Origin of the sequence: Sphingobacterium sp. UBA865 (assembly GCF_002295765.1) — a bacterium.
GTDB lineage: Bacteria > Bacteroidota > Bacteroidia > Sphingobacteriales > Sphingobacteriaceae > Sphingobacterium > Sphingobacterium multivorum.
On the sequence record NZ_DBGB01000017.1, the window covers coordinates 1 to 57,671 of the forward strand.

Genomic DNA, 57,671 nt, shown 5'->3' on the forward strand with positions numbered 1-57,671 from the left:
ATAAATTTGAGACAGCTTCTTTCTTAAGTGCTGTTATCTTATTGTTAATTTGTGCGTCCCGGATACACTTGGAGTGCTTTCTCTAAGCAAACTAAAGCGCTTTTAAGATCATCCTGATTCAGTACATAGGCCAGGCGGACTTCATTTACTCCAGCACCCTCTGTACTATAAAAGCCCGTAGCTGGAGCCATCATAACTGTTTCGTTATTGTAAGAGAACTCTTCCAACATCCATTGACAGAATTTATCTGCATTATCAATTGGTAATTTGGCTACGACGTAAAATGCGCCACCCGGGTTAGGAGAGTAAACTCCTTCAATGGCATTGAGCCCTTTTACGAGGGTATCTCTTCTTGCTGTATATTCTTTGGATACCGCCTCGAAGTAACTGTCTGGTGTATCAACAGCAGCTTCACCCGCTATTTGTCCTTCTAAGGATGGGCTTAAGCGCGCTTGTGCAAATTTCAGTGCTGTCTGATATAGTTCTTTATTTTTGGTAATGATACATCCAATACGCGCACCACAAGCGGAGTAACGTTTTGATACTGTATCAAAAATAACGACATTATTTTCGAGACCTTCTAAATGCATTGGTGAGATAAACGCTCTGCCATCGTAACAAAATTCACGATAAGCCTCATCTGAAAAAAGGTAAAGATCATATTTTAGACAAAGTTCACGAAGAGCTTCGAGTTCTTCTCTGGAATAAAGGTAACCTGTAGGGTTATTTGGATTACAGATGCAGATTGCTTTGGTTTTAGCGGTGATTACTTTTTCAAATTCGGCGATGGAAGGTAATGCAAATCCACTTTCAATATAGGACATGATTGGTTTGATTACCACATCGGAGGAACAAGCAAAACCATTGTAATTCGCATAAAATGGCTCTGGAATGATGATCTCTTCGCCTTCATTTAAACAGGCTTGCATAGCGATCATAATCGCTTCCGAACCACCATTTGTTACTAATATATCTGTCGGCTCGATATTATAATTTAGCTTATTATAATATTCTGCTAACTTGTTTCGGTAAGAGGCTGTACCTTCAGAAGGTGTGTAGGCCCACACTTTGAACTGTATATTTTTCAAAGCATTAAGCATCACTTCAGGTGTTTGGATATCAGGTTGTCCGATATTGAGGTGATATATCTTTTTACCTTCTTTTTTTGCTTGATCAGCATATGGCGTCAACTTTCTAATAGGCGACGCAGGCATATTCAGCCCTTTTTCTGATATTACTGGCATTATAGTTTTTTTAAAATTAGTAGTGCAAAGCTAACCAAAATAAAACGAAAAAAGCCACATGATAATGTGGCTTTTTTCGTTTTATCTATGGAAATTGTTATTCTACAATACCCTTAATGTATAGCGTTTTTACAGGAGTCTTGGTATTCGACTGCACCGTGAAGCTCTTTGTGAATGGCGCTTTTGCTGCAGCATTGTAAGTCACTTTAATCGTACCACTTTCTCCTGGTTTGATTGGCGTTTTTGTAAATTCTGCTACAGAACATCCACAGGTAGGCACCACGTTGGAAATGATAATTGGCTCGCTACCGGTGTTAGAAAATTTGAAATTATACGAAACGGGCGTGCCGGCAGGAATTTTACCAAAATCATGTGTTTCTTTTTCGAATTTAAATTCTCCTTGTCCTGTTTGCATCGAAGAAAAACCAATAAAGGAAATGATCACTGCTAAGATTGTTATATACTTTTTCATGCTTCTAAAATATTACTTTACGATTAAAATAGTACAACTGATATGCCAAATTTAATATTTATTGCCAATTTATTGTACATCTAACAACTTTATTACAGTTATATTATCCCTTCTTTCAATAGATCCTGTATGTGGATAACACCAGCGTAATTTCCTTTGTCGGAAACCAATAGTTGTGTGATATTGTTTTCACGCATAATATGGAGTGCATTGGCGGCCAATTCATCTTTATCGATAATTTTAGGTGATTTTCCCATGATATCGGCGGCAGTAATTGTCGCTAAATCCGTGTGTTTCTCCAGCATACGACGGATATCACCATCTGTGATGATGCCAAGTATGTTTTCATCATCCAACACGGCGACAGCTCCCAGTCTAAACTGTGTTATGGTGATGATGATATCACTTACTGTGGCTTGTTGTGGGACGCTAGGTTTGCCATTCTGATCGGATAGATCGCCGACTCTCAAGTACAGCTTTTTGCCTAATGCTCCTCCTGGATGGTATTTTGCAAAATCTTTATCCGTGAAATCACGGCACTCTTGTAATACCACGGCAAGCGCATCACCCATTGCCAACTGAGCAGTTGTACTTGAAGTTGGTGCAAGGTTGTTGGGACAAGCTTCTTTCTCAACGGTGGTATTTAAAATATAGTCGGCATTTTTAGCGAGGTAGGAATCTGTATTTCCGACCAAAGCAACCAATACATTCTTTGTCTGTTTTAAAAAGGGAACAAGTACTTTAATCTCAGGTGTATTACCACTTTTAGAGATGGCAATAATCAAATCATTTTGTTGGATGATACCAAGATCTCCATGGATAGCATCAGCAGCATGCATAAAAATCGATGGTGTACCTGTCGAATTGAGCGTTGCAACTATCTTTTGAGCAATAATAGCGCTTTTACCAATTCCAGTTACAATAACTCGGCCGTGCAAATTAAGAATACGATCGACAACGGTAACAAAATCATCATCAATATATTGAGCTAAAGCAGCTACTGCCTTGGCTTCTTCTTGAATAGCTTGAATAGCTATATTTTTTATTTCGTAGTTGTTTTTCACAAAAAATACTCTTACTTTTATGTATTAGAATAGATTGCAAAAATAGATTATTTTTCAAGATTATTTCTTCATTTATCTATCTTATTTTTGCCCAAGGCGCAATGGAAATAGAAAAATCACTTTTCGACAATTTACAAGATTTTTTTGGTTTTGATACTTTTAAGGGGGATCAGGAGGCAATTATAAACAGTATTCTTCAACGGAGAGACACGTTTGTAATTATGCCAACCGGAGGAGGGAAATCAATTTGCTATCAACTTCCAGCACTCATGAGTGAGGGGACTGCAATTGTTATTTCTCCGTTGATTGCTTTAATGAAAAACCAAGTAGATCAGCTTCGTGCATTCGGTGGCGAAGATAGTATCGCTCATTTTTTGAATTCTTCATTGAATAAAAGTGAGATTACAAAGGTTAAGGATGATGTAATCGCTGGGAAGACCAAATTGCTGTATGTCGCTCCGGAATCTCTTGCTAAGCAAGATAATTTGGACTTCTTACACCAAATCACCGTGTCATTTGTAGCGGTTGACGAAGCGCATTGTATTTCCGAATGGGGACACGATTTTAGACCAGAATATCGTAAAATACGCCAGGTCATTAATGAAATAGGGGCCAATATTCCTATTATTGCGCTTACAGCGACAGCAACACCTAAAGTACAGTCTGATATTCGTAAAAATTTGCAGATGACTGATGCTGTTTTATTTAAGTCATCATTTAATCGTAGCAACTTATATTACGAGGTAAGACCTAAAAAAGATGTCGTAAAAGAAATTGTACGTTTTATCAAAACCAAATCGGGTAAGACGGGCATTGTCTATTGTTTGAGCCGTAAAAAGGTAGAAGAAATCAGTGAGGTTTTGAACCTAAATGGCATCAAAGCTTTACCTTACCACGCGGGTTTAGACGCCAAAACAAGAGCAGATACACAGGATAAATTTTTGATGGAGGATGTCGAAGTGATTGTGGCTACCATTGCTTTTGGTATGGGAATAGATAAACCTGATGTTCGTTATGTGATTCACCACGATATTCCTAAATCCATGGAGGGATATTATCAGGAAACTGGACGTGCTGGACGTGATGGGGGTGATGGTTATTGCTTGGCTTTTTATTCGGAAAAAGATGTTGAAAAACTGACCAAGTTTATGAAAGATAAACCTGTGGCTGAACGTGAGATTGGCACGCAGATCTTAAAAGAGGTTATTGATTATTCGGAGTCTGCAGTATGTCGCCGTAAACAGATTCTTCATTATTTTGGAGAAAATTTTGACGAGCAGGGCTGTAATAATATGTGTGATAATTGTCGTTCGGAAAAAGAATATTTTGAGGCCGAAGACGCTTTAAAAGATGTATTGGGCTTTATTCAAGAACAGGGTGAAAAATTTGATGATCATCACGTGATTAACGTCATGATCGGCCAAAACAACCAACCCGTATCCGCCTATAAACATGATGAACATCGTCTTTTCGGAAAGGGCAAAGATAAAGGTGTTATTTATTGGAAATCCTTACTTAGGCAGGCAGTGCTTGATAACTTTATCGAAAAAGATATTGATCATTATGGCCTTTTAAAATTGACAGCTATTGGTCGTCATTATCTGGATAATCCTTATCAACTAAAATTTGTTTTGAATCGTCCAATTGAAGGGGGGGATAATACAAGTTCGGAAGATACAGGACAGGGTACAGGGGCCTTAGATACCGTCTTGTTGGGTATGCTTAAAGATTTACGTAAGAAAATTGCAAAGGGCAAGTCCCTGCCGCCGTTTGTTATCTTTCAAGATCCTTCGCTGGAAGAGATGTGTACACATTATCCAATTGCTATCGATGAGTTGAAACAGATTCAGGGGGTAGGGAATGGTAAAGCGATTAAATTTGGTGCTCCATTTATTGCCTTGATCAAAGACTATGTTGAGGAGAATGAAATTGATAGACCTGTGGATCTTGTCATTAAGAGTACAGCTAATAAATCGGCATTAAAAGTGTCTATTATTCAAAATATCGATCGTAAAATTGCATTAGATGATATTGCCTCAGCTAAGGGGATAACTTATGAAGAAATATTGAAAGAAATTGAGACGATCGTAAACGCAGGAACGAAAATCAATATCAATTACTTTATTGATGAGGTCATAGATGAGGATCGTCAAGATGAGGTATATGACTATTTTAAGACAGCAGAGACTGATTCAATTAATGATGCGCTTAAAGAATTAGGTGGAGACGATTATAGCTATGAGGATCTCCAATTGATGCGAATCAAATTTTTATCAGAACTCGGCAATTAATTTTTTATAATTATATGATTAACAAATACATTCCCGAAATCAAGAATGGGACATCGCAGAATTTCTTTTTAATGGCGGGGCCATGTGCAATTGAAGGAGAAGAAATCGCTTTGCGTATTGCTGAAAAGATTGTTACAATTACAGATAAACTAAATATTCCGTACATTTTCAAGGGATCTTACCGTAAGGCCAATAGATCGCGGCTAGATTCATTTATGGGGATAGGTGATGAGAAAGCGTTGAAGATTTTAGAGAAAGTTGGGAAAACTTTTGGTGTACCGACGGTGACGGATATCCATGAGAGCCATGAGGCGGAAATGGCAGCCGCATACGTTGACGTTCTTCAAATTCCAGCATTTTTGTGCAGACAGACTGACTTATTAGTTGCAGCAGCAAAAACGAACAAGGTGGTCAATGTAAAGAAAGGTCAGTTTTTGAGTGCTGGATCTATGAAATTTGCAGTGGATAAGATCGTGGAATCTGGAAATGAGAAGGTTTTTTTAACTGATCGGGGTAATACGTTCGGCTATCAGGATCTCATTGTAGATTATCGCGGGATTCCCGAAATGCGTTCTTTTAACGTGCCCACAATAATGGACTGTACACATTCCTTACAACAACCGAATCAAACTTCTGGCGTAACAGGAGGGAAACCAGCATTAATTGAAACAATAGCCAAAGCTGCAATAGCGGTGGGAGCCGACGGCCTGTTTATAGAAACACATCCTGATCCGGCAAATGCGAAGTCTGATGGCGCCAATATGTTACATTTGGATTTACTTGAAGGCTTGATGGAAAAACTGGTCCGAGTTAGACAAGCTATTTTATAGTATAATAAATAAATCGCAATAGAAAGGAGCCAATAGGCTCCTTTTTTATAATCAATTACACCAAACTTAAAGCTAAATTATTGTATGTTCTCAAAAGTTGCATTGACAGCGTTTTTGTTGTTGTCTTTTTCTGCCATCAAAGCGCAGGAGAGTTATAGTTGGTTTTCTCCACTAGAAGATAAGCATGTGGAAGGTAGGCTGGAGAATCAGAAGCTTTCGGCCTTCAATAGACTTCCGGATGAACTGGAAAGCCAGGTACGTAAACCCGTATGGGAACTGGGGAAGAATAGTGCGGGATTCTATATTGACTTTCAAACTACTTCACCTGAGATTATGGTTCAATACCAAGTGGCTGGCGGTTTAAATATGCCCCATATGCCAACAACAGGTGTCAGTGGGCTTGATCTTTATGCTTATGATACTGTAAACAAGGAATGGAAATGGGCTTATGGCAATTATGATTTTTCGGATACCATTTCTTATACATGGAAGAATATAGGGCGCAATGGAAAATTTAATTACCGCTTATATCTTCCGCTATACAATACGGTTAAGTGGTTAAAGATTGGTGTGCCAAATACCGCTAAATTAACGTATACCCATACCACAGCAGCCAAACCTATTGTTGTGTATGGGACCTCGATTGGACAGGGGGCCTGTACCAGTCGCCCAGGCTTAGCTTGGACCAACCAAGTGGGACGTGCGTTTGACCATGAAATGATCAACTTATGCTTTTCTGGTAACGGTCGATTGGAACAACCGATTTTGAATGTGATGAATAGTGTAGATGCTGCCTGTTATGTGTTGGATTGTATTCCTAATCTTGCTATTTCAAAGTCGCTAACAGAAGAGCAATTGGATTCACTGTTGGTCAATGCGGTGACATTTTTAAGAAAAGAACATCCGACGACACCCATTATTTTGACACAGCATAGTTCGGGGAGCATAGCCGAAGTCTTTAATGAAGATAAAAATGCGGAATACCAGCAAAGTAGCCGTGTGCTGAAGGCGACTTTTGAAAAATTACAATCAAAAGGAATCCGTCAGCTTTTCTTATTGTCGAGTCAAGACCTTAATCTGGATCTGAATTCGACCGTTGACTACGCTCATCCAAATGATCAAGGTATGGAAAGAATCGCAAATGCGTATATTAAATTGTTGAAGAAAATTCTCAAGTAAACTACAGTCAACGAGGACTTCACCATAGCAGTATTTCGAATTTACCTCATCGAAGGGAAATTGTGTATGAAAAGGATTTGTTGATAAAATGATAACAGTATGCTGTTATTTAAAAAAGGGAAGTTTTAAACTTCCCTTTTTTATTTCTTTTTCATTTTCATGGTCATTTTTGCCTTTTCGCCACCGCCATAATTAAAAGTCTTGGCATTGCTTTCTTTCTTTTGGTGGAATGCGCCACCTCGGGAAAGATCTTCTTTATCTTCCTCCTTGCTCGACTTTTTCTTTTTGTCGGTGATGGGATTATAGATTACAAGATCCTCTGGCAGTTCCAAAACATCCATTCTTTTACCGACAGCCTGTTCTATTTTTTTAACCATGGGTAATTCCAGATCTGTTGTGAAAGTCAACACGACTGATTCTTCATTTTCGTCATTTTTAACAAGATGATTTAAGAATTCCTCCTTTTCATTTGGTAACTCAAATTGAAAAATGAATGGAACAGCGGAAAGGTCTACATCGTTCGTATTTTCCCGTGCAATTATTAGGACACGAGATTGACTATTTTCCTTGAAATCTTCCATCGTCTCATAGCCAAAATCATCATAGAACAATGGATTGAGGATAGCAATTTCTTCTTTATTGCTACTGAACAAACTGCTGGCCAACTTTTGGGCAGTAAGCTTCGAATTTACAAAGACGACTACTTTTTGAAATACTTCTTTATCCTGCAACAGAAGATTTAATAAATTGATCTTTGTTGTGAAATTAGGAACATGATATAATAATAGATCTAGGGTGTCGACAGTGTCATTCTCAAGTTCATCTATTTCGACCGAGGCACAATTTTCATTCATGAAATTGTCGATCATGTCATAAAGTTTTTGGTGTTCAACAGTACTGAAAACTAAATGTTGTACTTTTCCGCAGCTTTCGGCTAATTCCCTTACCGTATTTTGCATTCCTTGTTTGATAATCTCTTCAGCATCATCGATAATCAGTGTCTGAATACGGTTGAGATTCAAAGCCAATTTAAGATAGATAGCTCTTGCACGATTTGGGGTAGCTACAACAATGTCTTTTCCATCAACCAGTTCTTCGATTTCTTCTTCCATGCTGCCTGAAGCCCGCAATCCAATGATGCGAAGATCTTTATTTTTGCTTAATTGATAGAATCTCTCAACAATTTCGTCGATACGTTCTTCATTAGGCGCCAAGATCAAAAACTTCGGAGCTTCATCTGTTGTGAATTTCAACTTCATCAAGGTAGATAAGACATAAGTTGTGGTTTTGCCTGCACCTTCTGGAGCGATGGCAATCACATCCTGTCCACCAAGAATTCTGGAAATGCATCTACTTTGAATTTCCTTTGGAGCAAGATAACCGAGTTCGGTCATCGTAGCATTCAATCTTTTGCTAAGTTTTAGTTTCTCTAACGACACGTATCCTTTTATTTATGTAAGTTACAAAAATACAAATTTTGATCTTAGATCAACTAATGTGCGCCCATTTTTGAAAACAGATTGATAATAATGACTCCAACAACAATCAAGACCATACCGATAATGGCTGCTGTATCGGGAATCTGTTTAAATAAGAACATACCAATAAGCGTAATGGCTACAATACCAACGCCAGACCAAATTGCGTAGGATATTCCGACGGGCAGGTATTTAAGTGTGATACTTAAAAAATAGAAGGCAATAATATAGCCTACAATACAGAGAATGGTAGGCTTTATAAGGGTAAAACCCGCAGACTTCTTGAGGAAAGTGGTTGCAAATATCTCTGCGGCTATAGCAAGAAAAAGATAGGTGTACTTCATTGTTACAAAGGTACAATTTTTTGCTCAGCAAGGTTCGGTTAATTAGGTCAATAACAGGGGGAAGTTAATTTATTTTCGAGACAACGAATTGCGTATAAGAGCAATTTTATCTATGTTTGGCCAATTCACATAGCTAGACGCTAGATTTGATTTTATGGGGCATGTTCGAACTTTTTGGAAATCTGTACTAATATTCTTTGTTTTATTGTGCTTTTGCGATGCTATTGTTGCGCAAGAACAGCTGCAAGATTTGCAGAAGTCGTATTACAGTCTTCCTTTAGGAAGTAAAGAACGGTTTGTGTTAACGGGTAAATATGCACAAGCCCTATATTTTAGTAATGAAAAAGCGCTGGCCAGTCAATTGCTTAATGATAATATTCAGTTGGCCAGAAATTATCCTGACAAGCAATATTATGCCTATTTGAATTGTATTGCTGCCATGAACAGTTTTAATGATCATGCATTTGAAAAATCACGCTATTATTTAGAACATGCTAAATCTGTACTCCCCATAGTTAACGATAATGGAATAAAGGGGTATGTGCATTATTGTGATGGATGGGTTATGACACGACAGAATAAAGAGGATGAGGCTGTTTCCCAATTCCATAAAGCAATTTCATTTTTAGAGAAGGCGCCACCGACTGAGGCAAATATCGCCCGAAAATTGGCAGTTTATAAGGAGCTTACAGCGATCTATGCAAACCAACGCAATTATGATTTTCAAGAAAAGTACACCACGCTTCTGCTGGAAACGGCGAAGGAAGGAAAGAATGTCAATAGCCTATTTGACGCTTACATGCAGGCTGGTTACCTATTTGAAGAGGAGTATAGATCCAATAATGCAGACCAAAATCTATTAAGGAAAGCTGAACAACACTATCTTGAGGCTTACAATTTGGTAGAAAAGAACGAGAAACATCTTGTTAATCCAACAGATTTAGCTTACGTTTCTGTTAATTTAGCGAATCTGTACCATGAGTTTTATCCAGAAAATGGTGGTAAAAAAGCAATATCATATGCGAAACAGGCCTTAGATATTGCTGCTGAAACGGGACAATATGCCATTACAATACCTGCTTACGGTATCCTCGCTGATGAATCTTTCAAAGTCGGACATCGAGAGGAAGGAAAAAAATATCTGCAGCAGGCACTGCACAATCTTCAAAGAGAGCCCCATTATGATTACCAAGTCGGGTTAAGCCTGTTTAGCAGACTGGCTGAAGTAAGTGTTGAAGAGGGTAAATATGAGGAAGCTTTCAATTATCAAAAAAGTTACATAGATGTATTTGAAAAAGCATTTAATTCGGATAAACTGGATAAGACGAAGCAACTTGAGCTAAAGTATGAGCGTGAATTGCAAAACCAAAAGTTAATGCGGCTTCGATTGGAAGGCGAGAAAAAGGAACAGCAGATCAAGCTGATGAAAGTCTTGAACGATAGACAACGTCAACTGGTGGAGAATTTGAAATTAAATGAACTCAATCGAACACAACAGCTCAAGGTACTCCAACTTGAACGGGATAAAAAGGAACAGGATTTGCAATTAAGCCAACTGGAAAATGAACAGCGCTTGCAAGAACTTGACGTGTCAAAAAAGCAAATTGCCTTTAAATCACGAATGAATTCAATTTATATTTGGTTGTTCGTCAGTTGTTTGGTTGTGATTGTTTTGCTGTTTTATGCGTATTGGCAACGTTCAAAGGCCTTGAAGCAGAAGGTTCATTTGCATGAACTGGAGATGGAAAAGAATAATCAACAACATGCTATTAAAAACCTGACTGCAATGCTGGCCGGGGAAGAGAAAGAGCGTACCCGTCTTGCTCGCGACCTGCATGATGGATTAGGAGGTTTGCTGTCAAGTACCAAATTGGGATTATCAGCCATAAATAAAAATGTATTGGAGCAGGAATCCATGAAAGAAGGAATCGATCGAAGTATTGATTTGCTGGACGGGGCTGTAGATGAACTTCGCCGGCTTGCACATAATCTTATGCCAGATTTAATTGTAAAATATGGTTTGAAAGAAACTTTAAGAGACTATGCAAACCGAATGAGTCAATCGACATGTCAAGTAGAATGTGAATTTTTACAATTTGAATCAACCTTAAGCACGGAACAGGAAATTTCTTTGTACAGAATTATTCAAGAATTGGTGAATAACGCGTTGAAACATGCTAATGCGGCCAACATTTTAATACAGCTTTCTTCACATAATAAACGTTTACATATTACTATTGAAGATGATGGCAAGGGTTTTGATATGGAAAGTGTCGATTTGCAGCACTCTGCGGGAATGCATAATGTGCGGTCAAGACTTTCGTTTCTACACGGGGAAATGAAGGTTATGTCGGAGAATGGAGCGGGTACAACCATAGAATTGGAATTACCTATGATTTAACTTTTTGGAAAAATGATAAAAATAGCGATTACAGACGATCACCCTTTGCTACTTGAGGGATTGAAAAACATTATAAATGCGCATGAAGATTTTGAAGTTGTGGGCATGTATTCCAGCGCCACTGAACTGTTCCATCGTATTCCTGCTGATATGCCATTGGTATTGCTGCTCGATATCAATCTGCCGGATGCTAACGGTATTGATTTGGTTAAAGGTCTAAAGGAAAGCAATAAGGATTTGAAAATTATTGCGTTTAGTGTACATAATGAATTTGCAGTGATTAACAGCATTTTAAATGAGGGTGCCAATGCCTATCTACAGAAAAATGCAAATGGTGATGAAATAATTGCTGCCATTTCCGCTGTTCTTGTCGGCAAAAGGTATCTCTGTGAGAAAACGCAGGCGATCCTGAACAAGAAGGTGGAAATGGGGCTTAAGCAGGTGCCAAAATTGACACGTCGCGAGAAAGAGGTGCTTACTTTCGTGGCGCAAGGAATGACAACAAATCAAATTGCCGATTCATTGTTTATCAGTTCACATACGGTAGAGAGCCATCGCAAAAATCTAATGGAAAAATTTCAAACCAAAAGTGTTACTGCGGCAGTAAAATCGGCTATAGAATACGGATTAATTCGGGAAGCCTAATTAGACTCCCCAATTCCCTGATTTCAGGGATGAAAAGATCCCCAGGCATTTGATACTTTTGCTATTATTGATTTTAAAATAGAAGGTATCAAGTGCATTGCTGAAACCTAGTTTTTACGCTCTTTTCAGAGAAGGTATTGTTTCAGCCTTTGATTCATTGATCTATTTTAAATCGAATAGGTTTCAGAACAAAATTTCAAATCTAGGATTTTCTTAAGGAGCTCAATACTGCGGAATCTAATTTCTTAGTTGAGGGGTCTGTCAGATAGTTCTTTACGAGATAAACTACCAAAAATTACTGATTCAATTGTTATGATTAAAAAAATAATGCTTTGGACGATAGCTGTCCTCGTACTGTTGGCGATTGTCGCCTGGGGCGGATATATACTACGACAGCAAGAATCCTATAAATCATTGGTCCATAAAAAAAGTAAGGCTTTGTTGACCATATCATTGGATGATATCCTGCTGAATCAGTTTTTTAATAAATGGCAGTCAGCGCCGAAAGAGGGACAGGATTTTGGCAAAAAACTAAGTAAACTCAAAGATAATGGTATTGATATAAAAGCGAATGTATTTCTTTTTGCTTTGGAACCGCATCCAAAAAACTTTTATGCTTTTTTTCAGCTAAAAAATAAACAACAATTTTTGACCTTTCTAAAGGATGTATTACAGGTTGGTGCGGTGGAAAGTAATCTCGCCCCTGATGTGAGCTATGCCTATCATCAACCGAGTAAAATCGCCTTTATCTGGAAAGGGGATGATCTGCTGCTAGGTCTAGGCTTTGATCTTGATACAAAGAAGGAAGAAATGCTTCAGCTAATTCAATCAAAAGAGGACCGGGTTACCATAGAACAATTTATCAACCGTCCAAGCACGTTGACCGGAAAATCACTGCGTTATAGCAATATTTCAACAGATAATTTTATCGAACTTGATTTGAAAGGAGACCATGTCGAAGTATCCGGCGAATTTTTCTCAACAGATTGGAATTTTCCAAAGGAATATCTTGTGAGAGAACTCGCTTCCGCAAAATACATTGGTAAAGCTTGGATCAATATACCCAATAGTCAATTTAAAAATCAGCTAAAACAACTACTTAGTGAACTCCCTTTAGCCGCCGATTCTATTATAACACATTTGGATGGAAATTACGTCGATATTGAAATTTTGAAAAATAAGGTCATTCAAACAGATACCATTATAAATTATGCGGTTGATGAAAATTTTGAAACGATCGAAGAGAAAACACCGTACGAAACGAAAGTTCCGGATGTAAGAATAGCCATGCGTGGAGATAGCGACATGAGTAGATTCCTCCCCAATAAATTATTTTATCACTGGTTTCAAAAACAAGATAAGGGATTTAGTTTGCTGTCCACATCAAAGGATATTGATAAACTTAACGTAGCTTACAATAAGACGGTTGAACTATCCCATGTGGCAGTTCATTTGGCGGATTGGCCAAATGAGGCTAAAATATCACCGATTCTATTATTGAAAACGATCGCGTCAGACATTACGCTGAGCCTTAAAGTTGCAGACCACAATCGCTTGGTTCTCCAGGGAACAATAGGAGACTACTCGCATTAAAACGCGTTAACGACAAACATTCTTAGCTTCTCAATGGTTTGTTTTGGAGTACAAAGTACAAGAACATGGATAAACGAACTAAAAGTAGAAGTAAGGTGAAAACCTATTGGCGAATTTTAAAGAGTACGGTGGCTGGATTTTTGAATGAGGATTCGATGAAATATAGTGCTTCATTATCTTATTATACTGTTTTCTCTATTGGTCCTATATTGGTTTTAATGATTGCCTTAGCTGGAATTTTTTATGGTGAGGATGCGATTGAAGGGAAAGTATTCCTGGAACTCCGCGGTTTGGTGGGAAGCAATGCTGCAAAACAGATTCAAGAAGTTATTCAGAATTTGCAGCTTTCGGGAAAATCAAACCTGGCGTTGCTTATCAGTAGCATTACATTGGTTTTAGGAGCAACGACGGTTTTTGGGGATATACAGAATTCGATTAACAAAATTTGGCACGTAAGGGCAAAGCCGAAAAAAGGCTGGTTAAAATTGATTCAGGATAGATTGTTATCTTCGTCTTTGGTGATTGGATTGGGCTTTTTATTAGTCGTTACACTCATCGTAAATGGTGTAATATTGGCGTTGACAGATCAGCTACAGCATTATTTCCCGGACGTGACCGTAATGTTAATGGATGGGATTAACTTTGCATTGTCTTTTGGAATTATATTCTTGTTATTTAGTGTCATATTTAAAGCACTTCCGGATGTAAATATTCACTGGCGGACCGTACGGGCGGGTGCCTTATTTACGTCAATTTTATTTGTATTGGGACGTTATTTAATTGGAGTCTATCTGGAGCATTCTGCAACCCAAGATACCTATGGTGCGGCAGGTTCATTTGTGTTGATCTTACTTTGGGTCTACTACACAGCAGCTATTTTATATTTTGGTGCGATCTATACAAGGGAGTACGCCACTGTCATGGGCATCCCTATTGAACCCTCGCAATATGCCGTGCATGTTGAAACGCAGGAAATTGAGCGTAATGTAACCGAAATACCTCCGGCCCCGTTAACACAAGAGGAGCAGACGATTACCGAAGAGGATACTACGATCCCCAAGAAAGCATAAACATTAGATTTACTGAATTCTTACCACCAAATTCTGTAAATTTGATGGTAAGATCGATCTATTGTTTATGAACAAATTACAATCATTACGTGAGAAACTCAATTTAACACAAGAGGAACTAGCGCAAAAATCAAATATTTCAGTAAGAACAATTCAGCGGATTGAAGCGGGGCAGTCGCCAAAGGGTTACACCCTTCGCGCACTTGCACAGGCATTGAATGTGGAGGAATCGGAGTTTTCTGCGTATGATATACCTCTTGAGTCAGAAAACTTGAGATGGATCAAGATTATCAACCTGTCTTCCTTACCCTTTTCTATATTGCCACCATTAAATATTTTGGTACCTGTCGCAATTATGCTCTTCAAAAAACAGCATTCATATAAAGTTCGCCAGTTAATCTCAATTCAAATCGTATCGACTTTAATTGCTGTTTTACTGATGCTTATTATTTTTATACTGAACGATTGGGTAGGTATTAAAAGCAATGTGAAATTGCTTATTCCGTTATGTTGGATACTTATGAATATAATCATTATACTGCGAAATGCGATTGGATTAAATAAAGCTGGGCATGCACGTATTTTGCCCGATATAAGTATATTATAGGTGCTTTTATACAATTGTCGGCTAGCTTTCGGGACATTGTCGGGCTGTAAAGGGTATTCTTCGTCTGGTATTTTTTTTCTTTGATCTTCAAAAAAATGCAAAATTATGAAAACAGACAATCAAAAGAAGAAACGCCATATTGCCTTGGCTACCTTTGCTATTATTCTTTCTTTTTTTACGATGACGAACGTCTTTCCGCAAGCTAAGATTCCTTTGATCAAAGCTTCATCTGAGAAAGCCGGTATTACAGATGGCGCCTATTGCCATGTTGACTGGAAATTAGATCCCAAGGCAGATCCCGACGTCTATTTCGTAAATATTCCAACAAAAGAAAGTACAGTTGTTTTTAAAACAGATCAGGAGGAATTGACTGTGATGACTAAACCCGGGTCGATGTATGATTTCATAGTACTATTGAATGGAACGGATTCTTGTCACGTTCGTATAAGCGCTCAATTACCGCCGGATCTACCCACAATGGATAATAGTAATTTATTTCCGATGCGGATACCGTTTCGTCTTATTGGCTCACGGATTTTCCTGAACGGTACAATTAACAAAAAAGACGTTACGATACAGTTTGATTTAGGAGCTGGAACTGGCGTTGTTAATAGAAATAACGCAAAGCAGCTGGATTTATCATTTTCATCGTTTACGACAGTTGCGAATACCGACGGGCTTAATAACGAGCGGACAAGTCTGGGCAATGAATTGCATATTGGGCCGATTGTTTGGAAAAACGTGTCAGTGACTGAGGTCGGTAATATGAAGCCTTTTGAAGATCTTATTATTGGCAACAGTTTCTTTCGAAATCACATTATTGAAATCGATTATGATAAAATGGAATTGGTAATTCATCGCGATCTCCCCACTAAAGCAAAGAAGTATACAAAGCTTCCAGTATACTATGAGCAAAACCGACCCAAGTTTAAAGCTGCTTTTAGACATAACCAACAAGACTACGATTTTTGGTTCCTTTTTGATACAGGTCGTGATGGTACGATGCTGTTAGGGGAAGATTTTACCGGTATAGATCATAATTGGACCGATCTAACGCCGCTTACCATGATCAGTAACCGTAAGATTATCCGTTTGGATGCTTCAATAGCTGGTGTGGAGTTTAAAGATATTGTGACGAATGCCGCTGATCCGGCCAAGCCCAATGGCAGACCAAGCCTGTTCGGAAATCAGATTCTGAACCATTTTAATGTCATTTTGGATAATCAGGAAGGATTTCTTTATCTGAAACCAAACAGCAGGATCAAGGAACCTTATTCAAACTATGAGGGCTATTTGAAACAGATGTCTCAGTCAATGCAGAAAAATTAAAGTGAGCAGCCAATGCCGTTTGTTCAGGGAGCAAATGACATTGGCTACTTATGGTAAGTATGTATCTAACGAATAAAATCGGTCCATTTCTGTTCGGATTTTCCCGAGGCAATTACAGTTTCTAGAAACTTCATGCCACGCAGACCATCAGCTACAGTTGGAAAATCAGTATCTTCTTCTCGCGGCTCTATACCTTGCATTGATGCCAATAGTGTGGCTGCAAAATTTCTATAAATATTAGCAAATGCTTCGATATATCCTTCGGGGTGACCGGCCGGTAGACGAATGTTATGTTTGGCGATTGGTGAAAGGTACTGCTGACCTGCACGAAATAGCTGGATTGGCGCATCGAGCTGTTTAAAGATGAGTGTATTTGCATCCTGCTGGTTCCATTCCAATCCCCCAAGTTCACCATATACTCTAATTTTTAACGCATTTTCTTCTCCTGCAGCAACTTGGGATGCCGATAGTACGCCGGTGGCTCCATTCTCAAATCCAAGTAATATGTTGCCGTCATCTTCAAGTTTTCTTCCGGTCACAAATGTTTGAAGATCGGCACACATTTTAGTGATTTTTAAACCGGAGATATATTCCGCTAGGTGGGCAGCATGTGTCCCAATATCGCCCATACAACCACTTTTTCCGCTCTTTTCCGGATCTGTCCGCCAGAAGGCCAGAGAAGGACTATTTTCGATCATCTTACTTAGCCATCCCTGCGGATACTCGACCATAATTTTTCTAATCGAACCTAATTGGCCCTCTTTGACAAGATGACGGGCTTGTTTCACCATCGGATAGGCAGAGTAGGTGTATGTGACACAGAGTATTAGTCCAGTTTCCGCTACTTTTTGTTGGAGCAATTCGGCCTGTTCTGTTGTCAGAGTCATCGGCTTTTCAAGCACGACATGGAAGCCATGTTCCAGCGCCATCATTGCTGGGTCGAAATGAGCAAAATTGGGCGTGACGATACTCACAAAGTTCATGCGATCATCCGCCGGACGTTTACTTTCCTCGACAATCATTTCCCGATAACTTCCATAGCTCCTTTCCTCTGGAAGCCCTAAAAGCGCAGCGGATTCTTTTGCGACAAGTGGATCAGTACTCAGTGCTCCGCAACATAATTTAATCTGACCGTCAATTCCAGCAGCCATGCGATGTACAGCCCCTATAAATGCATTTTTTCCACCGCCGATCATGCCCATTTTTAGTTTTGTATTGCGCATAAAGTTGATTTTTTAATGAGGATATCTTTGGTATTTACAAACCCAATAGTTTGCGGTTAAGGCTATCATTGGTTTCGACGGCAGCAAAATTATCGAACGCCTTATCAGTAACACGGATAATATAGTCTTTAATATGCAGCGCGCCTTCCCGTGCACCATCTTCAGCATTTTTGAATGCACATTCCCATTCCAGTACTGCCCAGCCTTGATAATCATATTGTGTGAGTTTGGTAAATATGGATTTGAAATCCACTTGTCCATCACCAATTGATCTAAAACGACCTGCTCTTGACTGCCAGCTCTGGAAGCCACCATAGACGCCCTGACGACCAGAAGGATTGAATTCAGCATCTTTAACATGGAACATTTTAATTCGTTTATGGTAAATGTCGATGAATTGAAGATAGTCAAGACATTGAAGGACAAAATGGGAGGGATCATAGAGAATGTTTGCCCGATTGTGATAATTTACATTTTCGAGAAATAAGTCAAAAGTAGCACCGTCATGGAGATCTTCTCCAGGGTGTAATTCATAGCATAGGTCGACATCATACAAGTCACATTCATCAAGAATGGGTAACCATAATTTTGCAAGCTCAGCAAAACCTGTTTCGATCAACTTCGCGGGTCTTTGTGGCCAAGGGTATATAAATGGCCATAGAAAGGCTCCACTAAAGGTCGCCAGCGCTTTAAGCCCGAGATTGTGGGAAGCTCGTACGGCATATTTTAATTGCTGGATCGCCCACTGTTGTCGTGCTTGAGGATTACCATGTAAATGCTGTGGTGCAAAGGCATCAAATAGATCATCGAAACTTGGATTTACAGCCACTAATTGCCCTTGGAGATGGGTTGAAAGTTCGGTAATTTCCAATCCGAAAGACTGTACTTTCGCTTTTAGATCAAGTGCATAGCTTTTATCGAGCGCTGCTTTTTCTAGATCGATAAAACGGGCATCCAAGGTGGGCAGTTGTATACCCTTATAGCCAAGTGCTGCAGCCCACTGGCAGATAGAGTCCAAGGAGTTAAATGGCGCTTCATCACCGATAAACTGCGCGAGGAAGATGGCAGGGCCTTTAATTGTTGTCATATGTATTGCGTTTAGAAAAAGACTACGTTATGTACAAAACAGATCCATATTCCAATACGTTTAAAGAAATGGCTGCGTCTGTCGTTTATACTATTATAATTTGGTTATCTAAGCTACCTGCTTGTTTAATACAATATTACAAAAATTTGCAACCGGTTGCAATAAAATCAAAAAAAAACCTTAAACTTGTCTAGACGATCCATTCTTACGCTTTCCAAATGATATAAGAATGTCTCGTCTAAACAAGTAAAGCTGTCAGGCACCAGTGTGGCGCTTGATTGTGGAGAAGACTTGATTTGAGCGGGAAATTTCCCCTCGAGTAATAACCCAATAAACCAATTATAAATAAATGGCAAATAATGTTTATGATGCAATTGTCATCGGGTCTGGGATCACAGGTGGCTGGGCAGCCAAGGAGCTAACAGAGCGTGGACTTAAAACCATAATGTTAGAAAGAGGACGCAATATTGAGCATATCAAAGATTACCCATCACCCAATAAAGATCCATGGGATTTTCCGCATCGGGGCCGGGTGCCATTGGATCGCGCCCAGCACTACCTACCTTTTGGAATTAAAAATCAATGGATGAATGAAGGGAACATCGACTTTTGGACTAATGAGACAGAGAGTCCGTATAAGGAGATAAAACCCTTTAATTGGTTCCGGGGTTATCACGTTGGCGGGCGTTCGCTTATGTGGGGACGGCAGAGTTATCGTTGGTCGGATGTTGATTTTGAAGCAAATAGCAGAGACGGACATGGCATTGACTGGCCCGTACGTTATAAAGATATAGCACCTTGGTATAGTCACGTTGAAAAATTTGCCGGTATTTCGGGTAATAGAGACGGTATAGCGGTGTTGCCTGATGGCGAATTTATGCCACCCATGGAATGAATATCGTGGAAAAAGACCTTGCCGCACGCTTAAAATCGCATTATCAGGGAAAACGACATTTTATAATTGGCCGGGTAGCCAACATAACAGTGCCCCACCATGGCCGTGTTAATTGCCAATACCAAAATAAATGTTGGTTGGGTTGCAATTTCGGCGCTTACTTTAGCACACAATCTGCAACATTGCCCGCAGCAGTGAAGACAGGGAACCTTACCTTACGGCCATTTTCAATTGTAAAGAGTATTATTTACGATCGTGATACCCAGAAAGCTAAAGGAGTAGAAATTGTTGATGCGGAGACGAATCAAACCTATGAGTATTTTGCTAAAATCGTCTTTGTATGTGCTTCAACGTTAAATTCCACCTGGGTATTAATGAATTCCGCTACCAATGTATGGGAGGGTGGGCTTGGAAGCAGTAGTGGTGAACTGGGACATAACCTAATGGATCACATGTTAAATAGTGGGGCTGGGGGAAGAGTAGAGGGATTTGTGGATAAATATATTTTTGGACGACGGGCCAATGGATTATATGTGCCCCGATTTGCCAATATTGCCGGCGATACCAAGAGGAGAGATTACGTCCGTGGTTTTGGCTATCAGGGTGGGGCTTCGAGGGGACAATGGTCGGGTAAGGTCGATAATAAGAGCGTGGGCGGCGCTTGGAAAGATGCTATCGCCGAGCCGGGCAGCTGGGGAGTGGGTTTCAGCGCGTTTGGTGAAATACTCCCATATCACGAAAATAAAGTCCTATTGGATTCATCGGTAAAAGATAAATGGGGACTTCCCGTATTGGCAATAGACGCAGAGATTAAGGATAACGAGCGGAAAATAAGGGTTGATGCAAGCAATGAAATGAAGGAAATGTTAGAATCTATCGGTGTCAAAGACGTAACAACCTACGATAACGGGTTTAGTATGGGACAGGGAATTCATGAAATGGGAACAGCACGAATGGGAAATGATCCGAAAACCTCGGTATTAAACAAATTTAACCAAGTATGGGATGCTAAAAATGTTTTTGGGACAGATGGGGCCTTTATGACTTCTTCTTCCTGTGTGAATCCATCGCTTACCTATATGGCATTTACAGCTAGGGCAGTAGATTTTGCTGTAAATGAATTAAAAAAAGGGAATCTTTAATTATTTTATGATGTAATAGTTATGAATAGACGAGAAGCAATACAACGTGTAGCCATGCTCATGGGCGGAACAGTTATTGGTGCTTCATTATTTTTGGAAGGATGCCAAAGGTCTGCTTCGAAAGATATAGAAATGCTCTTTGATTCAAAATCAATCGATTTTTTGGGTGATCTCGCTGAGGCCATTCTTCCTAAAACCACTACACCGGGGGCGAAGGAAGCTGGTGTAGGTTCTGAGATTCCCGTTCTGGTGCGAGACTGCTATAAACCTGAAGAACAGCAGGTCTTTCTGGCTGGAACAGCCGGAATTGACGAACGTGCCAAGAAAGAATTTGGACGCAATTTTCAGCAACTCGAAAAGAAAGACCAAACGGCCTTTGTCGATATTTTGGACAAGGAAGCGCAGGATTATGACGAAAAGAAATCCGCTAACGATCTACCTCATTTTTTCACACTGTTTAAACAGCTTACTCTCCTTACATTTTTTAGCTCAAAATTGGGAGCCACGGAAGTATTCCGTTATGTGAAAATCCCAGGGAAATATGACCATGCCTGGGCAACCTAGCTAAAAATCGTATAAATTTAATATTGACCCCTTGTCCTTAATTGGCAGCGGGGTCAATTAAAGAGGTTGTCAAGCCTATGAACTTTAACAAATTTTTGCTATCGAAAAGTAGAGTGGTAAAATGTGTCCCTGTTTTCATCGTCAGTCTGGTACCGCCCGGAAACGAGCTTCCCGCATCAAGTTTTTGCTTTTTGACATGGTGTTGGCTGAATTTTGAAAGAGCCTCTTTAACTGTTGTTTTATTGATCGCCAGATCAAAAGGTAATCCTTCGACAATCAAAAACTTGTCTTCTGGTATATCAAAAAATAGTTCATTGACGGATTTATCAGCCCCATAATTGCTATAAAGTTCTAAACCGGATTTTGTGATCCATTTTGCATACTTTTCTTCGTTGGCATCTTCATAGAATTCTGTTTTCACATTCAATGTAGCAGCAATTTTATCCACTGTCTGTGGAAATACAAATTCACTGTTTTTATTTAACAATGATTTTAAGTCGGCTTTATTCTGTGCGAAAGTCGTTGCCGCAAAAAGGAAAAGACCTATATTTAATGTTAGTGCTTTTATCTTCATCGTATCTTTGTTATATCTTTGGCAATTGTTTTTATCTGTAAGATTAAAATTAATCAAATACATAAAAAAATACAATAGTGCTTTATACGTGTTTATTAATCAGTACTGGAATGATGGTAAGGTTGTTGTAGTTGTTGGACCTATCTATCGCGTTGAAATTAGTTGATCAAATATCGTTATGCCGAAAACAATTTGAAGTATTGGACAGTTACAATTTAAATTGTACTTTCATAGCGTTTTTAATAAAGGAAGATATTTACTTTTTATGATCACAACCAAGTATTTCAACTATCGACAAATATTTAATTTAGCGGGCGCACATTTAATATGGCTGACGCTTTGGTGTTCTTTGGTGGCGGTCATTTATTATTTTTTCAATTGGCAGTGGATGATAATTCCGTGGGTGCCATTGGCATTAATCGGAACGGCCGAATCTTTTTACGTTGGTTTTAAAAATAATCAAGCCTATGACAGGCTTTGGGAAGCCCGAAAAATCTGGGGTGGAATTGTCAATTCAAGTCGTTCGTTCACGGCTATGTTATATGCTTTTGATACCCAAGACGGTGATCATACCGATTTGGAGGAACGGAGGAAAAGAATCGCCTATCGTCACATTGCCTGGCTCTATACTTTTCGTGAGCAGTTGTTGGTCCCGACAGAGTGGGAGCATATCAGCATGAAAAAACATTTTGGTTCAATGAATGTGAAGCGGAACAGGTTGATAAAGGCTGGCTTTCCAGATTATAGTAGAACTTCGATTTTTTTGCGTAAATATCTTTCTGCGGAGGAGTTTAAGTTGCAGAGTGAATATAAAAATTTTGCGACTTATTTGATTTCTAAACAAGCAAAAGAAGTGAATGCGTTGAAAAATGATCAGATTATTTCGGATTTTAACCAAACGCAACTGCAGAATTGCCTGAATCAATTTTACGATTATCAAGGACAGGCAGAAAGGATCAAAAAATTTCCATCACCTAGGCAGTTTGCCAGTACAGCCTTTGTCTTCAATGTTATTTTAATCATTCTACTTCCTTTGGGCCTCGTGAATGAATTTGCGAAATTAGGGGACTGGGGTATCTGGACCAGTATTCCTTTTTGTGTGGTCATAGGATGGATTTATATTGTGATGGAATTGGTCGGCGATTATACCGAAAATCCTTTTGGAGGTCTGATGTTTGATGTACCGATGCTTTCCATTTGTAGGACCATTGAAATTGATTTATTGCAGATGGTGGGAGATGAGGATCTTCCGGAAGCTATTGCATCGAAAAACGGTGTGTTGGTTTAGAACTTCTTACAGATCTATTACCAATGTATTTTTTACCTCAGCGATCATAAAGGAACTGTGGGTGCTTGCAATGTGCTGTAAGCTAGTTAGTTTTGTTAACATGAAGCTGCGATAGTCTGCCATGTCCTTGACACAAATCTTGAGGATATAGTCGTAGTCGCCACTCACGTGAAAACACTCGGTTACCTCTTGAAGGTTCATGACCTCTTTTTCAAACTGTAAAATATACTCCTTTTTGTGCTGTGTTAATTTTACGTGGCATAATACGAGGAAATCTTTTGCTATCTTCTTTTTATCCAGTATGGCGACATAGCCTGCGATAATTCCCGTATTTTCGAGCTTGCGGACTCTCTCATAGACTGCTGTCACGGACAAGTTCAGCTTGTAGGACAGTTCTTTGGTCGTTTGTTTCGCATCTTCTTGGAGAAAACGCAATAACTTAAGGTCAATTTCGTCAAAGTGCATAGATTATTTTTTTGTGTTTGGTATCAGTTTTTAAAGTGTTCAGATGTTTTAACTAATTATTGTTGATATAATAGATTTATATTCTAATATAGATAAAAATACTTGTGATATAATCTAAAATATCTCAATTTTAAAGATAAAAGTATGGATAATTTTAATGCAGCAAATGAAATTCAAGATTTGCAATACTTTGGAGAGTTTGGAGGTGTGAATCCGTCAATTTCAGACAGCTCTACCTATACCTTTCTTTCCGCTAAAAAAATGTTCGACACATTTGAAGGGAATGCAGAAGGCTGTTATCTCTATTCAAGACATTCCTCGCCAATGAATTTGTATTTGGCGCAAGCTTTAGCAAAAATGGAGAATACCGCTGCGGCCAATGTAACATCTTCGGGTATGGGAGCGATCACAACAGTTCTTTTACAGTTATGTAAAAGCGGCGACCATATTATTTCCAGTAGGACGATCTACGGTGGAACTTATGCCTTTCTCAAAAATTTTCTCCCACCTTTCCAGATTGAGACAACATTTTTGGATATTAATGATGCCCACGAAATCGAAAGATCGATAAGACCTAATACAAAGGTGCTGTATTGCGAAAGCGTGAGCAACCCTTTATTGCATGTGGCTGACTTAAGAAAACTTTCAGCCATCTGTAAAAAACACAAGCTAAAACTGATTGTCGACAATACGTTTTCTCCGTTGTCTATATCGCCGATACTTTTGGGAGCAGACATTGTCATCCATAGTCTAACGAAATTTATCAATGGCAGTAGTGATACAGTAGGTGGGGTTTATTGTGGAAGTCAGGAGTTTATTAATGAAACGAAAAATGTGAACACAGGGACTTGTATGTTATTGGGACCGACGATGGACAGCTTACGTTCGGCGAGTATATTGAAGAATTTGAGAACACTTCATATACGGATGAGACAACATAGCTATAACGCGATGTATCTTGCAGAACGGTTTGAGAAAGATGGACTAAAGGTATCTTATCCGGGCTTACATTCGCATCGAGATCATGAATTAATGAAAAGTATGATGCATGAGACCTATGGTTTTGGAGGCTTAATGACAGTTGATGTGGAAACCACTGAAAAAGCCAATGAATTAATGGAACTGATGCAGGCTGAAAATTTAGGGTATTTAGCCGTCAGCCTAGGATTCTATAAGACGCTATTCTCCTGTTCAGGTAGTTCTACGTCATCAGAAATTCCTGAAGAAGAGCGCTTAAAGATGGGTATTTCCGATGGATTGATCAGGTTTTCCATTGGCCTAGATCAAGACATTGAGCGCACTTATCAAAAAATGAGAGCATGCATGCAAAAGATTGGGATTTTGGAGTAATAAGCAGTATCTCGGTTGGGTTCATTTATGGGATAATCAGACATCTTGACATGTTTTGGAGGAAACTATGGATAGTTTTCTGATTGATTGGAGTGCAAAAAGTTTCAATTGTCACATAGACATCACTATTTACGATGATAGGGGCTGTAATAGCTCAAAAATCTCTTTTGGCATATCATTAGCAATTTAAAATCAATATTTTAGTTAATATGGCAAAGAGACTTTTACTGATATTATTCTTATTTGTTTTGGGTGATATCTATTTTTTTCAGGCTTTCAGTACGGTTATTCGTGGTTCGATTTGGCAGAACATGTATTGGGGGATTGATATCCTGTTGTTTTTTGGTGTTTTTACATTAATTTTTTTGCGGAGAGCGGGTTATGATGTCCAGGAGACAGCAACAAGTCTGATTACAGCATTTTTAATTGTTTTCATACCAAAATTGCTTGCTGTTCCCTTTTTATTTGTTGAAGATCTGATGCGTATTTTTCGTTCCTTTCCTCCACGTAGTATATTTTTGAGTGAGATTGTATTGTTTTTGGCGGGGGCCATGTTATTGGTTTTTTTTTTCGGTTTAACGAAAGGTCGTTATTTTTATAAAGTGAGAGAGGAAGTATTGAGTTTTCCTGATCTACCTACGGCGTTTGACGGTTTTAAAATTACGCAGCTATCGGATATTCATTCTGGTAGTTTATCTGATTTCAAAAGGGTACGTAAAGGTATCGAATTGGCAAATGCACAAAACAGTGATCTGGTATTGTTTACGGGCGATCTAGTCAATAATAAAGCTTCCGAAATGGAACCCTGGGTTTCGGACTTCAACCGATTAGAAGCTCCTTCGGGCAAGTTTTCAGTCCTTGGAAATCACGATTATGGGGACTATGTGCAATGGGAAAGTGTTGAATCAAAAGCCTTAAATTTGAATAGGCTTAAGGAAATTCATCATGAAATGGGATTTAAATTGCTGCTAAATGAATCGATAGCGATAGAAAAGCAAGGTGAGCGTATTTCGTTAATTGGAGTTGAGAATTGGGGGAAAGGAGGGTTTCATCAATATGGTGATCTTGCTAAAGCAACCCTTGGATTGGAAGCGGATACCTTCAAAATTTTGATGTCTCATGATCCTTCACATTGGGATCATGTTACTTTGGACTATGACCAACATGTCCATCTGACGCTGGCAGGACATACGCATGGTATGCAGTTTGGGATAGAACTATTTGGGTTAAAATGGAGTCCAATTCAATATTTTTATAAACAGTGGGCCGGACTCTATCAAAAACAAGGAAAATATCTTTATGTCAACCGCGGTTTTGGTTTTCACGGCCTAAAAGGTCGGATAGGTGTTTGGCCTGAAATTACGGTTATTACATTACGGAAAAGCGTTGTCTGATATTTTGGTATGAGAAACAACGCTCATCTGTTCTATCAATCGATAAGATTCATTTCCTTTAATCGGCTAAAGATAATCTGATCTACGGCAGAAGTCCTATGTTTGTCCTTATAGGTTAACCATTCAAATGTCTCGATTTCATTCGCTGGATGCAATACTCCTTCGAAATCAGAAAAGTAGCAGGTCATTCTTACGAGCGTATCTTGATTTCGTCCATCGGCGATTGCTTCAAAGGTGCCCAAAAGGCGCATTGATTCTTCGGGATGTGCACAGAAAGCTCCTCCAGTATTTCTCTTTTTAAACAGGTAATATCGGATTCATTATTCTCTCGTTTACCACCAGGAAAGTAAAATTTTGTTTTAGTCTTGGAACGTGTGCTCAGTATTTTCCTGTCTTTAATGTTAATTAAAGCAACTTTGTCTATTATTTTATGCTGCATATTGCAAAACTAGCCATTGAGAATGAAAAATCAGATAGCATGGTGGAATACTGCTTGAAATTTTATTCAAATTGGAGTATTTAAAGGAAGATGAACCTTTATATTTCTGATGTTAGTATCTTAACAATTTCATTGAAGCCTCTTTGTTTTGCGTGTTGCAAAGGGCTTGTGCCATTGAAATCTGGAATATCCAATTTTGCCCCAGCATCTTTTAGAATCTGAATAATTTCCTGATATTTTTTGCTTCCGTCACCGAGTACAATGGCTTCCATCATAGCAGTCCATCCTAAACGATTGACATGATCCAAAGGGAAATTTTTGGTATTGGCCAATAATCTTACCGTTTCTACATATCCACGTTCGCATGCCGGGATTAAAGCTGTGCCGTTATATCGATTAAATAGATCGAAGCGAGGGCCGTGATCTAAGAAAAGTTTGACGAGTTCAACTTGCCCACTTGCACCTGCGTATAAAAATGGGCTATCCATATTGTCGGCCTGAAGGTTGACATCGGCACCATACTCTACCAATAATTTGGCCATTTCAATATTTCCATTGTTTGTCGCGATAAGTAGAATAGAACGTTTATTCGTATCTTCGCTATTTACGTTGGCATTATTCTCGAGCGCTTTTTTCACTCCCTCTAAGTCATTTTTGGTGACCAATTTAATAATTTCTTCCTGGGACGAATTTTCGGTATATGAGTTTTCTGTTAATGCCGATCGGCACGAATTTGTTATGCTCATCATTATCAGGAGTATTAAAGTTGTTTTCATCATTTTATTGTGCTATAATTTTTTCGATAAAGCCGAAGAAGCTTCGATGTTTTATACAAAAATAGTAGCTAAGGCTGTTTTTACAATGTGGTTTTCATTCCATCTGTTGGACAATTTATTACTACAGTGTATTTTAAGTGTCGTTCTCATTGGTCTCATGCTGGCTGAAAGTACATTCGTGGTAGTTTCACCTTATGTATACTGTTGAGCAAAAGTCGGCGCTGTGATAAATTGTTCAAATATCGAGATGTATTCTGCAAAAGATCAGGGAGAATCATTGCGACCTTTGTTCTGGTGATACTGAATAATAAATGTGGAAAAATAATACCGTTTCTATTGTCCAGTAAATTTTAGAGAACAAGAAAAAGAATATTATCAAAATAAATATGAAAGCTAAAACATATATTTTAAAAAACGTACGGCTTGAGACAGGATTCGAGTTTGATGGAAAGGAAGTTATAAGCACAAATACGGCTTTATTCTGTGTTGAAGTTGAAGAGGGTAAGATCAAAGGAATCAAACCAAATACTGCAAATGCTAATGCGATCGATGCAAAAGGACACTTGATGTTGCCGGCTTTTAAGGATATGCATGCCCATTTGGATAAAATGTTGTTTGGTCTGCCATGGGAAGCTGTATCGCCAACACGGCATACCGTAAAAGATATGATCGCGTATGAGCAGAAGATGATCCCAGAATGGTTAAGCACCTCAGTCGAAAGAACGGGCAAAAGGCTGCGTTTTCTGCAGGCATACGGAACTGATTTTATTCGTTCACATTTCAATGTCGATCCAACATCTGGACTAAAATCGTTAACAAATTTGGAAAAGGCACTGGCATCGAAAAAAGACACGGTAGAAGCGGAGCTGGTTGCTTTTCCACAGCATGGCCTTTATTATACAGATACTTTACCCATTTTGAAGGATGTTGCAAAACTGGATGCTGTTAGTTTCATAGGTGGAGTAGATCCGTACTCTTTGGACGGAAGTATCGAAAAAAGTATGGACCAGATTACGCAGTTGGCGCTTGATAACAATAAGGGCATTGACATACACCTCCATGAAATGGGAGAAAGTGGTATGAAGACAATCGAGTTTTTGATCGACCGTACATTGGAAAACCCTCAATTAAAAGGGAAAGCTTTTGTTAGCCATGCTTTTGCACTTAGTCATCTCACAAATGTAGAAGCCGAAAAAATTGCGGCACGTCTCGCAGAGGCGGGTGTAGGAATCGTGTCCTCTGTGCCCTTTGGCAATATGATTATGCCTATTCCGACACTTCGGAAATATGGTGTGAAGGTTTTGATTGGAAATGACAATATTCAGGATCACTGGAATACGTTTGGTTCGGGAAACATGCTCCTGAAAGCGAATCTAATTGCTGAGCTGTATGGCTATGGAACAGAATTCGGCTTATCCAGAACACTCGCTTTCGCCACACGTTACAAATTGCCTTTGGATAATAATGGAAATCAACAATGGCCGAAAGTGGGCGATGAAGCCAGCATGGTGTTTGTTGAGGCAAGTTGTTCTGCTGAAGCAGTTTCTCGGATTTCACCGGTGACTTCATTGATCCACAAAGGCAATATTGTGTTCTAAAGTACGCCACTATCGGATAATAATTGCGTTCCGAACGCTAACTGCCTTCGGGATTCCAGCAATGTGTCGTTTCCTAAATGCCCAACCAATTGTACGTTATTGCGTGGAGAAATATTGAATTTAAGAGAACAATTTTGTTGAAGAGCCGGTTATCCTCATAACTGGCTTTTCACGTCTAAGGCCTTGCTGTAGAACAGATGTTTTTAGGAGTGGTCATTTGTAATTGAGGCGAGAATAATGTATGTTGGATAAAAAATAATTTATACGATGGAATTTTCACCATTTAACGGGGTTGTCAAACTTTGCCTAAAAGGCATACAATTGAAAGAAAACGGTAAACACGATGAAGCCCTGTCCTTTTTTACAGAGGGTTATCGGGAGGCAAGCGATGACCATGAGAAGTTTATTGCAGCCTATTTTGTATCTCGACAGCAGAAAACGGTTTCGGATCGTTTAAAATGGCTGCACATAGCCTTAGATCACGCATTGGTAATCAGTGATGATCGGACTATCAGTGCATTGCCCGGAATGTATTTGAAGATTTGTGCCTGTTACACAAGTTTAGGAGAAGAAGCAATGGCAAGTGAATATGCAAGGTTGGCCTCTTCTTTTAAGAACATTCCCTTTGATAAGGGACCTTTTTATCACGGTACAAAAGCAGATGCACAAATCGGCGATTTATTGGTTCCAGGCTTCAATTCCAACTATCAAGCCGACTTCAAAATGAATCATATTTATTTTACAGGTATGATGAATGGGGCCGGACTTGCAGCGGTCCTGGCAAAAGGTGAGCGCAGCGAGCGGGTATTTATTGTTGAACCTACCGGTTATTATGAGCATGACCCTAATCTGACGGACCAGAAGTTTCCCGGAAATCCGACACGTTCTTATAGATCTGAGTTTCCATTAAAAATTATAGGTGAGGTTGCTGAGTGGGCAAAACCAGGTGTTCAGGAACTTGAAAAATTTCGTGATAAACTAGATCAGAATGGTGGCGAGATTATCAATTAAGAAACCAGGAGCGGTTGCTCCGGCAATCGGAATTATGTCTTACTGATAACAATCTGACTGATGACTTCAAAATCTGAAATTCGATAATCGTCGTCAAAAAATAACCCGTTGATATAACGTTGTATAGGATAGAACAGATCGGCCGGTGTATCACCGAAAAATGTTTTGAAATCGTTCGGAATAGAATACAGATAATTGTATTGCCCTTTACCCAAACTGATACCGCCGATCTTTTTGAGATAACCCGTTATCTTATGTTTAGTTTTGTTGGAGAATGCTTCTTTCGTCTCTATAAAATAATCTTCAATGTAAAAATTACGGATATCATGAAGATTAAGTATGCTGTTTGGAGCAGGTTTGATACGTCTTGAATAGGATACATCAACCAAAATACAACTGGCTTTATGCGCTTTCGAGAGATCAATAAAGTAGCCTTCATCGACCATAAGGTGTTTACTGTCTTTATATACACCGTGCAGCATTTCATTGATCTCCCGATCCGAATAATCGGATATATTAGAAGATCTTCCCAACTTTTCAAATGCGAGATCACTTTCACTCCAATTTTTTCTAATTCTATTAAGCTCGTGCTGTTGAAAAGTTTTTATTTTCTCCATATATAATTTGTCTAACCTTACTTTAGCGAGTTTAAAGATAATTTTAAAACTTTACTTTCATCAATCTTATGGCTTGCAAAGTGCAATTTGAATCAAATCTAATTTAATAGAGTCTTTGTTTAATGCTGTCGTACTGCGCTAATGCGCTATTTCTGAGGAAGAATAAGTGTAATAATTGTTGGATTTTCCGTGTCGATATAAGGTGACATCACAGCTTTAAGTAGTCCGTGTGTCAAATCATTTTGAGTAAATCGCATCGATTCTCGGCGCGATTATGTAGTGAAGGAAGAGCCACCTGTATTAACAAATGGCTCCTACGAAGTTTTTATCTTACAGCCTTAAGCACGATATCTAAGGTGAATTCATCATCGATGGCGCGATTGCCTAAGTCGGAGAAAAAGCTTGCTGAACGATACTGTATATCAAAGTCCAGTCGATTTACCTTAACTCCTATAGCTTCAGCAGAAAGTCCGTCTGCAGTTGTGGTGACTTTTGCTGGAAAGGAGATCGATTTTGTTTTATTCTTGATCGTCAGATTGCCCGTTATGATTGGATTACCTTTGCTATTATCAACTTTACTGATGACAAATTTACTGCTGGGGTAGGTCGGCACATTGAAGAAATCTTCATTTTTTAGGTGCCCGGTCAATTTAGGAGCATCAGTACAAGCCATGGAATTCATATCTATGGTAAAACCACCGCCGGTAATTTTCCCCTTTTCTGTCTGTACCGTTCCGTCTTGTATATTGATTGTTCCCACATGTCCCCCGACAACTTTTTTCGCATTCCATTTGATCGTCGAATTTTGTGTGTTCACTTTGTAGCTTATCTTTTGGGCGAAGGCCATTGATGTTAAGCAAATAATTGCTAGCGTTAGACTGGTTCTTTTCATTGAAGTGATTTATATGAACTCAAATATACATGGTCTTTTGCGGATACTTCTATGTTTAAACTTGTTTTTTTGTTTGCGCAGTGTCAATATTGTGCTTGCCTTTCTTGATTCGTCATCGATACCCGCTAACTTAGTACAACGTAAATAGGGGATCGAAGATATCTTCGTATCCAAATTGTGGTCTATAAAAAAAGATAATATGATTAAGTCGAAAGGTTATGCGGCGAAAGACAGTAGTTCTCCACTTGAATACTGGGAGTTTGAAAGGAGAGAGCTTGGTGCAAACGATGTTTTAATAGATATCTTGTACAGCGGGATCTGTCATTCTGATATTCATCAAGTACATGATGAGTGGGGTGGAACACAATACCCAATTGTTCCTGGGCACGAAATTGTTGGTCGGATAAGTGCAGTTGGTCCTGGGGTGACTAAGTTCAAAAAAGGTGACTTGGCGGGTGTTGGTTGTATGGTTGCTTCTTGTGGCGAATGCGATAACTGTAAGTCAGACCAACAACAGTTCTGTTCAGAAAAAAAGACCGTTTGGACGTACAACAGTAAAGATGTGATGCATGATCACAGCTTTACTTTTGGTGGTTATAGCAATAATATTGTTGCGGATGCAGATTTTGTGCTGCATGTGCCGGAATCTTTGGACATTAAAAAGGTGGCACCGCTACTCTGCGCTGGAATCACCACCTATTCGCCATTAAAAAGATGGAATATTAGTAAGGGGCATAAAGTTGGTGTGTTGGGCTTAGGCGGATTGGGACACATGGCTGTTAAAATTGCAGTGGCAATGGGGGCAGAAGTCACAATGATAAGCCATTCACCACGCAAAAAGGACGATGCCGCTCTACTTGGAGCACACAAATTCTTAAATACCCATGAGGCCGATGAAATAAAGAAATTCTCCTCGTATTTTGATTTTATTATTGATACCGTATCGGCACCACATGACTATAACCTCTATCTTGCATTATTGAAAACAAAAGGAGTTTATATTTGCGTGGGGATTCCAGCTGCACCCATGGAAATTAATGGACGCTCAATCATGGGGGGAAATAAGATCCTAACGGCTTCCAGCATCGGGGGAATACAGGAAACGCAGGATATGCTTGATTTTTGTGCTGAACATAATATTCTACCCGAAACAGAAATGATTGATATCGATTATGTAAATGAGGCGTATCAAAGAGTATTGGATAGTGATGTGAAATATCGTTTTGTAATCGATATGTCGTCTATTGAAAAGTAATGAAAAAACAGGTCAGTTAAAGAGCCGACCTGTTTTTTAAAATCTTATCCTTGTTTGAGTACTTCATATGATATGAATGCTCATCTTCTCCGATAATTTCGAAACCAAGACTAAAGTAGAGCTTTTGCGCTTTATTGGTTTTTAATACATGTAATGAAATCGACTTCCCTTCGTAAATTGCTTCATTTATAAGGTCTTTTAATATCTTTTTTCCTAGCCCTTTCCCTTGGTATCGGGGATCGATCTGTATTTGAATCAACTCGATATGAGCCCGTCCTTTCTCGGTTTTCAAAAGTCCGATAGGGATATGGTTGTATTCAATGATAGCAGCATGTTCAAATTTGTATTTAATTCTTTGTAGATGTGAATCCCTCGTTGTGGGTAAAGCAGCGGCTATTAAATGTTGGGTCATTGTCTTTAATAGTAGATCTAAAAGAAAAGTCAAATCACTTTCCATTGCTCGTCTATATACTATTGGGATCATAGATGATTGGGTTTTATCAATGTAATCTGTTCAATCTATCGAAGGCTTTATCTGACATGCTCAAAGAAGGTCAGATTGATATGGGCCATGAGTACGAAGATAAGATTTTTAGCTATGAGCACAATGATCTGATCGAAAGTCGGCTGCAATTTAGTATAATCATAGTAACTGCGTACTAAATTGCAATAGCGTACTTTAATCTTTTTGACATTTAGATGTGAAGAATGCTGGCGTGGCTCAAGATGAATACCGTAACTTTAGCTTTATAGCTGTACTTACATAGCGATTTTTTATTTAAAGGAACAATAAACAGATAATTTCAATGAAAAAGGTAGAAATACAACACACAGATTTGCAGATAGCTCCAATTAATTTTGGCGGGAATGTTTTTGGCTGGACATTAGATGAGCAAAAATCGTTTGAAATGCTAGATAAATTTGTAGGAGCAGGATTTAATTTTATCGATACGGCAGATACGTATTCTTGGTGGGTGAATGGAACTGGCGGGCAGTCCGAAGAAATTATTGGGAAATGGTTAAAAAGCCGTGGCAACCGTCAAAATATAGTAATCGCAACAAAAGTTGGATCCGAGACTAAGGAGCACGGGTATGATATCTCAAGAAAACATATTTTGAAATCTGCTGATGAATCGTTGCGACGATTGGGAGTAGATCATATTGATTTATACTATACCCACTTTGACGATAACGTAACCCCTGTGGAAGAGACATTGTCGGCTTATGCTGACTTAATAAAAGCAGCTAAGGTACGTTATATTGCCGCTTCTAATCTATCGCCAACGCGGTTAACGGAAAGCTTTGATGTTGCGGAGAAAAATGGTCTTCCTAAATATGTTGCTTTGCAACCGCATTACAATTTGGTAGAGCGTGCTGGTTTTGAAACAGATTATGCGGGATTGGTCGAGAAGTACGGTTTGAGCGTATTTCCATATTGGTCGCTTGCTGCAGGTTTCTTGACCGGTAAATACCGTACTGAAGCTGACTTTGATAAAACGGCTAGGGGTGGTGGGATCAAAAAATATTTTGATGCTAAAGGTAAAGCTGTCCTAAAAGCGCTCGATGTTATCTCCGAGAAACACGGGACAAAACAGGCTACTGTAGCATTAGCATGGTTGTTGGCTAAACCGCTAATTACCGCTCCCATTGTAAGTGCAACAAGTGAGAGTCAATTGGATACGCTATGTTCGGCGCCGACTCTTAAATTAGATACGGAAGATATTGAATTATTAAATGAGGTCAGCAAATGAAATAGTGATAAAGAGTAAAAACAAAATCCCTACATTTCTTAGGGATTTTGTTTTATTGGGAAGCGGTTCCTAATAGAAGGTAGAAATTGCTTACGCATTTTAACAAGTTTATCGTAAATTGGACGCTAAATTGATCTTATGAAACGGTTCCTGATATTATTTTCTTTTATGCTTTTTGGCAGAAGTTATGCGCAAATGCCTACACCTTTTGAACGGGGCAATGGTAATCAATCCACAACATTTGAAGAAATGCGGGCCTACTATCAGGAATTGGCGGAGAAATATACAACAATTCACTATGAAACACGGGGAGAAGACGATAACAATAAACCAATAGATGTGGTCGTATTTAATCCGTTTGGAAAGACACTGGAAGTCGCTAGGAAAGGGAAGTGTATTTTATTGGTCAACAACGGTATTCATCCCGGAGAACCCGATGGTATTGATGCCACTATGATGCTCATGCGGGATTTGGCGACAGGAAAGGTAAAGGCACCTCAAAATGTTATCGTTGTTGCGCTCGCGAGTTACAATGTCAGTGGGATGTTAAATCGTGGGAGCTTTTCCCGAGCTAACCAAAATGGCCCTGAAGAGTATGGCTTTCGTGGAAATGCAAGGCATTATGACTTAAATAGGGATTTTATTAAGACAGACACTAAAAACTCGCGCAGTTTTCAGCAGATTTTCCACTGGGTCAAGCCGGATGTTTTTATCGATAATCATGTGAGCAATGGGGCCGATTATCAGTACACTTTTACTTATATCTCAACAAACAAAGAACGTCTGGGAAACCTTTTAGGTAATTATTTTAATAACAACATGCAAAAAACCTTACTGAAAGATCTCCAGGAGAAAGGGTTTATGTCTGTTCCATATGTTAACATCCACAACGATGTACCTGATGGTGGTTTTCCAACTTTTATGGATTCGCCAAGATATGCAACAGGTTACACCAGTCTATTTAATGTCATCGGAACCGTGGTGGAAACACATATGTTGAAACCTTATCAAGAACGTGTCAAAGCGACTTATGATTATATGCGTTGTAATCTGGATTTTATGGAACAGCATTATAAGGAGATTAAACAAAAAAGAACTGAAAACCTCAAGCAATATCAAATAGGGGATAAATATGCCATAGCATGGAAGCTTGATTCATCGAAATATGAACCACTGGACTTTAAGGGCTTCGAGGCAAAATATAAGCCGAGCGATGTCTCCTCGAAAGATAGATTGTGGTATGATAGAAACGCTAAGTTTTCAAAACAAGTTAAGTTATATAATACCTATGTTCCGACAAAAGAAGTAACTATTCCATCGTATTATGTCATTCCGCAGTCTGAATGGGAGATTGTTAACTTGCTAACACTCAATCAGATCAAAATGATTCCGCTAAAACAAGATATGGTAATAGCGGTGGAACAGTATCGAATTAAGGATTTCAAGACAACTTCAAGTCCTTATGAAGGGCATTATTTACATTTTGATACCAGCCTCCTCCGGGAATCCAATAAGGTAAACTTGCGTGCTGGTGATTATTTAGTCCCCTTGAATCAGGACGGTGTAAAGTTCTTGCTGGAAACTTTAGAACCTGAAGCAATAGACTCTTATTTTAATTGGAATTTCTTTGATGCGATCTTAGGACAGAAAGAATATTATTCAGCATATGTTTTTGAAGATACAGCAGCCAAACTTCTAAAAGAGAATAAAGATTTAAGAGCTGCCTTTGAACGCGAGAAGATGAACAACCCTAAACTTGCTGCGAGTAGTAGTGCGCAGCTGGATTGGATATACAAACATTCACCTTACTATGAAGAGTCACATCTTCTTTATCCTATTTATCGCATCAATTGATCACGGTGATTTTTGATACACAAGGCTGCGTTCGTTACAATATGGCTATCTTATAAGTATATCCAGGGTAATACCAATGAACATTATGACGATCAAATAGGAGATAAAGCCTATTATTAAAGCGGCAAATGCTTTGAAATAGCTGATCTTTTTAGTCTTATCAAAAAACTGTCCCATGGCCCAGGAGTAATATGCAAAGGTCACCAATGTTGCGTATAAGATAAAACGCTGGTGGGTTATACCATCAATTATTGCAAAAAAAGCATAAATTAACATCGCCATCCCCATAATAAAACATAATAAGATGATGATTTCAAAAAGATTATAGCCGTATTTTTTAAAGAATAATTTAGTCCAAAGGGCGATAAAGAATCCCATGATAATGTTAGCATAACCATAATGATCTTGTAGCCATCGGAAGATGTGGGTCGTGATGATGAGTTTACTTTCAATACCATGGCTGTCGATTGACTGCATATACTGTTCTTCAGTATGGAAAAAGTGGGCAATAATCGAGTACACTAAAGAGGTTACAATAACAAAAATAATAGGTTTGACCAGCCGGCTACGATTCTCAGAAATGTAGTTTTGCACATTCTTCCCCGGCGCTGTTACCAATCCGCTAATGGTATAGAGAATACCGCGTTCAAAGTGAAGCACATGTTCTATTTCATGGGTGATATAATGCGCATCTATTCTTTTCAGCGTTGCAGGTTGGCCACAATCGGGACAAAATTTTGACGTAATGTCTGTACCGCAGTTTTTGCAAGTTATCATGTTGAAGTTTTTCTTTAGGTAATTAAGGTTAGGTACTCTATATCATTTTTAAAGCCTATAAAGGCAAACTTTCTTTACGGACCATTTTATTGGAGGTATTCAGCAACTTCCACAAGCTTGTATTTGGGGCTCCGTTGCAAAAACTCACCAAGAAAAGCTGCGTGAGTAGCACCGGTGATCAGCAAAATACGATCTTGCGCCGTGACAGGGATCTGATTTAAATTGGAGAGTATCCGTAGATTTCTTCCGTAAAATTTAGTGGCTTCGTCTGCTCCTTCAAAATTACCTTTTGTACTACTGTAGGTTAAGATATCAGCGTTTACATTGATAAATTTTTGCAGGGTCTCTTTATGATTAAATACCTTTAATTTATCTAAAATGGAGAGTTGGTCAATATGGGTGAATTCCTTCATGATTTTTCCCATGTAGTTTTTATACGTTACAGTATCCACCTGGTTATCCAGTTCATTGGCAATGTTGTAATTATATGCTGCAGTTTGTTGTTCATCAATTCCATAAATTGTTTTTACCCCTGCAAGTTTGCCAACTTCATAAGCGATTAACGCTATTTCACCACCAAACTTAGCTTTATGGCTTTTGTCGTCGATAAAAGATCTGTAGTCACTGTTCAATTCTTTGTTTTTTTCAGGAATGACTTCTACGCAAATGATGGTTGGTTTAAAATCAGCCAACAGTTTGGCTACATGATAAGTTTCTCTTCTGTTTTTTTGATCTTTTTCATCAAATTCTACTTTATGGGCATCAGGGGTATAGCTCATGTGAAATGTCCCAAAATTTAAAACTTCGATTTTCTGCTGTGCGTAGCTGTTCCCAAAAAATAAGACCCCAAGGGCGATTCCAATATTTCGAATCTGTATAGTTTTAATAAGCATCTGTGTAAGAAATGGTTTTATGTTTTTTCCGGCTTTTCGTTCAGTTAGCTGTATTTTTCTAGCTGTTTTGTCCAAAAGTATTACAGTTTGTCCAAATAAAAGCTACACTTGAGTGTAGTTTTATTTAACTTCGAAACTTAGAATTTCGTTATGGATTTTAACGCGCTATTTTCACAAAAAAATACTGTTGATCGTCTTTCAGAAAAGGACATCCTGCAGACGCATGGCTATATTGAGCTTGTCAAAGCTTTCTCACGAATTACTTACCAAAGTATCTATCTAATCGATTATCAGGCCAAAAGCTTTGAGTTTGTTTCAGACAACCCGCTGTTTCTCGCTGGTTTAACAGCCACAGAGGTGATGGAAATGGGCTATGGTTTTTATCAAAAATATGTTCCGTCCGATGATTTCCGGATGCTCATTACGATTAACGAAGCGGGGTTCAGTTTTTACGAAAAAATACCCATCGAGGAACGGAAGCTTTACGTTATATCGTATGATTTTCAGATACAAAATGCGCATAACAAATTTATTTTGATTAATCATAAACTGACGCCGGTTTTTTTGACAGAAGAGGGGAAAATATGGAAGGCAATTTGTATCGTATCTTTATCCACCAATGTGTCTTCGGGCAACGTGACGATCGAAAAGTTGCACTCCAACTTAGTTTGGGAGTTGGATCTGTTGACTGGGAAATGGAACTCCCAAAAAAAGATTAACCTTACTGAACGTGAAATAGAAATTTTACGCTTTTATCATCGCGGTCTGACCATTCATGAAACTTCCGAAAAAATTTTCGTTTCCATTGACACGGTGAAATTTCATCGGCGAAAATTATTTGAAAAACTGGGGGTAAGTAACATGAATGAAGCATTGGTTTATGCATTGAATAATAGGTTATTGTAACGATGGCTTGACGGATGTTGAAATGTTCAGGGCAAGCGCCTCAACCGAGGCGCTGCAGATTATTTTTTTACCAATAAGGGTAAGTACTTCTCGTAGCCCTGTGCTTTCATCTTGTCTTTTGGAATAAATCGAAGTGAAGCACTGTTTATACAATAGCGTAGACCACCTTTATCTGCCGGTCCATCGTTAAAAACATGGCCGAGGTGTGCATCACCAGTTTTGCTACGTACTTCCGTTCTGCGCATCCCGTACGAATTGTCGGAGTGTTCTTGAATCAAGCTATCGCTAATTGGTTTGGAAAAACTTGGCCATCCACAGCCCGATTCAAATTTATCTGTTGAGACAAATAAGGGTTCTCCGGTTGTGATATCGACATAAATGCCTTCCCTAAATTCGTCATTATAGGCATTGTCAAATGCGCGCTCTGTTGCACTGTTTTGTGTAACATCGTATTGCAATGGAGTTAACTCCTTCTTCAAGGTCTCCTTGTCAGCTTTTTTATACCTGTTTTCAATGTTCACTTTGGCTTTTTCGGGGTTGGCATTTCGTGCAAGTTCAAATAAATCAGGGCTTATATGGCAATAACCACCGGGGTTTTTGTCCAGGTATTTTTGATGATAAGCTTCAGCATTATAGTAATTCTGTAAAGGTTCTATTTCCACCACTATTTTGCTCTTGTATTGACTTGCTAAAGCAGCTATTTGCTCTTTGATAACAGCAGCATCGTCGGCATTGGTATAATAGATGCCTGTACGGTATTGCGTACCGATATCGTTGCCTTGTTTATTCAGTGAAGTTGGGTCAATTGTTTTGAAGAAAAGGTCTACGAGCAGCTTTAGATCGACAAGCGCTGGGTCGAAGTTTACCTTTACGGTTTCGGCAAACCCGGACGTTCCTGTCGAAACTTGTGCATAAGAAGGGTGCTGAAGGTTTCCATTGGCATAGCCAACTTCCGTTGCGGTGACCCCGCGCACTTGTTTAAAGAAGTGCTCAGTTCCCCAGAAGCATCCTCCTGCAAAATAGACAACATGATCTTTTTGATTTGTAGTATTCATAGTATTTTGTGTTGACGGTTTTAAGTCTTTCCCTTTTTGTGAAAAGCAAACCTTGCTGATCAGAAATAAGCCGGTCGCTATAGCAAGGAGGACGAATAAGTGTTTCATGGTATGGATTGCTACATGAAAGAAACAACATTGTTTCTTTCATGTAGGCTACAAACACCGTACCTTTCTGGATGTTTAACTTAGAAGATATAAACAGTTTTGACTCTAATAGATTCTTTTTACAATTGGAAGACGAAATAAGTCTATGAAAGGTATGTCCTGACAAAAAGACCTTTTAGCTAAACTTCGCCAGCTGTATCTCTGACAGGAGAGTTCCTATATAGGTGATGTCCTACGAACTGCGCACGCGATCGTTTAATCCATATTGTTTTAAGTACTGTTCTTGTGACAAAGTTAACTGTCAGGGAAAGACTCGTTCGGCTTAAGGCTACAGCATGACTCTGTCGGTTTGATCAGGCCTATGTGTAGCTGTCTCACTGTGGCTATAATAGCCTGTTTGTCGTAGTAATAAAGTTGGTGAAGCTGTTGCTGTGTACCCTGTACTGCGAACGAGTCGGGCAAACCAAGACGTTTTAACGTAGCCGAGTAACCATGTTCCACCATAAATTCAAGCACTGCGGTGCCCACTCCACCTGCGATACATCCATCTTCGATGGTGATGATAGACGAATATGATTGGAATACCTCATGTAATAACGCTTCGTCGAGCGGTTTAAAAAACCGGAGATCATAGTGCCCGACGTGGATGTCCTCCTGGAGCAGCTCGCAGCAGGCGTCCTGTGCATATTGACCAACGGGTCCAAGAGAGAGTAGGGCAATGTCTTTACCTGAACAAAGTCTTCTTCCTTTTCCCATTTCAAGTCTTTTATATTTGTCGGATTGCTTCTCTTGGTTACCTCGACCTTTTGGGTAGCGGATTGCAAACGGTCCGTCGAGAGCGATGTCCTGAGCCGTGAACAACAAATTTTTAAAGTCTGTAAGCGTCATGGGGGAAGCGCCCGTAATGTTGGGTATGCATCGGAGAAAAGCAATGTCGAATGCCCCCTGATGAGTGGGGCCGTCGGGACCGACAACACCGGCCCTGTCGATACAGAATACGACTGGCAATTTCTGCAAAGCGACGTCGTGGATAAGCTGATCATAGGCGCGTTGTAAGAATGTCGAATAGATAAAGCAGAAAGGAAGTAGTCCATCGGCAGCAAGGCCAGCAGAAAAAGTAACGGCATGCTGTTCGCAGATACCAACATCAAAAACACGGTTGGGCATCTGCTGTTTCATTGCGGTTAGCCTGCTGCCGGAAAGCATCGCTGGGCTAATAGCCATAATACGACTATTCCTTCGGGCCAGCTGTGTCAGCGTTTCGCCCAGCACCTGCTGAAAAGTCTCGTTGTGGAGTTGCGGTAGCTGGTGTTCTAACCGTTCACCTGTCAGTTTGTCGAATTTCCCCGTGGCATGCCATTCTGCCTTATTTAACATGGCCGGCGCAAAACCTTTTCCTTTTTGCGTCACACAATGTACTATTTTGGGCCCGGGTATATGCTTCAACTGCTCGAGTATTTTGATAAGCTTATGGAGATTATGCCCATCCACTGGTCCAAAATAACGTATACCTAAGGCCTCAAAAATATTGCTTGAAGCAAGTAGTCCCGTTTTTATCAGTTTCTCTATTTTTCTAATCGCAGCAATTGACCATTGTGCCCGATCCTTATTACGCGACAGCAGCTTTTTGATCTGTGATTTGAACTGATTATAGGCTTGCCCCGAGGTCAGGTCGGTCAGATAATTTTGTAGCGCTCCCGTACCGGCATCAATAGACATATTGTTGTCATTTAATATAATCAGTAGGTCGGGCTGTTCGAAACCAATATTATTTAAAGCTTCGAATGCTAGACCGGCAGTCATGGCGCCGTCACCGATAACAGCGATGTGTTGACGGTTATGATCACCCTTATACCTGGCCGCGCAGGCCATACCCAGAATTGCTGATAAGGATGTGGATGAATGACCAGTACCAAAGGCGTCAAAGTTATTTTCTTCCATAACAGGAAATCCGCTGATGCCATGTAGAAGCCTGTTCGAATGGAAGCGAGCCGCTCTACCCGTGATTAATTTATGGACATAAGCTTGATGACCAACGTCCCATATCAATTTATCCTCAGGGGTGTTAAACACATAATGTATTGCTATGGTAAGTTCTACAACACCAAGGCTTGAACTAAAATGACCGCCATGTGTAGCAATATGGTCAATGATGAGGTTCCTTAATTCCTGACTTATCCCGGGTATACCTCCTGTGGGAGAGCTCGTAATTCACTGGGGCTGTTGATTTGATAATTACCTGTCATTTCTTTTTTAGACAAATTTAGATTGATTAGATTTGCGATACAGGTACAGTATAGTTAAAAGTGATCAATACAGATGAAGAACTATAAATTTGAAATCTTTACACAGGCAATCGAGAAAAATATAAAATCAGGGGTCTATAAACCCGGACAAAAGCTTCCTTCAGTACGTGATTTTAAAGATTATTATGGTTTAAGTATGAGTACTGTTCAAGCTGGATACGAATATCTTATGATTCGTGGTCTAGTGGAAAGCGTTCCGAAATCTGGCTACTATGTCAGTACGAAAAATGAAATGCTGGCAGAACCAGGAGGGCATGGTCGTCCACCAATAGTAAGGGATGCTGTCTTTGAACAAAGGCTGGGCCTGACAACAGCGTCACCTTTGGGGCGGGGTTTTTCGGAATTTAATGTTGCGGCTCCAGGGGATCTCCTTGTTCCGCAAAAACTTTTACTTCGGACGATGCAACAGGTCATTCGGGAACTAGGGGCGGGATTGCTACGCTATTATCCGTCTAATGGCTCTGTACAATTGAAGGACAACATTGTCAGCCGTGCGGCCTCTCATCAGACCTTGCTGCATGCAGATGAACTGCTGATCACAGATGGCGCCTTACAGGCCTTGTATATCGCCTTGGCAGCCGTATGCGAAGCCGGAGATATTGTTGCTGTGGAAAGTCCATGTGTATTTTCTGTATTGGAGGTCATTCGGGTGCTCAAACTGCGTGTCATTGAAGTTCCTGTTCTGACTAAAGAAGGCTTCGATATTGATTTTTTTAGAAGAGCATGTCAAAGAAGTGCTGTAAAAGCCGTCGTGCTAACACCGAATTTTCATAATCCAACAGGTATTTTGCTTGCAGATGAACAGAAAATTACTTTATTGGCGATTGCTCATCAATATCATGTTGCTGTTATCGAGAACGATATATATGGCGACCTAAACTTTCACGGGAGTAGACCATCAACTTTAAAACAATTTGATGAAAGCGGATTGGTGATGACTTATTCATCTTATTCAAAAACCCTGGCACCTGGAATTCGACTGGGCTGGTTAAGCACAGGGCTATTTCTGAAAGATGCCGAACAGATCAAGTTTGCGTTGGGCAGTACAGTTTCCCCTTTGAATCAGGAGACTGTAAGCCGTTTAATCGGCAGCAGTAGTTACGATCGGCATATTCGTTCACTGAAGATGCAACTGGCAAAAAATGCCTATCTAGCCACCAACCTAATCGCTTCCAGTTTTCCCGAACAAACCAAAGTGATTGCCCCGGCAGGTGGATATAATCTTTGGGTTAAAATGCCCGAAAGTACAGATATGTCGGATTTTTATGCGCAGTGTGAAAAAATTGGTGCGAGATTCACACCGGGTTATACGTTCTCTTTTGCAAATACTTTTGGACATTATTTTAGGTTGGTCATCGCGGATAAATTTTCTGATAAACGAATTGAAGCGATCCAGCATATAGGTCGGTATTTATGTGGGAACCTGTAGCTGTACTGATGCTAAATGAATAATGTGTATCGAATAATAGCAAGTGATAGCATGTACATTTGTTTGTTTAATAGGAGATGCATATATGAATATAGTTACAAAATTTACGGTGGCAACAGAGCAGGGAATTGAAGCGTTGTCGATGATAACCAAAACACTGGCGCTAGAAAAATTCGCCAGCTTAGTGGAGCCAGCTGAACTGGAACATTACATCGCTGACAATTTTAATTCCAGAACACTTGTCAACGAAATAAACAGCATGTCAAACCAATGGCTGGTGGTGTATGCCGACGATCAACCAATGGGTTATGCAAGAATAACCTCGAAAGGGCAGAAGCCGGATGCCCTGGCAGGTACACGTGCGATTCGAATCGCGGACTTTGGTGTCCGCCAACATGCAGCTCGGTAGCAAATGGAGACATCTTTAATGGACAAATGTCTTGCCGTCTGCAATCCGTATGACGTGATATGGGTCAATGAACTCATAATAAGTTCGTCGATAGGATTTTTTGAGCAGAATGGATTTATAAAACAGCCAGGGATTAGCAGATTCGAGGGATTGGCCTTGTAATCAGCAATATATCTTAAGGCGACCTCATAGTTCAAAAGAACTTTATCGTGAAGTTTAAACAAAGCATAATAATGTTTAGCAAAAAAAGTGCACAGATTAGTGCGCTTTTTTTTGTTTAATGATAGATATTTTAGTTTTATAATGTGTATTTTTAGTTTTTAAAAAGAAGGTGTTTGTCAAACTTTAACAATATCTTTAAACTAAAAAATATCATTTATCATCCCTTTTCATAATTGTTTAATGAAGAAAATAGTTATAACGCTTCTATAAGAACAACGAATGCATTTGAAGGATGCTTTGATTTTTCGGAAGTATCGAAAAAATCAGCATTAAATACTGGTAAATATAGGAATATCGCCCAAATTTCATAAAAAGCTTACCCTATGCTATTCAATTTTTAGCTATCGATCGGGAGATAGCTTCGAGTTATTTTTTAAATATAATCCAGCGCATTTAATGCCCTAAATTTTCGGGGACTCAGACCAGTATGCTTTTTTATAAACCGTGTTAATGATGCTGAAGAACTAAAACCATAATACGAAGTCAACTCTTTAATCGGAATTTCAGTGGTAGCAAGTTTTTTGGCAATCTCACTTGCGACAATTTCCTTGACGATCGTGCTGGGTGAAGTTTCACTGCTTGAAAGTGTCAATCGATGTAAGGCCATTCTTGAAACGTTGAGCTTTTTCAAGTAGAATTGGAGATCCCAGTGATTCTGAGGATACTGGTGAATGAGTTTTTTAAATTCTACTATAATGGGGTGTTCCGCTAGCGGTGCTGAATTTTGATCCAATTGATTTAATGTTTCTTTTTGTTCCTTTATGTTATTTTTCATGTTTTAAGATAATCGCTTGTTATTGATTCACTATAGTGTTCTGAGGCTATAGTTTAGGTTAAATATTTCATCAAACTTTTTTGAATACAAGCAAAATTAGGGTATTAATTTCATAGTGTACTTTTCGAAATTAACGATTCGCTTTTTAAAATTATAATTTTTTATAATTGATTCTGGTAAACTGAAGCGAAGCAGATTATCCTTTGAAAAATAGACGGATAAATTAAAACTTGGCTCCGAGAAGAGAGAAATCGTTTTTTTGTTCTATTTTCTGATTTCATTTTTCTCTTGTTTTATTTTGTATTATTCTTTGTAAAATAGGTTTTTACGTATGTTATCTTTATTAAAAATAAAACTATGAAATACATTGATTATAACCTTTGGTTATACTGCTTTTTTTTAGGTTTTTTAGGACTCACGTCTAATTAATCCACTTCAAGTCATCTTCATCTATAATTTAATCATGGTTATTGAGATGATCATGCGCAGCTCCGCTAGTGCTGGATGATGGAGTGTTCGAGCGAATAGCGTTAGATCTGAGCGATTAGTTTGAATAACATCTAGCTTCTATCGCGGTACAGAATAAGGTTATTACTCGATTCTTGTTATTTTTTATAAAATATACTTTCTTTTCGGTTATTTGATGTTTGTCTAAGCGAAAAGGTTTTCGTTGATTGTGCAAACGTTTGATCTGAAGCTGTTGATTATTTTTCTGTACAATATATTATATCTTGCTTTAAGATTATGAACTAATACTTTACCGAAGGTGAAGAGAATTCTTTGTATGGATCATCTTGTTTCAAGTTTTGTGGAATCCTAAATCGATCAAAAAAATAAAAAACTTCGAAACAGCCGCTGAGGCTTTGTAGGATGATCGGAAGCAGTGCGGACAATTAATACAATTTATAAACTTTATTTAAAAATTATGAGAAAGACCGTGTTTTCCTTAATCACGATTTTAGTGATCGCTATGAGCATTTCCTGCCGGAAAGATGGCAGCTTAATGTACACCTTACCAAACGATACCGGCGCAGAATCCTTAGCAATAGCGGATTCGGTCCAACTATTCAACGTAAGTCCTTCGGCCGCAACGGAGGCTGATAGACTTCAGTTTCGAGCGAATCACAATGAGATGCAAATGACCGGATTTTATGTGGCGCCAAACAGTACCATAACCATAAACGTAAAAGTCAACTCGGGTACTACAGCAGCACGCTTAGCGATCGGGACGCCTTTTAGAGATAATATTCGACCAGTCCGGCAGTAGTTCAATCTCCAGGCAGGTACGCAAACTTTCACAGTGGATCAATACGGGGGATTGGTTTATGTGATTTATACAGCTGATAATTATACAACAACTGGAGAAATCGAGCTTTCTTTTGGCAATGGATTTATTCCGGTCCCTTACTTTCAAAAGGGGATAACCTCCCATGAGCAATGGGTAGATACATTGGATTCGTTGAAAAGTACCGTTCCGGATGTCGTCTTCTCGTCGGATCACACCATTATGGTAGCCAAAATTGCCGATGCCCTGTTGTACAGGGACGAAGATCAACAGCTGATTGTTAATAGATTGGATTCAATTATTGACTTTTCCAATCGAATCAGTGGCTTGAATGGTACCAGTGGAGTTCATGCGATACCTTACAATAAGCATCTGATTACAGTGAGGGATTCGAGTTCTGGAGGCTATATGGCAGCCGGTATTTCTATTTATTTTACCGATGCCTTATCTTATCGTATGTTGCAGCCAAAATATCTGTCCAATACAAATGGATGGGGAATATGGCATGAGGTCGGCCACACCTATCAACAAAAAGCTTGGACGTGGGGCAATCTGACAGAAACAACCGTGAATGTCTATTCGCTAGCCAGCGAAAGGGGATTTGGATTGCCGGTAAGTCGAGTGACAGCCAATAATTCCTGGCCTATATTGACGACTTACTTTCAAAAAAATATCGCTGATCGTAACTTTAATTTGGGGGATAATGATTTGAAAATGATTATGTTTCATCATCTCTGGTTGGGATTTGGCGACGATTTTTACATCAAACTTAGCAAAACTACGCGCGAGAACAGGCCCGCAGTTTCGACAGATGCAGAGAAAATGCGCTATTTTATGCTGTCTGCATGTCAGATTGCTCAAAAAGATCTCTCGGATTTTTTTAGAAAATGGGGGTTTAAAGTTGATGAATCTGTCTATACAGCAATAGCTGATTTAAATTTGCCAGCGCCAATGCAGGATCTAATTACTTTAAGAGATTAAACATTCTTAAATACCCTGTTGGACAGGATAGACGGATAGAAACAAGTACGTTATCGCGGAAAAAAAATTAATCGTTGTTTTACAATAAAAACATGGAAAAGTATTTTATTGTAGTATGGATTTCATTCCAATAACCACGTATTTATTTAATTAATTGAGAAAATGGGTAAATTTGAAGTAAAAACTCGGAAAAATGGCGAATTTCAGTTTAATCTAAAAGCTGGAAACGGACAGGTGATTTTAAGCAGTGAAGGTTATACAACTAAAGCAAACTGTTTAAATGGCGTTGAATCTGTTAAGAAGAATGCTCAGGACGATAACAAATTTGATCGTAAAACTGCTACCAATGGTAAGTACTATTTCAATCTCAAGGCGACCAATGGTCAAATTATTGGAAGCAGCGAGATGTATGAAAGCGCAAGTGGTATGGAAAACGGCATTGAATCTGTCAAGAAGAATGCGCCTGACGCGACGGTTGAGGAGATGGCCTAAGTCTATATTGAAATGCCGATCGGCTGCACATAAGCAGTCTGTAAATAGAAGCGCATAGGAGTTTATAACAAAGAGCCGGTTTTTTACCGGCTCTTTTGCGATTATCTTTCCGCTGGTGGGCGTGGAATGGAAAACCAGAAACTGCTGCCCAAGCCTACCGTACTGTCAACTCCTATTAGACCCGCGTGTTTTTTGATAATTTCAGCGGAGATATAGAGTCCGAGCCCGAGCCCCGAGTACGATTTGCCTTCATGGTTTGCTCTATAATATCGATCAAAAATAAAAGGCTGTACTGCCGGATCAATACCTTCACCTTGATCCTTGACGGTTATCTTGATACAATCTTGCAGCTGTTCCACAGTGATATTGATTTCTCTCGATTCTGGTGCATATTTAACGGCATTGTTGACATAATTAACAAGCACTTGTTCAAGGCGTTGCTCGTCAGCAAATATAGTTGCATCGAGATCGCCCGTAATATTAACTTGATGGTTGCCTTGGGATATGATATTGTGACAACTGGAGGCAAGAATCTTTGACTCTTTGAATGTTGTTTTTTCGAGATGAAGCTGTCCTTCACTGATTCTATGCATATTGAGCAGGTCATCAACAAGTGTAACGATTTTTTTGATATTGACAGCAGACTGATCAATAACCCTTGAAATGATCTCACTTCCAGTTTTGTCCTTAAATCGTTCCAGCAATTGAATCGTTCCCTTTAAGCCCGTGACGGGTGTCTTTAGTTCATGGCTGGCAATGCCCAGGAAGTCATCTTTTTGTGATTCGTAATTCTTTCGTTTTGTAATATCTGCCACTACGCCGATGAGGTGAGTTGCATGACCTTCTGGATCGTATTTGGGAAGACCTGATGCATTGATCCAGTGTAACGATCCATCAGGCCAACGGATGAGATATTCAGCGTGATAAGTGGTCTTGTTCTGGATAGCGTCCTGCACCTTTTGATACACCATTTCGCGGTGTTCAGGGACGATGCTTCGCATGAGGTCTTCATAGTCAAAGCGGTCGTTTTTGGTAAGACCAAAATTGATTTTACAGGTTTCGGAGCAGTCCATTTTTCCTGTTTTGATATCGCGATTGTAGGAGCCGAGTTCACCAGCTTTTAGTGCAATTTCCAACTGATAGTTGAGAGCTTCAAGATGTTCGTTTCTTTTGATGCGCTCGGTAACTTCATTGGCTATGACAATAATAGACTCCGTTTCACCTTCATCATTCTTTAACGGCTCATAAGTAAAATCAAAATAATGATCGCCCAATACCCCCATAGACTCAAGTCTTGCGTAGGCAGTATCTCCAATGTAGTTTTGGCCGGTGGTAAAGACATCGTCCAATATCCCTAAATAGGGCTGTCCCTGAAGTTCTGGAAGCGCTTGTGCAAGTGGTTTGCCGAGGACAATTTCGGTTTTGCGCCAGAGCTTGAGCATCCTATCGTTGGCAACTTCAATAACTAACTCACGGCCTGTTAAAATCGCAAAGCCTATTGGGGCCTTATCTATAAAGGATCTGAATCGACGTTCACTTTTTTTGAGATTTTTATTGAGTAGCACGGTCAAATCATAGGATTTGTTGAGCTGACTATTCGTGCGATAAAGTTCGTCATTGGCAAGCTCCATTTCGTCATTAAGTTCGAGCAGTCGTTGTTGCATGGTTGCCATGGTAATATTGACGCCCTCAAGCTCATCAATTTTATCGATGGAAGAACTTCGAAGCTCGATTTGATCCATCGCTGTGCGTGCAAGACCTGCTAATATCTGTCGATCAGCTGCGCTGAAAGCCCGCGGATGCTTGTCGATAACGCACAGTGAACCGATCATAAAACCATCATGTGTAATAAGGGGTGCACCTGCGTAAAACCGTAGCCCAAAGTCTCCAATTACAGTTGGATTGGTCAGTAGGATATCTTCTTCCAATGTATCTTCAAAGACTGTTACTTTCTTGTCCAAAATAGCCAGACTACACAAACTTTGCCCTCGATTCGTTTCCTTTGTGGTGCCCATGCCGATATTTGCTTTGAAATAGACCGATTCTGCATCCACCAATGAGAGCAATGCAATAGGGGCATTAAAGATCTGGCTGGCTAATTTTGCAATTCCATCAAAGCTGGCTTCAGCGGGGGTTCCCATTATTTTATAGCGTCTGAGGGCATTCAGTCGGTCATGTTCATTTTCAGGCATTATATCCATTCCAAACGTATTCTCTATCATAGTGACCCTGTAATTCTTTTTATAAAGATATAGTTTTAATTACAAAAGGGAGATTCAATTTTTCTCTCTTCATCGGCAATTCAATGATTCCATAAAACCACCAAAAAATTTCTAAACCTATAGTTGAATTAACAGCATTTGGGTACTTCGAACTCGGTTTGTGGTTTATGGCTGGGGCAGGATGGCAATCCGACCGTAAAAACGGATCCCTTATTAGGTGTGCTTTGGATGTTCACTACACCTTTGTTCCGCTCAATAAGATCCTTACATAAAACAAGGCCTACGCCCGATCCGGGTTCGTCTTCCGTTCCGAAAGACTTTTGCTGGATCTCATTAAAAAGTACGGCGGACTTCGAAGGGTTAATTCCTATTCCTTCATCTTGAATATGAATATGTGTATAGGTTTCATCCATGCTGGTGTAGATGTTGATATTCCCGCTCACATAGCTGAATTTAATCGCATTGCTGATCAAGTTGCGTAAAATAATGATGGTATGATCCCGATTGGCAATTATCTGTGTGTTGTTTGGTATATCAATATTGATTTTTAGCTGTTTAGATTGTGCATTCTCATTAAAAACTTCAACAATTTGTTGTATTATAGGTTTGATCAACTGGGGTGATGCTTTGGTATTGATCCCCTGCATACTGCTGCTGCCCCATTGCAATAAATCATCCAACGCCTGATTCTGCTGCGTAATTTGTTGAAAGATCTGCTGGATGTATTCCTGGGAGTTTGTACTGTCGAGCATTTGATTACGAAACATAAAGACCAGTGCTTCCAGATTGGCAAAAGGACTTTTGATGTCGTGCGCGATAATAGAAAAGATTTTTTCTTTGTCCCGATTCATGGATTCTAAGTTGCGGCGTTGCTGCTCAATTTTTTTTATATTCTTATAGATGATGTCAAGAAAGAAGTTGACTGCGACGACCATAAAAGCTAGTGCATTGATAATATTGAAAACAGACCTAGATCGAGGCACTTGCTGGCTTAACGGGAGTATATCGGGAAGTAGATATAAGAGTGAAATCAAAAAAGCTACCGTAATACAAAGGGCTATATGGATCTTTCGATTATCATACATCAACATGGAGACAATCAATGTGCACAATAAAAAGTATTCGCCACCATTTTTATAAAGTAGCGCTCCAGCGAAGAAAAACACAGCATTACTTGTCAACAGTGTTGCCTTAGCGATAGTACGCTTCTCATAATATTGAAGTAGAAGGACCGTAAGCGCACATAGTGAATTGCAGAAGTTAATCGCTGCTAAAATATAACGGTGGTCGATAAGATTGAGGATTGAAAAGAAAATTGTCGGAAATAAACATAACAATGCAATCAGATTGATCATGTATACGCGTTTGAAATCGATGTATGACATGTCCGGATGTGCACCAATATGGGAAAGTAGTTTCCAATATTTACGAAAATGATTCATAAAGACTTGTCTGATTTGCTTGCAATTTCTAAACATTCAAAATTAGCTATAAATCAGGAGTTCAACAATGATTTTTCTTGAATAGCAGGACAAGATTGGCAAAATCTGTCCTGAAAGGAAGATAAAAGGCTACGTCACGTTATTAATTTGGAAAAAACAAACGAATTTCGGTCCCTTGGTTTTCCTGACTGAAAATGGCCATCTGCGCTTTGAGCCTTTCAAGAATTTCCTGAACGATAAACAATCCGATGCCTTTTCCCTGGTACTCCGTTGAATTTGAGCCACGAAGTCTTTCCATACGGATATTTTCGAGTTCATGCTGCGGAATACCGATACCATTATCTTTTATGATATATAACACACCGTTCGTTACTTTTTCACTATAAATATGCAGCGCTGCTTTCGTATTGGCCGAAGAGTATTTAATGGCATTGTTGATCAAGTTTGTAAAGATTTGGTAAACTCCATTTTGATCACTGTTTACTGGAAAAAGGTCCCCAAAGATAAGTTCAGTATGCGGGCTACGGAATAATAATTTAGCTTCCCGGCACCAATTGGGCAATGTAAGATCTAAACGGACAGGTTGTTTCCGTAGCCTATACATTGGGGCAAGGCTCAGCTCTACCGTTTTGTCGATAATGTCAGCGATGTTTTCAAGTGATTGATCGATGACCTCATACAGTTCGAGCCGCCTATTGGTTTGCATATCCAAATGTTCTTTAAGTACACCTATACCCAATTTAGCGAGTGCCAAGGGATTTTTAGCATCATGTGATAGTGTATAGGATATCATGCGCAGGTTGGTTGCGGGATTGATAGTTATATTTTCTCGATCTAAAGGTTTCTCATCGTGTATCTTATGCGTGACATCGGTAGCTGTGTGGAGGATGGAATTTGTTCGTCCGCGCTTATCAAAGAGTGGCTTATACTCAAAATCAAAATAGCGTTTGATTTTGAAATCACCGTCAACAATCGTTGCGGGAGTTTCAACTGCCTTGTAGGTAACACCGCTTTCCCAGACGTTACGGAGTATATCGGTAAATCCTTCCTGGGTAAAAACCGGAAAAACCTCTCCAAAGAAATGTCCAACTATTTCATTCTCTGTACGCCACATTTTTAACATACGAGAATTGGCAAATGCGATATTGAGGTTCGAATTATCATAAATGGCCGTGGCAATCGGCATTTGATTTAATGCTTCAAAAAAAATCGGTAAATCCTTTTGAGGTTTTTGCATATTGGGTGTTTAATAATCATCTGCTTGCCACAGTGCGAGCGAAAAATTAATCAAAAATCAAGCCAATAGCCATAGTTTTTTATGTTTTTTAATAAAAATGAGATTAGCGGGTATGCTTGGGAATAGTGCAATAAAAACCCACTAAATTATTCCTATATTTAAGAAACTTCACAGGAGATGTAAGTTTAAAATAGACAGGGATTTGTAATCATACCAATTATGGATAAGTATTTGGAAATTAGGAAATATGATGTTCAGGATAGCAATAAACTGATTGATATTCTTCATATGAATATACCGAAGTACTTTGCACAGAGCGAGGTTGCCGATTTCAGGGAATATCTGGATCAGGAAATGGAGACGTATTTTGTTGCACTGGTTAACGGACAAATTATTGGTGGCGGCGGTGTAGGTTTTTCCGATGATCAGCGCACAGGATATTTGAGTTGGAGTTTTTTAAATCCAAAATATTATGGATTTGGTTTTGGAAAAACCTTATTGCATCATCGCATTGACTTTCTTTACGCCCATCATCAGGTTGAAAAGATCGAAGTCGGCACCTCTCAATTTACGTTTGGATTTTATAAGAAAAATGGTTTTGTACTACGGGAAATCCATAAAGATTATTGGGCTGAAGGCTTTGATTTATATGATATGGTCCATACAAGGGAATAGATAAATACCATGAAGGAATAGACACAAACCATGAATGCTAGTCAGGCAACATGTTGAAAAATAAGTTGCTACTTAGTGGTTTAATGACGCCAAGTTTTCCTTAATTTGATTCAGGTGGTGTAGGGGATGATAGCTCATCAGGTAAAACATTTCACGTATACTGAGTTTTCCGAGCAAAGGGTGGGGTAAGACCAGGCTATCGAGCTCCTCTTCATTGTACAGTGCAAATAATTGATTAATTGTGGTTATTACTTCTTCTAATTGCGTTATAAGGCTCTCTTTTGTGCAGGCAGGATTTCATCAGGCAAAAATTGACCTGGCGCCTGTAGGCTTGTTTTGAGATAATTGTTAAGTACTGTATCGTAGTCCCAAGATTTACGTTGTAGGGTGCCGAATTTTTGGACGATGAACTCTTTTGATTGCAGTATCTTTGGAAAGGGTAGAAGCGTTAAGAGGATATGTTTTAGCTGCTGACCAGCTGTCCATTTTTCATGATTACGGTATAAAAAAAGGGGATCAGGTAATGCCTGGATATAGGCAATAACCGTATGGTGGTTGTCAGAAAAAGTTTTGATCAGTTCTTGTCGATTCATCCTATTTTTTTTGGTAAGTGTTTACTTCGGTCGTTTATTCTAGCTTATTGATAAGTCAAAGCCTGCACGCCGTACTAAAAATATAAAATTATTTGCTAACCACACTTATGAAACTCACTTATTCATGGTGATCAAAACAAAAAAGGCCGGTATTGTTTGTTATACCGGCCGCCTATTCTATTGGTTTAAAAACTAATATGCACCAAAATCTGCAAGATGAGAATAGAAGAAATCACCCCAGGAACTTGTCGATTCTATTTTAAGGTATTGGGTGTTAACGGAGGCATTCAGATCGACATTGATCCAGGAACCAGCAACTTTGCTCAGCTGCGTCGTTTTGATTAATGTCCAGCTTACACTATTTGTACTTGAGTAAATATTGACATCTTTCATCGCTCCATTTAAATTGTCGCGGTTACGGAAAGCAACTCCTTTCACGGTGCGTAATGCCCCCATATTGATGGAGAAGAAGTGAGGCTGCGGAGTTTGAGTGGACGACCAGGGCGTATGCCACACTGTACTTCTATTCATATCCAATACATTGCTCGCCGGTGATCCAGGCTCGTTACTATCGCTAGCGACAATTGACCAACCTGTTGTCGGTAAAAGTTTATAGGTAACAACCTTGGATAAATCGGGTACATTGTTAACGAAGTTATAAGCGTACCCTAAGGTTGTACGGCTTCCATTGGCATGGAGAAACCCTATTCTCATTTCGTAATTCCCTGTCAGATCATAAAAATCAGCTAATGGACACTCGAATCGAAAGCTATCCTGGCCAATTATTTTTGTGGCCCATTGTACGGCATCATAATCGTTGTTTACGCCAAAAGGCTCTCTATCATGCCAGACAACAATGTCATTGACCGGTTTTGTTGTCGTAAATTTCCCGGAAATGATAATCTTGTTGTTCACAAAGCTTGATGACAAGGATGTAATTTCTGCAGAAGCGGATGCATACCAGTCACTTCTTACCACAGTGCTAAATACTTGGCTATTGTTAAATGTTGCTGCTGTGGTACTGGTCAATGAGGTTGTGGAGATTCCATAGGTTGAATTGCCTGAACCCATTAAAGCCGTACCTAAAGTTGGTGCTAATGTTTTGTTCATCCTATTGTGACTGGCATTTAATCCGTGGCCCAGTTCGTGGATCATTCCACCGATCCACACAGTTGCTTTCCATCCAATATCGCCGCCTATTCCTAAGTTTTTAGCGTCCAGATTTACATAATCTAAGGCGTAGCAGCTGGTGCCTGTACCATAGAACGGCGGGCCTCCAGGATTAGCTGGATCTGTATTATACGTTGGAATAATAATTAGATTTTGCTCGCTTTTTTTTCCTGACGGATTTTGGTTAAAATAGCTGTCCACTTCTGCCTTCACTGCTCCGCTACCCCCTGAATATGGATAAGTAGCTTTGCCGTATTTTCCGGCGATGTAATGGATATTAATCAAACTGTCATTGAGTAGATCCAATCCGAAAGATTTTCTTCCGAAGCCTTCGCGATCCATATTATTTGCAAACATATTTTGAGCATCTAAGAGGATCTTGCTAAGACGCTTTCTGAAATTGGGAATGGAGTCAACATCATTTGGAACAAAATAGATGACATTCAGCTTATAGGGATTACTGCTCCATTCATTGGTTACCGAAGTTGTTGCTGCGTTTGCCTTTAGATTTCCTACACTTTCTTCGGTGTTAACCAAGGTCTTGTTGCAGGATGCAACCCCTAGTGCGAGGGTTGCAAGCATTAAATTTAAAAGTTTTCTTATAATGGTTTATATTGTGTATCAATAAATATAAATAATGTTCTTTTATGGTGTGTAAAAAAAATAAACTTTTATCATAATTAGTTTAGTCAATCGATTGATTAATCAGCTTTGGAAATTGTTTTGTAACATTTTAATTCGTTTGGGTAGGAAATCATTAAGAATTAATAGGAAATGGACGATCTTTAACCGATGGTGTACTTGGCTTTCATCGTGGTCTTATTACATTTGATTGCATGAATAATTAAATCGTATGGAAAAAATCAAAAAACTGATATTACTGTTGGGCCAGCAGTTTTAGCTATGCAAAAAATGGAGAGAACAATTAAATTGACAGTATTTTTGCCCTATGACCAAGATCTGGTGTGGCGTGCATTGACGGAAGCAGACCTGCTTGGGGCTTGGTTTATGCCAAACGACATCGAAACCGAGACAGGACATTATTTTACGTTTAGGATGAAAGCCCAGAAGGGCTGGGATGGTATTACGCATTGCGAAATTATTTCGGCAATACCCAAGCAATATCTTGCGTATAGCTACCGGGGTGAAGCTACTGGTGAGAAAGCATTGGCCTGTGCCGGAATTCATTCGGATAAGGCAGATAAACTAACGAAAGGAATCTTCACAAAATTGGATACAGTGTTGAGCTTTTCATTAGAACCAACCTGTAGTGGGACTCTTTTTTTGAAAGTGAAACAGTCCGGTTATAAAGGCATTAAGCTGGTTTTGATCAGTTTTATCATGGAAATGGGCTGGAAAAAGCAGTTGCACAAAAAGTTACCCCATCTCTTGCAAAAGCTCAAAGCAGAGCTATAGAAACAATGATTAGTCCAATTTCTTTCTGAGCCATGTACGGACAGGTTCGTCATACCATTTCAAGCTGACATAGGCCAGTGCAATACTCGTCAGCAAAATCAATAGGGCATAAGGCAAGGCTGTCACTAGCGTCACATCCTTGTTATTGCTGATCCAGGCAACATAAAAATAGACCAAAGGATAGTGTACGAGGTATAGCGGGTAGGAGATGTCACCCAAAAACTTGCAGAGCTTATTTTCTATTCTGCTACTTGATATGTTACTTGTTCCCAAGTAAACAATCAAGGGAAATACAATGATAATGCATACAGACTCATATATCCCGTTCAACCAAAGCTGATCTGCTCCGCCTATACGAGGCATATACAACACAATGGCGATTAAAATACTGCAGTATAAAAATGCATGTCGGATACGGCTGGGATTGGTTATTCTGGATAGCAAAAGGCCCGCAAAAAAGGGATACATGGCGCGGGTGATTCCTATCCGCACTTGCTCAACATTTAACGTCCAGCCACCACTAACATCACCATTGGGACTTGTAATCGCCAAATGC

Annotated in this window: 52 protein-coding genes and 2 pseudogenes (1 of these 54 running past the window's edge); 27 read left to right on the forward strand and 27 right to left on the reverse strand. The window is 39.3% G+C overall.

The annotated features are described in order from the left end of the window. Nucleotides 1-44: 44 nt before the first annotated feature. The 3 genes from B2O97_RS09135 to B2O97_RS09145 form a co-directional block, all read right to left on the reverse strand. Complete coding sequence (locus B2O97_RS09135) at nucleotides 45-1,244, reverse strand: pyridoxal phosphate-dependent aminotransferase (protein WP_070561095.1); 1,200 nt, start codon at nucleotides 1,242-1,244, stop codon at nucleotides 45-47. Between the two features lie 97 nt (nucleotides 1,245-1,341). Next, nucleotides 1,342-1,716, reverse strand: coding sequence for a DUF1573 domain-containing protein (locus B2O97_RS09140; RefSeq protein ID WP_075992841.1), 375 nt, complete (start codon nucleotides 1,714-1,716; stop codon nucleotides 1,342-1,344). A 98-nt stretch (nucleotides 1,717-1,814) separates the two neighbouring features. Next, the gene (locus B2O97_RS09145; protein WP_070561093.1) at nucleotides 1,815-2,780 is read right to left on the reverse strand and encodes a KpsF/GutQ family sugar-phosphate isomerase; all 966 of its coding nucleotides are present in this window, start codon (nucleotides 2,778-2,780) and stop codon (nucleotides 1,815-1,817) included. 101 nt (nucleotides 2,781-2,881) lie between these two features. On the opposite strand from B2O97_RS09145, the gene recQ reads away from it, so the two are divergent. From recQ to B2O97_RS09160, 3 genes are all read left to right on the forward strand, one after another. After that, nucleotides 2,882-5,071, forward strand: a complete 2,190-nt coding sequence (gene recQ / locus B2O97_RS09150; protein ID WP_286767290.1) for a DNA helicase RecQ — start codon at nucleotides 2,882-2,884, stop codon at nucleotides 5,069-5,071. Nucleotides 5,072-5,085: 14 nt separating this feature from the next. After that, complete coding sequence (gene kdsA, locus B2O97_RS09155; RefSeq protein WP_070561091.1) at nucleotides 5,086-5,901, forward strand: 3-deoxy-8-phosphooctulonate synthase; 816 nt, start codon at nucleotides 5,086-5,088, stop codon at nucleotides 5,899-5,901. 84 nt (nucleotides 5,902-5,985) lie between these two features. After that, nucleotides 5,986-7,080: an SGNH/GDSL hydrolase family protein gene (locus B2O97_RS09160; protein WP_070561090.1), complete on the forward strand. Its 1,095-nt coding sequence runs from the start codon at nucleotides 5,986-5,988 to the stop codon at nucleotides 7,078-7,080. 140 nt (nucleotides 7,081-7,220) lie between these two features. Here the strand turns inward: B2O97_RS09160 and B2O97_RS09165 are convergent, their stop codons facing one another. Together B2O97_RS09165 and B2O97_RS09170 are read right to left on the reverse strand one after the other, a co-directional pair. Then, nucleotides 7,221-8,519 (reverse strand): DEAD/DEAH box helicase, encoded by a 1,299-nt coding sequence (locus B2O97_RS09165; protein ID WP_070561089.1) that lies wholly within the window; start codon nucleotides 8,517-8,519, stop codon nucleotides 7,221-7,223. A gap of 53 nt (nucleotides 8,520-8,572) precedes the next feature. Beyond that, a complete protein-coding gene (locus B2O97_RS09170) occupies nucleotides 8,573-8,902 on the reverse strand; it encodes a DMT family transporter (protein WP_070561088.1) in 330 nt (109 codons plus the stop codon). Nucleotides 8,903-9,152: 250 nt separating this feature from the next. On the opposite strand from B2O97_RS09170, the gene B2O97_RS09175 reads away from it, so the two are divergent. The 6 genes from B2O97_RS09175 to B2O97_RS09200 all read left to right on the forward strand — a co-directional run bounded on the left by B2O97_RS09175 (nucleotide 9,153) and on the right by B2O97_RS09200 (nucleotide 16,547). Further along, a complete protein-coding gene (locus B2O97_RS09175) occupies nucleotides 9,153-11,303 on the forward strand; it encodes a sensor histidine kinase (protein WP_201639164.1) in 2,151 nt (716 codons plus the stop codon). Nucleotides 11,304-11,315: 12 nt separating this feature from the next. Beyond that, complete coding sequence (locus tag B2O97_RS09180; RefSeq protein WP_070561086.1) at nucleotides 11,316-11,948, forward strand: response regulator; 633 nt, start codon at nucleotides 11,316-11,318, stop codon at nucleotides 11,946-11,948. 312 nt (nucleotides 11,949-12,260) lie between these two features. Continuing rightward, on the forward strand, nucleotides 12,261-13,541 hold the full coding sequence (locus B2O97_RS09185; protein ID WP_115048823.1) for a hypothetical protein: 1,281 nt from the start codon (nucleotides 12,261-12,263) through the stop codon (nucleotides 13,539-13,541). A 65-nt stretch (nucleotides 13,542-13,606) separates the two neighbouring features. After that, nucleotides 13,607-14,611, forward strand: coding sequence for a YihY/virulence factor BrkB family protein (locus tag B2O97_RS09190; protein WP_070561084.1), 1,005 nt, complete (start codon nucleotides 13,607-13,609; stop codon nucleotides 14,609-14,611). Nucleotides 14,612-14,678: 67 nt separating this feature from the next. Then, nucleotides 14,679-15,218 (forward strand): helix-turn-helix domain-containing protein, encoded by a 540-nt coding sequence (locus B2O97_RS09195; RefSeq protein ID WP_070561083.1) that lies wholly within the window; start codon nucleotides 14,679-14,681, stop codon nucleotides 15,216-15,218. A gap of 105 nt (nucleotides 15,219-15,323) precedes the next feature. Further along, nucleotides 15,324-16,547, forward strand: coding sequence for a retropepsin-like aspartic protease (locus B2O97_RS09200; RefSeq protein WP_083295753.1), 1,224 nt, complete (start codon nucleotides 15,324-15,326; stop codon nucleotides 16,545-16,547). A 65-nt stretch (nucleotides 16,548-16,612) separates the two neighbouring features. Here B2O97_RS09200 and B2O97_RS09205 read toward each other — a convergent pair whose 3' ends face one another. Beyond that, nucleotides 16,613-17,770, reverse strand: coding sequence for a Gfo/Idh/MocA family protein (locus B2O97_RS09205; protein WP_286767291.1), 1,158 nt, complete (start codon nucleotides 17,768-17,770; stop codon nucleotides 16,613-16,615). Nucleotides 17,771-17,804: 34 nt separating this feature from the next. Beyond that, nucleotides 17,805-18,857, reverse strand: coding sequence for a sugar phosphate isomerase/epimerase family protein (locus B2O97_RS09210; RefSeq protein WP_286767292.1), 1,053 nt, complete (start codon nucleotides 18,855-18,857; stop codon nucleotides 17,805-17,807). A gap of 349 nt (nucleotides 18,858-19,206) precedes the next feature. Between B2O97_RS09210 and B2O97_RS09215 the strand changes: the two are divergent. Beyond that, a pseudogene (locus B2O97_RS09215) lies at nucleotides 19,207-20,894 on the forward strand (GMC oxidoreductase). A gap of 21 nt (nucleotides 20,895-20,915) precedes the next feature. Next, the gene (locus tag B2O97_RS09220) at nucleotides 20,916-21,458 is read left to right on the forward strand and encodes a gluconate 2-dehydrogenase subunit 3 family protein (protein ID WP_286767293.1); all 543 of its coding nucleotides are present in this window, start codon (nucleotides 20,916-20,918) and stop codon (nucleotides 21,456-21,458) included. Between the two features lie 37 nt (nucleotides 21,459-21,495). Here B2O97_RS09220 and B2O97_RS09225 read toward each other — a convergent pair whose 3' ends face one another. Further along, entirely contained in the window at nucleotides 21,496-22,032 is a 537-nt protein-coding gene (locus B2O97_RS09225) for a hypothetical protein (protein ID WP_139144872.1), read from the reverse strand. A gap of 265 nt (nucleotides 22,033-22,297) precedes the next feature. On the opposite strand from B2O97_RS09225, the gene B2O97_RS09230 reads away from it, so the two are divergent. Further along, a complete protein-coding gene (locus B2O97_RS09230) occupies nucleotides 22,298-23,320 on the forward strand; it encodes a bestrophin family protein (RefSeq protein ID WP_046672841.1) in 1,023 nt (340 codons plus the stop codon). A gap of 6 nt (nucleotides 23,321-23,326) precedes the next feature. Here B2O97_RS09230 and B2O97_RS09235 read toward each other — a convergent pair whose 3' ends face one another. After that, nucleotides 23,327-23,785: an Lrp/AsnC family transcriptional regulator gene (locus tag B2O97_RS09235; protein WP_070561076.1), complete on the reverse strand. Its 459-nt coding sequence runs from the start codon at nucleotides 23,783-23,785 to the stop codon at nucleotides 23,327-23,329. Between the two features lie 144 nt (nucleotides 23,786-23,929). Here B2O97_RS09235 and B2O97_RS09240 point away from each other — a divergent pair, with 144 nt between their 5' ends. Beyond that, nucleotides 23,930-25,135 carry an aminotransferase class I/II-fold pyridoxal phosphate-dependent enzyme gene (locus tag B2O97_RS09240; protein WP_204991120.1) on the forward strand — a complete coding sequence of 402 codons (1,206 nt, stop codon included), beginning with the start codon at nucleotides 23,930-23,932 and terminating at the stop codon, nucleotides 25,133-25,135. A gap of 209 nt (nucleotides 25,136-25,344) precedes the next feature. Beyond that, nucleotides 25,345-26,529 carry a metallophosphoesterase gene (locus B2O97_RS09245; RefSeq protein ID WP_286767294.1) on the forward strand — a complete coding sequence of 395 codons (1,185 nt, stop codon included), beginning with the start codon at nucleotides 25,345-25,347 and terminating at the stop codon, nucleotides 26,527-26,529. Nucleotides 26,530-26,564: 35 nt separating this feature from the next. On the opposite strand, the gene B2O97_RS09250 is transcribed toward B2O97_RS09245, so the two are convergent. The 3 genes from B2O97_RS09250 to B2O97_RS09260 all read right to left on the reverse strand — a co-directional run bounded on the left by B2O97_RS09250 (nucleotide 26,565) and on the right by B2O97_RS09260 (nucleotide 27,717). After that, nucleotides 26,565-26,780 carry a hypothetical protein gene (locus B2O97_RS09250; RefSeq protein ID WP_286767310.1) on the reverse strand — a complete coding sequence of 72 codons (216 nt, stop codon included), beginning with the start codon at nucleotides 26,778-26,780 and terminating at the stop codon, nucleotides 26,565-26,567. Beyond that, complete coding sequence (locus B2O97_RS09255) at nucleotides 26,720-26,968, reverse strand: NUDIX domain-containing protein (RefSeq protein ID WP_286767295.1); 249 nt, start codon at nucleotides 26,966-26,968, stop codon at nucleotides 26,720-26,722. Before B2O97_RS09255 ends, B2O97_RS09250 begins: the two co-directional genes overlap by 61 nt. Before the next feature lie 98 nt (nucleotides 26,969-27,066). Then, the gene (locus B2O97_RS09260) at nucleotides 27,067-27,717 is read right to left on the reverse strand and encodes an ankyrin repeat domain-containing protein (protein WP_286767296.1); all 651 of its coding nucleotides are present in this window, start codon (nucleotides 27,715-27,717) and stop codon (nucleotides 27,067-27,069) included. A gap of 413 nt (nucleotides 27,718-28,130) precedes the next feature. Here B2O97_RS09260 and B2O97_RS09265 point away from each other — a divergent pair, with 413 nt between their 5' ends. After that, the gene (locus B2O97_RS09265) at nucleotides 28,131-29,342 is read left to right on the forward strand and encodes an amidohydrolase (RefSeq protein WP_286767297.1); all 1,212 of its coding nucleotides are present in this window, start codon (nucleotides 28,131-28,133) and stop codon (nucleotides 29,340-29,342) included. 267 nt (nucleotides 29,343-29,609) lie between these two features. Further along, on the forward strand, nucleotides 29,610-30,353 hold the full coding sequence (gene arr / locus B2O97_RS09270) for an NAD(+)--rifampin ADP-ribosyltransferase (protein WP_286767298.1): 744 nt from the start codon (nucleotides 29,610-29,612) through the stop codon (nucleotides 30,351-30,353). A gap of 32 nt (nucleotides 30,354-30,385) precedes the next feature. Here the strand turns inward: arr and B2O97_RS09275 are convergent, their stop codons facing one another. Both B2O97_RS09275 and B2O97_RS09280 read right to left on the reverse strand, forming a co-directional pair. Continuing rightward, nucleotides 30,386-30,970: a hypothetical protein gene (locus B2O97_RS09275; RefSeq protein WP_286767299.1), complete on the reverse strand. Its 585-nt coding sequence runs from the start codon at nucleotides 30,968-30,970 to the stop codon at nucleotides 30,386-30,388. Nucleotides 30,971-31,295: 325 nt separating this feature from the next. Next, nucleotides 31,296-31,862 carry a YceI family protein gene (locus B2O97_RS09280; RefSeq protein WP_204991124.1) on the reverse strand — a complete coding sequence of 189 codons (567 nt, stop codon included), beginning with the start codon at nucleotides 31,860-31,862 and terminating at the stop codon, nucleotides 31,296-31,298. Nucleotides 31,863-32,061: 199 nt separating this feature from the next. On the opposite strand from B2O97_RS09280, the gene B2O97_RS09285 reads away from it, so the two are divergent. After that, nucleotides 32,062-33,117 carry an NAD(P)-dependent alcohol dehydrogenase gene (locus B2O97_RS09285; protein WP_286767300.1) on the forward strand — a complete coding sequence of 352 codons (1,056 nt, stop codon included), beginning with the start codon at nucleotides 32,062-32,064 and terminating at the stop codon, nucleotides 33,115-33,117. Between the two features lie 16 nt (nucleotides 33,118-33,133). Here B2O97_RS09285 and B2O97_RS09290 read toward each other — a convergent pair whose 3' ends face one another. Continuing rightward, a complete protein-coding gene (locus B2O97_RS09290) occupies nucleotides 33,134-33,601 on the reverse strand; it encodes a GNAT family N-acetyltransferase (protein WP_204991126.1) in 468 nt (155 codons plus the stop codon). 322 nt (nucleotides 33,602-33,923) lie between these two features. On the opposite strand from B2O97_RS09290, the gene B2O97_RS09295 reads away from it, so the two are divergent. Together B2O97_RS09295 and B2O97_RS09300 are read left to right on the forward strand one after the other, a co-directional pair. Further along, nucleotides 33,924-34,868, forward strand: a complete 945-nt coding sequence (locus B2O97_RS09295; RefSeq protein WP_286767301.1) for an aldo/keto reductase — start codon at nucleotides 33,924-33,926, stop codon at nucleotides 34,866-34,868. A 138-nt stretch (nucleotides 34,869-35,006) separates the two neighbouring features. Further along, nucleotides 35,007-36,722: a hypothetical protein gene (locus B2O97_RS09300; RefSeq protein ID WP_286767302.1), complete on the forward strand. Its 1,716-nt coding sequence runs from the start codon at nucleotides 35,007-35,009 to the stop codon at nucleotides 36,720-36,722. A 45-nt stretch (nucleotides 36,723-36,767) separates the two neighbouring features. On the opposite strand, the gene B2O97_RS09305 is transcribed toward B2O97_RS09300, so the two are convergent. Continuing rightward, the gene (locus B2O97_RS09305; RefSeq protein ID WP_053003552.1) at nucleotides 36,768-37,499 is read right to left on the reverse strand and encodes a DUF3667 domain-containing protein; all 732 of its coding nucleotides are present in this window, start codon (nucleotides 37,497-37,499) and stop codon (nucleotides 36,768-36,770) included. Between the two features lie 86 nt (nucleotides 37,500-37,585). After that, nucleotides 37,586-38,392: a DUF5694 domain-containing protein gene (locus B2O97_RS09310; RefSeq protein WP_286767303.1), complete on the reverse strand. Its 807-nt coding sequence runs from the start codon at nucleotides 38,390-38,392 to the stop codon at nucleotides 37,586-37,588. 150 nt (nucleotides 38,393-38,542) lie between these two features. Between B2O97_RS09310 and B2O97_RS09315 the strand changes: the two genes are divergently transcribed. After that, entirely contained in the window at nucleotides 38,543-39,298 is a 756-nt protein-coding gene (locus tag B2O97_RS09315; protein WP_112376400.1) for a response regulator transcription factor, read from the forward strand. A 59-nt stretch (nucleotides 39,299-39,357) separates the two neighbouring features. On the opposite strand, the gene msrB is transcribed toward B2O97_RS09315, so the two are convergent. The 3 genes and pseudogenes from msrB to dxs all read right to left on the reverse strand — a co-directional run bounded on the left by msrB (nucleotide 39,358) and on the right by dxs (nucleotide 42,672). After that, nucleotides 39,358-39,777 (reverse strand): peptide-methionine (R)-S-oxide reductase MsrB, encoded by a 420-nt coding sequence (msrB, locus tag B2O97_RS25130; RefSeq protein WP_349675893.1) that lies wholly within the window; start codon nucleotides 39,775-39,777, stop codon nucleotides 39,358-39,360. Nucleotides 39,778-39,885: 108 nt separating this feature from the next. Continuing rightward, nucleotides 39,886-40,461, reverse strand: a pseudogene (msrA, locus tag B2O97_RS25135) (peptide-methionine (S)-S-oxide reductase MsrA); the annotation flags it as partial. Nucleotides 40,462-40,755: 294 nt separating this feature from the next. Further along, entirely contained in the window at nucleotides 40,756-42,672 is a 1,917-nt protein-coding gene (gene dxs / locus B2O97_RS09325; protein WP_312440746.1) for a 1-deoxy-D-xylulose-5-phosphate synthase, read from the reverse strand. A gap of 108 nt (nucleotides 42,673-42,780) precedes the next feature. On the opposite strand from dxs, the gene B2O97_RS09330 reads away from it, so the two are divergent. Both B2O97_RS09330 and B2O97_RS09335 read left to right on the forward strand, forming a co-directional pair. After that, on the forward strand, nucleotides 42,781-44,196 hold the full coding sequence (locus B2O97_RS09330; protein ID WP_286767304.1) for a PLP-dependent aminotransferase family protein: 1,416 nt from the start codon (nucleotides 42,781-42,783) through the stop codon (nucleotides 44,194-44,196). 85 nt (nucleotides 44,197-44,281) lie between these two features. Further along, nucleotides 44,282-44,605 (forward strand): hypothetical protein, encoded by a 324-nt coding sequence (locus tag B2O97_RS09335; RefSeq protein WP_286767305.1) that lies wholly within the window; start codon nucleotides 44,282-44,284, stop codon nucleotides 44,603-44,605. A 595-nt stretch (nucleotides 44,606-45,200) separates the two neighbouring features. Here the strand turns inward: B2O97_RS09335 and B2O97_RS09340 are convergent. Beyond that, nucleotides 45,201-45,602: a helix-turn-helix domain-containing protein gene (locus B2O97_RS09340; protein WP_070561060.1), complete on the reverse strand. Its 402-nt coding sequence runs from the start codon at nucleotides 45,600-45,602 to the stop codon at nucleotides 45,201-45,203. 925 nt (nucleotides 45,603-46,527) lie between these two features. On the opposite strand from B2O97_RS09340, the gene B2O97_RS09345 reads away from it, so the two are divergent. From B2O97_RS09345 to B2O97_RS09355, 3 genes are all read left to right on the forward strand, one after another. Then, entirely contained in the window at nucleotides 46,528-46,869 is a 342-nt protein-coding gene (locus B2O97_RS09345) for a M60 family peptidase N-terminal accessory domain-containing protein (protein ID WP_286767306.1), read from the forward strand. Between the two features lie 33 nt (nucleotides 46,870-46,902). After that, nucleotides 46,903-47,868 carry a M60 family metallopeptidase gene (locus B2O97_RS09350; protein ID WP_286767307.1) on the forward strand — a complete coding sequence of 322 codons (966 nt, stop codon included), beginning with the start codon at nucleotides 46,903-46,905 and terminating at the stop codon, nucleotides 47,866-47,868. Nucleotides 47,869-48,030: 162 nt separating this feature from the next. Continuing rightward, nucleotides 48,031-48,360 (forward strand): YegP family protein, encoded by a 330-nt coding sequence (locus B2O97_RS09355; protein WP_112376407.1) that lies wholly within the window; start codon nucleotides 48,031-48,033, stop codon nucleotides 48,358-48,360. Between the two features lie 101 nt (nucleotides 48,361-48,461). Here B2O97_RS09355 and B2O97_RS09360 read toward each other — a convergent pair whose 3' ends face one another. From B2O97_RS09360 to B2O97_RS09370, 3 genes are all read right to left on the reverse strand, one after another. Next, a complete protein-coding gene (locus B2O97_RS09360) occupies nucleotides 48,462-50,582 on the reverse strand; it encodes an ATP-binding protein (protein ID WP_286767308.1) in 2,121 nt (706 codons plus the stop codon). 128 nt (nucleotides 50,583-50,710) lie between these two features. Further along, on the reverse strand, nucleotides 50,711-52,024 hold the full coding sequence (locus tag B2O97_RS09365; protein ID WP_172462516.1) for a sensor histidine kinase: 1,314 nt from the start codon (nucleotides 52,022-52,024) through the stop codon (nucleotides 50,711-50,713). A gap of 142 nt (nucleotides 52,025-52,166) precedes the next feature. Next, nucleotides 52,167-53,261: a PAS domain-containing sensor histidine kinase gene (locus B2O97_RS09370; protein ID WP_112376411.1), complete on the reverse strand. Its 1,095-nt coding sequence runs from the start codon at nucleotides 53,259-53,261 to the stop codon at nucleotides 52,167-52,169. A 219-nt stretch (nucleotides 53,262-53,480) separates the two neighbouring features. On the opposite strand from B2O97_RS09370, the gene B2O97_RS09375 reads away from it, so the two are divergent. Further along, nucleotides 53,481-53,936: a GNAT family N-acetyltransferase gene (locus B2O97_RS09375; RefSeq protein WP_112376412.1), complete on the forward strand. Its 456-nt coding sequence runs from the start codon at nucleotides 53,481-53,483 to the stop codon at nucleotides 53,934-53,936. A 266-nt stretch (nucleotides 53,937-54,202) separates the two neighbouring features. Here B2O97_RS09375 and B2O97_RS09380 read toward each other — a convergent pair whose 3' ends face one another. Together B2O97_RS09380 and B2O97_RS09385 are read right to left on the reverse strand one after the other, a co-directional pair. Continuing rightward, nucleotides 54,203-54,529, reverse strand: a complete 327-nt coding sequence (locus B2O97_RS09380; protein WP_112376413.1) for a hypothetical protein — start codon at nucleotides 54,527-54,529, stop codon at nucleotides 54,203-54,205. A 192-nt stretch (nucleotides 54,530-54,721) separates the two neighbouring features. After that, the gene (locus B2O97_RS09385; RefSeq protein ID WP_286767309.1) at nucleotides 54,722-56,281 is read right to left on the reverse strand and encodes a discoidin domain-containing protein; all 1,560 of its coding nucleotides are present in this window, start codon (nucleotides 56,279-56,281) and stop codon (nucleotides 54,722-54,724) included. A 330-nt stretch (nucleotides 56,282-56,611) separates the two neighbouring features. Here B2O97_RS09385 and B2O97_RS09390 point away from each other — a divergent pair, with 330 nt between their 5' ends. After that, nucleotides 56,612-57,115, forward strand: a complete 504-nt coding sequence (locus B2O97_RS09390; protein WP_201639174.1) for an SRPBCC family protein — start codon at nucleotides 56,612-56,614, stop codon at nucleotides 57,113-57,115. A 9-nt stretch (nucleotides 57,116-57,124) separates the two neighbouring features. On the opposite strand, the gene B2O97_RS09395 is transcribed toward B2O97_RS09390, so the two are convergent. Continuing rightward, nucleotides 57,125-57,671, reverse strand: the 3' end of a protein-coding gene (locus B2O97_RS09395; protein WP_070569071.1) for an acyltransferase family protein. Its footprint extends 566 nt past the window's final position; the window shows 547 of its 1,113 coding nt (coding positions 567-1,113); its start codon lies beyond the right edge, outside the window; its stop codon occupies nucleotides 57,125-57,127.

Bases quoted from the DNA above. Each gene is read 5' to 3' on its own strand.
- B2O97_RS09135 (WP_070561095.1), bottom strand. From the start codon at position 1,244: ATGCCAGTAATATCAGAAAAAGGGCTGAATATGCCTGCGTCGCCTATT.
- B2O97_RS09140 (WP_075992841.1), bottom strand. From the start codon at position 1,716: ATGAAAAAGTATATAACAATCTTAGCAGTGATCATTTCCTTTATTGGT.
- recQ (WP_286767290.1), top strand. From the start codon at position 2,882: ATGGAAATAGAAAAATCACTTTTCGACAATTTACAAGATTTTTTTGGT.
- kdsA (WP_070561091.1), top strand. From the start codon at position 5,086: ATGATTAACAAATACATTCCCGAAATCAAGAATGGGACATCGCAGAAT.
- B2O97_RS09160 (WP_070561090.1), top strand. From the start codon at position 5,986: ATGTTCTCAAAAGTTGCATTGACAGCGTTTTTGTTGTTGTCTTTTTCT.
- B2O97_RS09170 (WP_070561088.1), bottom strand. From the start codon at position 8,902: ATGAAGTACACCTATCTTTTTCTTGCTATAGCCGCAGAGATATTTGCA.
- B2O97_RS09180 (WP_070561086.1), top strand. From the start codon at position 11,316: ATGATAAAAATAGCGATTACAGACGATCACCCTTTGCTACTTGAGGGA.
- B2O97_RS09185 (WP_115048823.1), top strand. From the start codon at position 12,261: ATGATTAAAAAAATAATGCTTTGGACGATAGCTGTCCTCGTACTGTTG.
- B2O97_RS09190 (WP_070561084.1), top strand. From the start codon at position 13,607: ATGGATAAACGAACTAAAAGTAGAAGTAAGGTGAAAACCTATTGGCGA.
- B2O97_RS09195 (WP_070561083.1), top strand. From the start codon at position 14,679: ATGAACAAATTACAATCATTACGTGAGAAACTCAATTTAACACAAGAG.
- B2O97_RS09200 (WP_083295753.1), top strand. From the start codon at position 15,324: ATGAAAACAGACAATCAAAAGAAGAAACGCCATATTGCCTTGGCTACC.
- B2O97_RS09205 (WP_286767291.1), bottom strand. From the start codon at position 17,770: ATGCGCAATACAAAACTAAAAATGGGCATGATCGGCGGTGGAAAAAAT.
- B2O97_RS09210 (WP_286767292.1), bottom strand. From the start codon at position 18,857: ATGACAACAATTAAAGGCCCTGCCATCTTCCTCGCGCAGTTTATCGGT.
- B2O97_RS09220 (WP_286767293.1), top strand. From the start codon at position 20,916: ATGAATAGACGAGAAGCAATACAACGTGTAGCCATGCTCATGGGCGGA.
- B2O97_RS09225 (WP_139144872.1), bottom strand. From the start codon at position 22,032: ATGAAGATAAAAGCACTAACATTAAATATAGGTCTTTTCCTTTTTGCG.
- B2O97_RS09230 (WP_046672841.1), top strand. From the start codon at position 22,298: ATGATCACAACCAAGTATTTCAACTATCGACAAATATTTAATTTAGCG.
- B2O97_RS09235 (WP_070561076.1), bottom strand. From the start codon at position 23,785: ATGCACTTTGACGAAATTGACCTTAAGTTATTGCGTTTTCTCCAAGAA.
- B2O97_RS09240 (WP_204991120.1), top strand. From the start codon at position 23,930: ATGGATAATTTTAATGCAGCAAATGAAATTCAAGATTTGCAATACTTT.
- B2O97_RS09245 (WP_286767294.1), top strand. From the start codon at position 25,345: ATGGCAAAGAGACTTTTACTGATATTATTCTTATTTGTTTTGGGTGAT.
- B2O97_RS09250 (WP_286767310.1), bottom strand. From the start codon at position 26,780: ATGCGCCTTTTGGGCACCTTTGAAGCAATCGCCGATGGACGAAATCAA.
- B2O97_RS09255 (WP_286767295.1), bottom strand. From the start codon at position 26,968: ATGCAGCATAAAATAATAGACAAAGTTGCTTTAATTAACATTAAAGAC.
- B2O97_RS09260 (WP_286767296.1), bottom strand. From the start codon at position 27,717: ATGATGAGCATAACAAATTCGTGCCGATCGGCATTAACAGAAAACTCA.
- B2O97_RS09265 (WP_286767297.1), top strand. From the start codon at position 28,131: ATGAAAGCTAAAACATATATTTTAAAAAACGTACGGCTTGAGACAGGA.
- arr (WP_286767298.1), top strand. From the start codon at position 29,610: ATGGAATTTTCACCATTTAACGGGGTTGTCAAACTTTGCCTAAAAGGC.
- B2O97_RS09275 (WP_286767299.1), bottom strand. From the start codon at position 30,970: ATGGAGAAAATAAAAACTTTTCAACAGCACGAGCTTAATAGAATTAGA.
- B2O97_RS09280 (WP_204991124.1), bottom strand. From the start codon at position 31,862: ATGAAAAGAACCAGTCTAACGCTAGCAATTATTTGCTTAACATCAATG.
- B2O97_RS09285 (WP_286767300.1), top strand. From the start codon at position 32,062: ATGATTAAGTCGAAAGGTTATGCGGCGAAAGACAGTAGTTCTCCACTT.
- B2O97_RS09290 (WP_204991126.1), bottom strand. From the start codon at position 33,601: ATGATCCCAATAGTATATAGACGAGCAATGGAAAGTGATTTGACTTTT.
- B2O97_RS09295 (WP_286767301.1), top strand. From the start codon at position 33,924: ATGAAAAAGGTAGAAATACAACACACAGATTTGCAGATAGCTCCAATT.
- B2O97_RS09300 (WP_286767302.1), top strand. From the start codon at position 35,007: ATGAAACGGTTCCTGATATTATTTTCTTTTATGCTTTTTGGCAGAAGT.
- B2O97_RS09305 (WP_053003552.1), bottom strand. From the start codon at position 37,499: ATGATAACTTGCAAAAACTGCGGTACAGACATTACGTCAAAATTTTGT.
- B2O97_RS09310 (WP_286767303.1), bottom strand. From the start codon at position 38,392: ATGCTTATTAAAACTATACAGATTCGAAATATTGGAATCGCCCTTGGG.
- B2O97_RS09315 (WP_112376400.1), top strand. From the start codon at position 38,543: ATGGATTTTAACGCGCTATTTTCACAAAAAAATACTGTTGATCGTCTT.
- B2O97_RS09330 (WP_286767304.1), top strand. From the start codon at position 42,781: ATGAAGAACTATAAATTTGAAATCTTTACACAGGCAATCGAGAAAAAT.
- B2O97_RS09335 (WP_286767305.1), top strand. From the start codon at position 44,282: ATGAATATAGTTACAAAATTTACGGTGGCAACAGAGCAGGGAATTGAA.
- B2O97_RS09340 (WP_070561060.1), bottom strand. From the start codon at position 45,602: ATGAAAAATAACATAAAGGAACAAAAAGAAACATTAAATCAATTGGAT.
- B2O97_RS09345 (WP_286767306.1), top strand. From the start codon at position 46,528: ATGAGAAAGACCGTGTTTTCCTTAATCACGATTTTAGTGATCGCTATG.
- B2O97_RS09355 (WP_112376407.1), top strand. From the start codon at position 48,031: ATGGGTAAATTTGAAGTAAAAACTCGGAAAAATGGCGAATTTCAGTTT.
- B2O97_RS09360 (WP_286767308.1), bottom strand. From the start codon at position 50,582: ATGATAGAGAATACGTTTGGAATGGATATAATGCCTGAAAATGAACAT.
- B2O97_RS09365 (WP_172462516.1), bottom strand. From the start codon at position 52,024: ATGAATCATTTTCGTAAATATTGGAAACTACTTTCCCATATTGGTGCA.
- B2O97_RS09370 (WP_112376411.1), bottom strand. From the start codon at position 53,261: ATGCAAAAACCTCAAAAGGATTTACCGATTTTTTTTGAAGCATTAAAT.
- B2O97_RS09375 (WP_112376412.1), top strand. From the start codon at position 53,481: ATGGATAAGTATTTGGAAATTAGGAAATATGATGTTCAGGATAGCAAT.
- B2O97_RS09380 (WP_112376413.1), bottom strand. From the start codon at position 54,529: ATGAATCGACAAGAACTGATCAAAACTTTTTCTGACAACCACCATACG.
- B2O97_RS09385 (WP_286767309.1), bottom strand. From the start codon at position 56,281: ATGCTTGCAACCCTCGCACTAGGGGTTGCATCCTGCAACAAGACCTTG.
- B2O97_RS09390 (WP_201639174.1), top strand. From the start codon at position 56,612: ATGGAGAGAACAATTAAATTGACAGTATTTTTGCCCTATGACCAAGAT.